This is a genomic window from Paenibacillus solanacearum (genome assembly GCF_910593845.1).
In the GTDB taxonomy this organism is placed as follows: domain Bacteria; phylum Bacillota; class Bacilli; order Paenibacillales; family NBRC-103111; genus Paenibacillus_G; species Paenibacillus_G solanacearum.
In genome coordinates this window covers 1-45,858 of sequence record NZ_CAJVAS010000047.1, presented here as the reverse complement: position 1 = coordinate 45,858, position 45,858 = coordinate 1, and the positions used below count along the sequence as shown (strand labels likewise).

Here is a 45,858-nt window from a genome sequence, read left to right as displayed (position 1 = left end):
GCGAATATTGAAGCTGATAGATTAAAAGACACTGCGAGTAGACCGATTTAGAGACTCCAAAAAAAGACATCCGCCCCTAAAAAATGGAGGTAGATGTCTTTTTGCAACTTATGAGGGACGCCAGTAGAAAAAACGGAAGTTCTTCAGTGGCCTCGGTGAAGCAGCCTGCTCCTTTTCACGCTGCGGTTGAAAATTTCAACAAGTGAAACTTTTCGCTGCCGACAGCGTATTAGAAAGGAGTGCATGCACTAAATTTTGGTAGAATTGGAGTGTGATGGCGATGCGAAGACATCGGGAAATGCGGCGAAGCAAACGCAAGCTGTTCCTGTTCTCGATCTTATGTCTCAGTCTTATGCCGATGACGGCTTACGCCGATACGGTGACCACAACGATGACCGTCAGCGGCACGAGCGTTAGCGGCTCGGCGGCGGCGAAGCCGGTGTCTGCCGGCCCGGAGGGCATGGCGAAGGAAACCGCGAAGCCGGAAGCGAAAATAACGAAGGAAGAAGCGGTGGCCATCGTCCGGGCGTTGTTCCCGCAGCTGAATAAAGCCGAGCCGAGGCAGGTGGAGCTCGGCAACAATCATTCGTATCCGGCGCCTTATCAGAACGTGTGGAATATTAATTGGGAAATCAGAAACGGCAACAGCAGCTACGGCTTCAACAGCCTGGTCGATTCCATCAGCGGGGAGCTGCTGCAAACGCATGTAGGCGGCCCCTACGAGGACGGAGAGGAGGCATATTACCCGCCGAAAGTGTCTGAGGAAGAGGCGTTCCGGCTGGCGAAGGCGTTTCTGTTCAAGGCTTCACCGAGCTTGACGGAGGCCGATATTCGCACGGCAGACCAGCCGAAATATATGGAGGGCGCGCTGTTCGGGCCGGTGCAATATTATTTTAGCTTCACGACGATGATCAACGGCCTGCCGAGCCCGAACGAGAACATTTCGGTTACCGTCGACGGCAACGGGGAAGTGACAGCCTATAACCGGAACAAAACCGTATATGAATATCCTTCCTCGACGCCGACCGTATCGCTGGAGGATGCCACACGCCGATATATGTCCGCATTCGATTTGCGATTGCAGTACATACCGGTCTACAAGCCGTACGGGCAAGAAAAAACATGGTTTCTCGGCTGGACGCCAGCGGCTGTCGGAGAACTGATCATTGACGCGCATTCGGGCGACTACCTGAATTTTTCGGGCGAGGTCGTGCAGCCGGAAGAGCTGCAGTTCAAGAAGGTGCCTCAGGGAGATCGGCGCTTCGAGCCGGTCAAGGGGCAGGACGCGAACGGTTTGCTGACGTCAGATCAGGCATTCGAGCTGGTCGAGGCGTTATCGCCGGCGATGCAGTCGCGTACGCGCAGTCCCACTTACCTGAATAACCATTGGTCGGATCGAAACAAGCAGGTATGGAATTTGAACTGGTCGGAAAAGACGCCGTCGGGACCGTACGGCTCGCCGCAATCGAGTGCGATCGTCGATGCGGCGACTGGGCAAATTCTCGAATTCCGGGAAACGACCTTTTACCCGCCTTACATGCAGCAGCAGATGGCACAGGAGACCGCCGGCGAGGAGGCATCCGTTACGAAGCAGGAGGCCGAAGCCCAGGCGCTCGAGCTGGTGAACCGGCTGTACCCGAACGCTTCGGAGGAACTGCGGCAAATGGGCAGCGATCCGTTCGCGTCGAAGCAGGACGGCAACCGCAATTTCAGCTTCCGGTTCCAGCGGTTTATCGGGGATATTCCGGTCAGCGGCGATTATACGACTGTCGCGTTGAGTCCAAGCGGCAAACTGCTCACCTACAGCAGCTCGCGCTCCGCGCAGATTGACAAGGAGGCGGCGTCCCTGCAGGCGAAGGCGACGAAGGCGGAGGCTGAAGCGGCTTACCGCGAGGCGTCCGAGCTTAAGCTGCAGTACAAAAACTTCGGCGGCTACTACACGGAGAACAATGGCTATATTGAGCCGAACGTGAAGCTGACGTACGCCTACGCATTCAAGGACGAGAGCAAAACGGGGTCCATGTTCGACGCTTCGACAGGCCAATGGCGGTCGATGATGAACGAGATGAACCCTGCTGCCAACAAAGCCGCGCCGATGCCTACCGACGTGAAGGGCCACCCGGCGCAGCAAGATCTCGAAACGATGGTGCGCTACGGCATTCTGAAGCCGGACGATCGCGGAGAGCTGCGCCCCGAGGAGGCGATTACCGTAGGTGACTGGCTGAACATGGCGGCGGCGGCCGTGAGCCCGTATTACGTTAGCAGCAGAAGCTACAGCGGAAGCGAAGCGAAGCCGACCTTCGAAGATATTGCAGCGGACAGCCCTTATTACGCCGCCGCCGAGCTGTTCGCACAGAGCAAATGGCTGGACCCGAAGATCACGCCGAAGCTGGACGCCGGCGAGACGCTGACCAGAGAACGGCTGGCTGCGCTGCTTGTCGGCATGATGAAGTACGGCAAGCTTGCGGCTCAGTTTAACGAGCGGACCGAGCTGACCTTTGCGGACCGGGAACAAATCAAGCAGCAAGGCGTCGTATGGCTGGCCGTGCGGCTCGGATTGTTCGACGGAACGCAGCAGCGGTTCGAGCCGGCGCGCGCCGTAACGAAGGCAGAGGCCGCCACGGCGCTGATGCAGCTCGTGCGTCTGCAGGGCAAACTGGATCAAAGCATCGCCAGATAAAGCAATCATTTATCAATCAGTCAGTCTATTGCAACCCCTGCGGCCGGACCTTCGCCGCAGGGGTTGATTGCGTAGAGGAGCAATATTGTCAAGGTGTTCGACAACTTCGTCCATTGCGCAGGCGTAGAAGCCGTTCTATGCTTAGGATAAATTATGTTGTGCGGGAGGGAAGCAGCGCATGCAGCAGTCGTTTCAGCTTGCATCGATGTTCACGGATCATATGGTGTTGCAGCAAGGGGAGCCGGTGCCGGTGTGGGGCAGCGGGCCCGAAGGAGTGACGGTCACGGTTGAATGGGGAGGAGAGACAGCGCAGTCGACCGTGCAAGGCGGGCGCTGGAAGGTAAGGCTGCAGCCGAAGCCGGCGGGAGGCCCGTTCGAACTGGTCGCCCGCTGCGGCGATGAAGTCATCGTACGGAAAGACGTGCTGGTCGGAGAGGTGTGGCTGGCGGCGGGGCAGTCGAATATGGAGCAGCCGCTGTTATTTACGGAAGACGGGCTGGCGGAGGCGGCAAGCGCAAAGGCACCGCAGCTCAGATTGTTTACAACGCCGCGCCGCCCGTTCCATGATGCCCGGGTGCCGGGCTGGCATTTCGTCGGGACGATGTCCGGCGACGCCCGCTGGCAAACGTGCACGCCGGAGAGCGCGCTACAATTTTCGGCGATCGGCTATTACTTCGGCGCCTTGCTGCAGCGATCACGTTCCGTGCCGGTCGGCATCATCAGCTGCAACTGGGGCGGAACGCCGATTCAAGCCTGGATGAGCGAGCGTTATTTGGAACAAGACCCGGATATGGGCGCAACACTAGCCCATTACCGGAATCACGTGGCAGCGCATGATGCAGAGCAATATGAACGTGAATACGCCGAATACATCCGGCAGCTGCAGCGCATGATCGACGAGCGGGGCGATGTCCGGCAGCAGATTCGCGCGCTTGGATTGGACGGGTACCGCCGGTGGGCATCGGCGAATCCGCTCATATGGCCGCCGCAGCCTATCGGCCCGAAGGCGTACTTTCGCCCTGGCGGGCTGTACCATACGATGCTCAGAACGGTTGCCCCTTACCCGGTCCGCGGCGTCTTGTGGTATCAAGGCGAAAGCAACGCCGTCCCGAAGGAGGCGCTGCATTACCGCAAATGGCTGGCCGCGCTCATCGAAAACTGGCGGGAGGACTGGGAGAAGCCGGACCTGCCGTTCCTCATCGTGCAGCTTTCCGCCTACGCGCCGCTGCGAGGACCGAACGGCACGGTGTGGGCGACACTGCGGGAATCGCAGGAAGCTGCGGCGCGCACAGTTCCCCGCACGTCCATGGTCGTTACGATCGATTGCGGGGAGCATGACATCCACCCGGTAAGGAAGCGACCGGTGGCGGAACGGCTGCTGCTTGCCGCACGCTCCGACGTATACGGCGAACAGGTAGCATCGCAAGGGCCACGTTACCGCGTGATGCAAGTGGAAGGGAATAAGGCGATGATAGGGTTCGATGAGGCCTCCTACGGTTTGTGCGGGACGCAGGAACGGCTCGCGGGGTTTACGATCTGCGGGCCCGACCGGCGTTTTGTACCCGCGGAAGCCCGGATCGCCGGGAACCGGGTGGAAGTATACCATCCGGACATACCGACGCCGGTCGCGGTGCGATACGCATGGCAGAACATGCCCGAATTCAGCTTGTTCGGCGGAAACGGGCTGCCGGCTGCGCCGTTTCGCACCGACGACTTCGATCTCGAGTAAGAAGGGAACAATGAGATGCACCGCCACACTGGGGAGATAGGGCTCGTCCCGCTATTACACGACGGGGCGGGCCGCCATATTTAAAGTGTCACTCCTCGTCGTTGGGCTGAACCGGGTGTTTGCCTGCTTGCTTCCGGTAACGGAGCGGGGTGACGCCCGTTATTTTTTTGAACGTCGTGTTGAAATGCGCCACATGACCGAATCCGGTTTTCTCCGCGATCGTCAGCACCTTCTCTTTCGTATCGAGCAGCAGGCGCTGCGCTTCCTTGACCCGCACGACCTGAATGTATTCGCGGAAATGAAAGCCCGTAATTTTCTTGAAGATGCGGCTCAAATACGAAGGGCTGATATAGAACTGCTCGGCGATATGCTCGAGGCGAATATCCTCCATGAAATGATCGTTCAAGTAGGTTGCGATTTCCGTCATTTTCTCGTGCATCGGGTGAGCGTATTGAGGGGGCTCCTGCCTCCGGCTCTGGTTGTGCCGGTATATGCGGATCAGCAGCTTGGCCAGCGTAGCTTGGACATAGGCGCTGTAGCCGGTTTCTTCGTGCTTGCACTCGGCAAGCATGTCCTTGATCAGCTTCTCGATGTCCGGCTGCTCCTTCATCGGGAACCGCACCAATCTCGAGCCATGAGCGAACGGCAGCAGCGAAATATCCGTTCCCGGCAGCTCGGTCTTGACGAAATCATGGCTGAAATTGATCAGGATTCGTTCGAATTCGGGCACGTTCGAGCTGGTCGTCCGGTGAACGTCATGCGGATTAATAATGATCATGTCGCCCCGCTGAACGGTATAAACTTGACCGTTTATAAAATAAACGCGCTCTCCCTGAAGCAAATAATAAATTTCGTAAAAAGGATGAAAATGCGGGTCCTTCATCGTCGAGAACCCTTTTCGCCGCATGTATTGAATGGAAAAGTCCAGTTCCCCGATCGTGTATTTCGGACCGAACACATCGCGCACGCCGGTTCCTCCTCGCTAACGTGACATTTTGCTGCCATGATACCTTTCCTTGCAACCGCATACATCTATATTATCGCATTCACGCATGTTTTGGACAAAAAAAACAAACTTTCTCGCATTCCAGACACGTCCGTATGAAGATTAGCGCGATTTCATGCGATACAATGGAAACAATCGCAGCTCTTATACGATTGGAGGGAATCGCGCTATGAAGCCGTTGGCGGATGTCGATAAGGGCATTACCGTATTTATTGCCGGTGATTCGACCGCCGCAAATTATGCCGAGAACCGCTCGCCCATGGCGGGATGGGGGCAAATGCTCGGCTCCTTGTTCGAGCCGTCGGTGTTGGTGCGCAACGAAGCGCGCAGCGGGAGAAGCTCGAAGAGCTTCATCGAAGAAGGCCATATCCGCCGCATTGAAGAGGCGATCGGCGCAGGGGATTACCTGCTGATCCAGTTCGGCCACAACGACCAGAAGTCTGATGCGGAGCGGCATACGGAGCCGGACTCCACGTATCCGGACTTTCTTCGCCGTTATGTCGACCTCGCGCGAAGCAAAGGGGCGCATCCGGTGCTGCTGACTTCGGTCGACCGCCGCAAATTTAGCGCCGCCGGAGAGCTGGTCGGCACCCATGGACAGTACCCGGACGCCGTCAGAGCGTTGGCGGCGGAGCAGCGCGTTCCGCTGCTCGATGTGCAAGCCGTTACGCAGGAGGCGTACCGCCGGATGGGGCCGGAAGCAAGCAAAGCGTGGTTCGTCTGGCTCGCCCCAGGCGAGCATCCGAATTATCCGGATGGCGTGCAGGACGACACTCATTTTAACGAGACCGGCGCGCTTGAAGTCGCCAGGCTCATCGCTGCGCTGATGAAGGAGGCCGGCATTCTGCTTGCGCACAAGTTTGCCTCCGGCTCCGGCTCGGGCTCGGCGGCAGCGGCTGCACCATAACAACCAAACAAGGAGGCAGGAGCGATGGCATCTCGCGGCGATTCCTTGCTGCAAGCGGTACGGGAATATGCGGACAATGCGCTGCGGCACGGAAGGGACCGGTACGGCGACGCGACGCCGCTGCTTGCCGACGGCCTGAACGTGCGTACAGGCGAGCACGTCCGATGGAAGTCGGATGGACAAGAGTGGATCCTGTCCAATCTGGCCAATCAACAGCATCTGTTCCGAACGTTGTCGGGCCTCAGCCGCTTGACCGGGGAAGCCCGCTACAGGGAAGCGGCGGATCAAGCGATGGCGTTCGCCTTCCGGGAGCTGCGGTACGGCGACCTGCTGTGCTGGGGCGGACATATGGCCTACGATCTGGCTGGGAAAAAGCAAGTGCATGCGTCGGACAAAGGGCCGCAGCACGAGCTGAAATGCCATTTTCCGTTCTATGAATGGATGTTCGAGGTCGATCCCGCGCAGACGCGGAGCTATGTCGAAGCGGTATGGAACAGCCATGTAACCGATTGGTCCAATCTCGAGTTCAGCCGCCACGGGAAGCCGAGAACGCCGCCGGAAGGCGGCGTATGGAGCCGGCCTTACGGGGGCGGGGATGTGTTCTTCGAAGGGCAGGGCCTGACGTTTATTAACGCCGGCAGCGATCTGATCTACGCCGCCTCGCAGCTGTTCCGTTTCGGCGGAGACGAGCTCCCGCTGCAATGGGCCAAACGGCTGGCGCGCCGGTATGTGGAGACGCGGCACCCGGACACCGGGCTCGGCGGGTACCAGTTCAGCATTTCGATTCTTCCCGGACCGCGGGGGCGGGGCGACCGGGCGGTCGAGCAGTTCGGCGAGCAGCTTCTTCCGGAGCGGCCGATCGAAGCGAAGCTCACCTCCGTAGGCCAGCTTCGCACGATCCTCGGCCCGGCCGCCATCTGCAAGCTCGCGCTCGCCGAGACGCTGGGCGAGGCGGGACAGGAGTTCGGGCAATGGGCTGCGAAAGACTTAATCGCTTATGCCACGCATGCGTATGACTTAAGCGATAATACGTTCCATCCGGTACTGACCAGCGGCGTTCGGTTGACCGGCATACGGATGGAAAAGGACGGCTATTACGGCCGGCGGGGCGATGTGTTCCAGCCGGTTCATGGCGACGCGCTGCTGTTCTGGTCTTACGTGCGGGGCTACCGCTTCGCGGCCGATCCGCGGCTGTGGAGCGTCGCTCGCCGCATCGGCCTGCACCTCGGCCTCGGCGACATCGGCCTCGAAGCCGGTGCAGCGCCTGCGCTGCTCGAAACGGCGGGCGGCTTGCGAAGCCCGCATGCGATGATGGGACTGCTGGAGCTGTACCGGTGGAGCGGCGCTGAGCCATATCTGGACGCGGCGGAGCGCGTCGGTCTGAATCTGCTGCATGGCAGCTTCCGGGACGGCTATTTCCTTCGCTCCCCCGGCAGCGAGAACATGAAGCTGGATTGCCCCGAGGCGCTCATGCTGCTGGAGCTGGCTGCAGCACTCCGCGGGCGGGCGGAGGAAGTTCCGGCCTGCGTCGCCGGACAAAGCTTCTTCGGCGCGGCTTACGACGGGCTCGGTCATCAAATCGACAACAGCTTGCTGTACCGGTAGTTGCTTGCTTAATGTTGTGATGATTACGACGAACAGGAGTTAGCAGATATGATCAAACGATATGCGGTATGCGGGGTCAGCAACCGGGCGATCGGCATGTTTATTCAGCCGATCGCGACGACATTTTCGGGCAGCGCGGAAGTGGTTGCGCTGCTCGACATCGATCCGAGGCGCCATGAAGTATGCAAGAGCAAGTGCCCGCAGGTCGCGCAGGTGAACGAGTACGGAGCGGATGAATTCGCTCGTATGGTGTCGGAGACGAAGCCGGACGTCATTATCGTCACCGGCCGGGACGATACCCACGCGCGTTATATAATTCAGGCTTTGGAACAGGACCTGGACGTCATTACGGAGAAGCCGATGGCCACGACCGGCGCCGACTGCCGGCGCATTATGGATGCGGAAGCGCGAAGCAAAGGCAAAGTGACCGTCTCGTTCAACTACCGGTACGCGCCGATTCATACCCGCATCAAGGAATTGGTGCTTGAGGGCAAAATCGGGCGCATCACATCCGTCGATCTGAACTGGTATATCGACACGTATCACGGCTCGAGCTATTTTCAGCGCTGGAACCGCGTACGCGCCAATTCCGGCGGGTTATCGATTCACAAAAGCTCGCACCACTTCGATCTGGTCAACTGGTGGATCGGGCAAACGCCCGTCGAGGCGTTCGCTTACGGCGCGCTGAACTACTACGGTCCGGACGGTGAGCTGAATCCGGAGAAGCGGGATGGAAGATACTGCGCGAGCTGTGACGTGCGCCAGCGCTGCGCTTATTACACGAGGTGGAACAGCCGGAGCGCGAGCCTTACGGTGAAGGACGACCATCTGGGCACGGTGCGGACGGACCGTCCGGCGTACAGCGGATATCGTCCGGATGCCTGTATTTACGATTCGGAGATCGACATCGAGGACACGTATGCGGCAACGGTGCGATACGATGGCGGCGCGCTGCTCAGCTATTCCGTCAATTTTTCGCTGCCGTACGAAGGCTACCGTCTTGCGATTAGCGGAACGAAAGGGCGCCTGGAGACGATGGAATATCATGCGCCGAGCCGTGCGCCATTCCCGACGCCGGTACAGACGATAGATTATTTTCCGCTGTTCGGATCGAAGGAGACGATTCATGTCGTGATGCGGCAGGGCGGACACGGCGGAGGCGACCCGGTGCTGCTTGAGGATTTGTTCCTCGGTCCGGACCCGAACCGTTCGTACCGTATTTTGTCCGGAGCCCGGGACGGGGCGTATTCGATCGGGACAGGAGAAGCGGTCTGGAGGTCGGTTAAGGAGAACCGGCCGGTCCGCATCGCGGAAGTGCTGCAGTACGATTAACGATACAACGGCCGGGAGAGGACGGGCTTGCAGAGACGCTGCAAAGCCCGTTCTTTCGTTGCTGGGGAAACGCGAAAAATCACTAGAGAGCAGGGGATGCGTATGGTAGTATTATACATACAATTTCATAGAAGCTGGTGATGAAATATGTTTAATTACACAATTGAAGGCTTGCTGTTAAACGTATTTTTCGTCGCGTTCCCTCTGATTTTCTATCAATTTCTTCTCAACAAGAAGCTGGAAGAAAAGCCTGCTCTTCGCAATGCGCTTCATTATTCATTGTTCGGCGTCTCGATCCTGCTGTGCATGTTTTTTCCGATTACGATACAACCCGGATTGCAATTCGATTTCCGCATTCTTCCTTTCATTATGGCTTCTTTTTACAGCAACAGAACCGTCTCTGTCGCGCTTGTCGCTACACTGGTCGGCGTACGGTTCGCGCTGGGCGGGGAAGGCGCCTATCTGAACCTGATCTCCAGCTCGCTTGCCTTGCTGTGCATTACGATTGCCGAAAAGAAATACCATACCTTGACGCTCGCGAATAAAATGGCCGTCTCCGCAGCGATATCGTTTTTTTGCAAGCTCGTAGGCATCGGCTGCAATTATTTGTTTGATCCGAGCTATGTATCCGCCCACGCCGTCACGTTCTATGCCGTTCAGTCGGTCTTTATGGCGCTGATGATTTATATTATCGAATCGATCCGCAAAAGCTTCCAGCTGAGCGAGGAGCTGATTGAATCGGAGAAAATGAAAGTGGTCAGCGTCATCTCGGCCTCCGTGGCGCACGAAATCCGCAACCCGCTGACGACCGTGCGGGGATTTATACAGCTGCTGACGCAAAGCCAGGTCGATCAGGAGAAGAAGCTGCAGTACGGCAAGCTGTGTCTGGACGAGCTGGACCGCGCGCAGCAGATCATTAATGACTATTTGTCGCTGGCGAAGCCGCATCCGGAGCAAAGCGAGACGCTGAACGTCGGCGATGAAATTTATTACGTCAGCAAGGTGCTGACCTCTTACGCCAATTTGAGTGGGGTTGAAATCGTCGCGGAGTTTGACGTGGATCTATACGTCACGGGAGACCGGTCCAAGTTCAGGCAAAGCATCATCAACATCGCCAAAAACGGAATCGAAGCGATGGAAGCCAAAGGCGGCGTGCTGACCATTACCGCGAAGCGGCATAAGCGTTATGTCGTACTGCGCATTTGCGATAACGGCAACGGGATGACGCACGCGCAGATCAGCCGGCTCGGGTCGCCGTACTTTTCCAACAAAGAGAAAGGGACCGGGCTGGGCACGATGGTTTCGTTCAATATCATCAAAGGGATGATGGGCCATATCAATGTCCAGAGCGAACTCGGTCAAGGGACCGAATTTCAGATTATGTTCCCTTCCGTTTCATAGCGGGCCGGACAGGGTCCGAGGTTGGAAGGGGTCTAGATCTGTCTAAAAGAGCGGCGCGCTGCCTATACTGGGTAATAAGTCAGTGCAATATACAGGCAGGGCAGGGGATTAGCGTATGCTTTCGGTTCATTGGAGGCTTGCGGAGCTGTGGACGCTTCAGCAGCGAAGAGCTTTGACGGACATCGAGCAGTCGGAAATGTCGGCATGCTTGCATTACAATGCGGAATACGCTAGGAAGCTGGCTTCGCTGTACAATTGGTCGATGATGGCTTCCATGACGGGAGACATCGAATGGCAGCACGACATTTGCGGGCAGATCGACAAGCTGGAGGAACAAGGAAAATACATAGCGGAGTAATCGATGCGGACGGCTGTGCGGACAGCCGTTTTTTTGCGCGGTTTGCACGGTTGCAGCGTCTCGGCGCTGCGCGGAAAAATATTATGTTTATTTATTGTAAACATATTGAAGAAACCGGCGAACTGTCGTATTATAATAATTAATCAAATTGATTTATTAACTTGGTAGATGAGAGCTCAAGCATCGTACACGGATTGCCGGCACGAATGACTGCTCTTGAAAGGAAGAATCGCATTTAGCTATGGAACTGCTATGGACCGTACTTCTCCTCTTGGCCGCCGCAGCGGCGTGCGTGCCGCTCGCTTATTTTGTCTGGATGCATACCGCAAGGCTTCAGCGCCGCGATGCGGACGCTTTGATCGTACTGGGTTACCGGTGCGACGACGACCAGATTCATCCGATCTTGAAGGAACGGCTTGACGCAGCTTTGCAGCTGTTCCGGGAGCGCCGCTTCCGGTACGTTATATTGTCGGGGGGCGCTGTACGCTCGAAATTTACGGAAGCCGAGATTATGAGGGATTACATGGTCGCTCAAGGAATGCCCGAGGAGCGCATCATTATGGAGACGCGCTCGCGCAACACGGTGCATAATGTCGTGAATTGCAAGCTCTTGATGGAGCAATTCGGGCTTGCCTCCTGTCTTCTTGTCTCAAATTCCTTCCATATTCGGCGAATGCATTATATTATGAAGAGGTTGGGAATTCCTGCTTCCTTTTATGCCGCCCGCCACTTGCGGAGCATCGTGGGGCAGCAGCGAAAACTGACCTTCCAGGAAATCAAGGCTTACCGGTTGACGCTGCCCTGGATAGAAAAAGCGCTCAACATGTCTTCCCGTCAAATGATGGGGAAATGAGAAAGGTGCTGTATGCCGTTGAAGTCCGAAAGAACAACCAGCAACAAACTGCTTAAATCGATTAATCAGCAAAGGGTGCTGCGCCTGATCTACACGGACGGCCCGATCTCGCGGGTGGAGCTGGCCGAGAAGACGGGACTGACCCAGCAGACGATTACGAACATCGTCAACCGGTTTCTCGAGGACGACTACGTTCTGGAGACCGAGCCCGTGTCGGGCAGCAGCGGACGCAAGCCGATCCCGCTCATTGTAAGGTCGAACGAAATGTTCGCGATCGGAATCGAAATCGCCGTCAAATATATCCGCGGCGCGCTCATCGATTTTCAGCATCGGGTGATCAAGGAATTTAAAATCGACGTGCCCGTGTATGAAAGCAAGGATCATCCGCTTGATTTTGTTCGCCAAACCATCGACGAGCTGCTGCAGCATGTGCCTAAGACAGGCCAGTTGAAGGGGATAGGCTGCAGTATTCAAGGTCTGGTGGACGCGAAGCAAGGCGCAGTCATCTACTCTCCCGGTCTTCGCTGGCGCGAGTATCCGCTGCGGGAGAAGCTGGAGAGCTTGTACGATTTGCCAGTGTATTTGGAGAACGACGCCAACCTGCTTGCGCTCGTGGAAAATTTGAACGGCCGGCTCGCCGGCTCCGTCAACAACATTACGATCAAGTTCGACTACGGCATCGGCGGCGCAATCGTTCTGAACAACCAGCTGTGCACAGGGGCGACGCATGTCGCGGGTGAATTCGGCCATTACAAAGCGTTTGCCGGGAAGTATTTGCACAAATGCCACTGCGGCGCTTCCGGGTGTATGACCACGCTCGCTTCCGTCAGCGGCTTAAAGCGCAACGGCGGTTACGCGATCGAAACCTTCGGCAGCCTTCTGGATGCAGGAGACCCGCAAGCGGTCGCTTTGTTCGCGGCGATCGAGGAAGCGGCGGGACTGGCGATCAGCAATTTGATCACGATCTTCAATCCGGATCACGTCTTATTCACCGGGAAGCTGGTCGATGTGCTCGGACAGAGGCTGCTGCCGCTGCTCCGCAACCGTATTTTCGCAACGATCCCGGATTCGTGCAAAGGCGTCATCCTCGAGCATTTGCCGATTACGCCCGACGAGTCGACGCTTGCCGGCGGTCTTGTCATCAACCGGTTTTTCGATGTACCGCTCGAGAGCTTCTCGATGTAGTTTGAGCGGCTTGCTGCAAGAAAGGGCCGCAACATGGAATGAAGACCGGGACTGCAGGCCCGGAATCCGAAGATGAGACCCTTATGGGGATGGAGGAGAATATTTCAGATGAAACCGCAATATCGCTTATTGGCGCTTGACCTCGACGGGACGACGCTAACGGAAGAGAAAGTGATTACGGAGGAAACGGCCGATTGGATCAAACGGGCCGAGCAAGCGGGCGTGACGGTCGTGTTTGCGACGGGGCGCGGAACGCAGACGACGCAGGCGTATTGGGAGCAGCTTGAGCTTCAATCGCCGATGGTGCTTGTGAACGGGGCGGAGATCTGGGAGCGTCCAACCGTGCTGAAGGAGCGCCAAACGATCAGCCGTGAGCATATCCGCAGGCTGAAATCGCTGGCCGACGAGTGGGAAGCGCACTTCTGGGGCTACAGCGTCGAAAGCTTGACGAGCAAACGCCGCTGGACAGAGGAGATGTTCGAGCGCGATTGGATGAAATTCGGTATTCGTCATACGGATCTGCCTACGATGGAGCGCATTCGCGAGATCGTGGCCGGCTGGGGCGAGCTGGAGATTACGAGATCGAATATTTCCAATATGGAAATTTCTCCGTTAGGCGTGACGAAGGAGAGCGGCATCCGAAAAGTATGCGAGCATCTCGGCATCGGGATGGACCAAGTGATGGCCGTCGGCGACAATATGAACGATCTGCATCTCATTCGCGCGGCAGGCCTGGGGGTAGCGATGGGCAATGCGGACGATGAATTGAAGCGGGAAGCGAATGTGCTGACGGATACGAACGAGCGCGCTGGCGTAGCCAAAGCGATTCAGCGCTACGTGTTCGGACTCGACGTGGACATTCCGGCGGAAGCGGTATAAGCGGCTAACTGCCCGGCTCCTGCGCAGCTTCGATGCTGCGCGGGAGCGATCACACGGGGCGGCAAAGATCCGGCCCGGACGAGGAGGGATTGTATGGTGCATCCATCGGCTGCATCCGAATGCGAAAGCGGTTGCAATTGGATTGTAGCCCATACGTATGCGACGGACGTGGCTCCAGGCGTTCATTACGTCAACCGAACGCTGGAACGGGGCAGCTTGTCGGAATCGGTCCATCTGATCGAGATCGATCCGAAGAACCGATATGTAGCGCTGGAGCCTGTATCGTCGCTAGGCAAAGTCGTGCGGCTGGAGACCGTCGGCCGCCTGTTGGAAGAGACCGAGCGCCGCGGCAGGCGCGTCGTAGCCGGCGTCAACGGCGACTTCTTCAGCTATATCGGCGTCCCGTCCGGGCTGCAGATCGCAGACGGCGAAATCATTACTTCGCCGGCGGTGACCAAAGTGCTGCTGGCCGTCATGGCGGACGGGACGGTCCGGCTGGAAGAGCAGGTGGCGATGCAGGCCGCATTGCATGATGACGAAGGACCGGTCTTCCATGTCGATATGGTGAACCGGACGCGAACACGGAATCATACGGCTCATGCGTTCGCCTATACATGGAGGTTCGGCGATTCGACCCGGACGCCGGACGGAGGCGTGGAGGCGGTAATCGCCGCCGCGCGGCCGGGTGAGGCGGTCAAGCTCGTCCCGGGGCATCCTTGGGAAGGCATCGTCGCCTCGGTCGCGGAAGCTTCGAATACGCCGATCGACGGCACGTCCCTCGTGCTGTCGGCGACCGGCGCCAAGGCAGAGGAGCTGAAGCGGCGGCTCGCACCGGGGAGAGCCGTGCGGTTGACCATCGGGTACGGCAAGGGCATCCAAGCGGCGAAGCAAGTCTTGTCCGGCAGCTCGACGCTGGGGCTCGCGCTGCTCCGGGCCGGGCAGGTGCCGGAAGCGCTGTTCGACCCGGCGGTGCGGCTGAACGGCGATCGTCATCCCCGGACGATGGCGGCGACGAAGAACGGCAAGCTGTACCTCCTGCTCGTCGACGGGCGCCAGCCCGGATTCTCCAGCGGTATTACGCTGGCGGAAGGCGCGCAGATGCTGCAGCAGCTTGGCATGGAGCATGCGATCAATCTGGACGGGGGCGGCTCGACGACATGCTACGTTCGCCTGCCGGGGGATGCGCAGGCATCCTTGACGAACCGGCCCTCGGACGGATACGAGCGCGAAGTCGGCAATGCGCTGGCGATCGTCTCCACGGCGCCTTCATCGGAGCTGGAAGCGCTCGTCATTCAGCCGGAGAAGCCGCAGCGGGTGCTGGCAGGCAGCAGCATTACGTTCACCGCCAAAGGACATGATCGGTATTACAACGCGGTGCCGGTATCCCTGGAAGCGCTCGAATGGTCGCTTACGGGCTCGATCGGAACGATTACGCCGTCGGGTAGGTTTACCGCCGGGATGGACTCGGCTGAAGGCGCCGTTCTGGCGTGTAACGGCGGCATCGCATGTTCCAAAATGATACAAGTAACATACCTGTTACACAAACTTGTGATCGAGCCGGGGACGTCTGTTGTGGAGCCCGGAGGCACGCTTCAGTTTCAGGCGAAAGGGTATGACGAAGACGGCGAGGAAATCGCGCTGTCGCTTGACCGGCTTGTGTGGACGGCGACGGCAGGCGCTTGCTCCGCGGATGGCGTGCTTCTGGCGCCCTTCGAAGCGGCGCAAGGCATGGTGACCGCGGCATGGGGCGGGGTCCAGGCGGAAGCCGTCGTTCACATAGGCAAACCGCATCTGATCATTGCCGATTTTGAATCGCTGGGTAAGCTCGCCGCTTCTTCTGTGAACGCCGTTCCGGATTCCGTAACGCTGGCTCGCGCGGCAAGACCGTCGCCGGTACGCTTCGGCACGTTTTCCGGGAAGCTGACCTACGATTTCACGCATACGTCAGGCGGTTCCAGAGCCGTCGTCGAGCTTCTGAATGACGCAGGCGGACCAGGGCGTGAAATCGAAGGAGAGCCGTACCGCTTCGGCTTGTGGGTTTACGGCGACGGAGGAGGCCACTGGCTGCGCGTTCGAATATCGGATGCGACCGGGCATGAGCGGTATTTGAATTTTACCGAAGCGGGCGGACTCGATTGGACCGGGTGGAAATACGTGCATGCGGATATTCCGAAGCAGACGCTGTTCCCGCTTCGCGTTCACCATATTTCGCTGTCCGAGCCGGATGATGCGAACAAAACGGCCGGCGTTCTGTACCTGGACGATTTCCGCGCGGAATACGTTCAACTGAACGAAGATGTCGAGGGTCCCGTGTTTACCGGGATGACGCCCGAGCCGGGGGGCGTCGTATGCGGGCTATGTCCGCTCATTTCCGTAACCGCTTTCGATGCGGGCAGCGGCGTCGAACCGTCCTCGGTCCGGTTATGGGTCGACGGGGAAGCCAGACCGCATCAATTTGATTCCGTCACGGGGGTGATCGCTTACCGATTGGAGCATGAGCTGGACGAAGGGGAGCACCGGGTTGTCATCGAGGCGGCGGACCGGGAAGGAAACCCGGCCGTACCGGCGGCCGCATGGAGCTTTACGGTAACATCTCAGACTACAGCTTGAAGCTCCGGCGCTGCTGCGGATTCATGGGAAGTACGATGTATCATTCATCATTAAACGTAAAGGGTGAGGAATGGATATGAAAAGCAAGAAACGTTTGAGCGCGATGTTAATCTCCTTGCTGGCCGCAGCGACAGCGGTATCCGGATGCGGGAAGACAGAGACGCCGAAGGCTGCCGATGCCGGAGCTAGCAAGCCGGAAGAGCTCGTCATTACCGAGCCGGTCACAGTCAAGCTGTATTCCCACTATGCGGCGATCAATACGCCGGCTGACGTCGAGGCGCTATTCGGCACCGTGAAGAAAAAGCATCCGAACATTACGATCGAGCTCATCAAGGGAACGACGCTCAACCAGATGATCGCCGCCGGCGAAGTGCCGGATTTGATCGCGACAACGCATTTTTATATGGGCGGCTTGCTTCCGCTGGAAGTCGGCAGCGACATGAATGATTTTGTCAAGAAATACGGGGTTGATCTGAACCGGTTCGAACCGCAGGCGATCAACGCCGTGAAGACGTACGGCAAGAAAGGTGAGCTGTACGGTATTCCGTATACGCTCAACTACGGCGTGCTGGTATACAACAGAGACATCTTTGACCGTTTTGGCGTTCCTTATCCGAAGGACGGCATGACGTGGGAGCAGACGATTGATCTTGCGCAAAAAGTAACGCGTCTGGATAACGGCAACCAATACATTGGGCTTGATCCGGGCTCGGAGCGTACGTTTGCCCGCGGATATTCGCTGGGTACGATCGACAAAAACGGAAAGCCGGCCTTCGATTCGGAAGGATACCGCAAAGTGTTCGGGCTGCTTCAGAAGATGTACGCCATCCCGGGATATATTAGCGCAGCCAACAAATGGCAGTATGGGATCGATTACTTCCTCAAGGATCAGAAGCTTGCGATGATGCAAACATGGCTCGCAGCGCTAACAAGCCGTCTGCCGCAGTTGAGCCAAGAAGGCAAGGGATTTAATTGGGATGTCGTCGGCCATCCGGTATTTGACGACAAACCGGGCCTCGGGCGGGAAATCGAGTTCCAGTCGTTCATGGTGCCGCCTACCGCCAAAAACAAAGAAGCCGCCTATCGCGTTATCTTGACGATGATCAGCGACGAATCGCAAGCCGAGATGAACAGAGGCAACAACTTGACCGTGTTGAATAACGAGGAAATGAAGAAGCAGTTTGCCTCCAAGACGGATATTTATAAAGGGAAAAACCTCGATGGCGTATTTAAAGTCAAACCGGCTCAGGCGCCGATTCCATCGCCGGAATACGATACCGAGAACTACAAATATTTGCGGGAATCGCTGCTTGACATGATACTGAATAAGAAAGACGTGAATACCGTTCTTCGCACGGGGCAGGAAAAGGCGGAGAAATATATTCAATCCGAGCAGGCGAGGAATAAATAAGCTGCTCGACCATCCCGAAGCACCCTTCCTTGAATGCAAGGCAGGGTGCTCTTTTTCGTGAAACCGCCGTTTCAAGCATGTGTGCGAATGGGCGTAAGCAAGTATTGCGAAGCGGAGCAATCGGCCGGCTGCAGCAAGAGCGGGCTCCATTTCCCTGCGAAACGGATAGCCACATGCTCGCTGCCGACGGTGCGCACGATGTCAGACATGTATTTCCCGTTAAAACATACCGCCACCGCCTCGCCGGACAAATGCTGCACGGGAAGCAGTTCGCAGACATCGCCGACGCCTGACGTCCGGGAGGCCAGCCGTACCGTCTTCGCATCGGCGCTGTCGATCCGGACTAGATGCCCCTCGCCGCTCATCAGCATCATCCGCTCGATCGCCGACTGCAGCCCTGCTGTGCTGACCACCATCTCCGTAACGAATGCGGACGGAATCAAACGATCGACGGCAGGATATGTACCGTGAAGCTGCGTCAGGCTTACTTCTAACGGTCCTGTTTGCACGGTGACATGCTCCGGAGCAACGAAGATGCGGGTCATTTCCGTTGTGCTTGGAATGAGCTTGGAGATGTCGTACAGCGCTTTACCGGAGACGAGAAATGGCTGCGGCAGGGCATTATCCGCCGATTCGTTCGATCGTTCCTTTCGAATTTCGGCTTGCCCGGTTGCAAGCCGGATGCTGTCCGACGCCGTAAGCCGCAGCATTGTGCCCGACGGCTTACAAAAAACGCCTGTCAACACAGGCCTTGTTTCCGAAGCCGATACGGCGAACGCCACCTGTTGAATGGCTCGCTTGAGCGCTTCATTCGAGATGAGGAATGATGCGGCTGCCGATGATGGCCTCGTAATCGGTGTGTACGGTGCACCGTTCATGCCGCTGATACGGCACACAGCCGCGTCCGAACGAATGGTCACGACGAGGTCTTGGTTCGTATCGACCGTTACGATCCCGGGGGGAAGCTTGCGGACCCATTCAAGCACATAGTTGGCGGGTATGATGACGTTTCCGGATCGAACGACCTCGCAACGGCAGCTCCCGGGTTCAATAGAAACCCGATATTGGATGGTCATGCGATCGCTGCCCGCTATGAACAAGAGCTGCCGTGAGTCGGCTTTAACGTAAATGCCGGAAAGGCTCGGAATCGGACTGTTTGCATCAGCCGCCCGGGACACATGCTGCAGCGCTCTCAACAGTTCGTCTTGGGCGATATGAAAGAGCATGCTACTCACCCGCTTTCCCGTTCGTATCCGCCAATAGCGCGGGCTCGAGCAGCGACCGGAGCAGCTCCGACCGGCTCGACCCGGCAGCGTCACAGCGTCTCTCCAACTCCTCCCACGCTTCCATGGACATTGTGAGCGATAGTTTACGCGTATCCCCGGTGCTTTTGCGGCCTGCGCCCCGGCGCGGACCGCCTCGGGCAAACATCAGCTCAAGCTGTCCTTCGTCTGCGGGAATGCCCAGCTTCATGTTGCTATGCTGCTCTTTTTTCACCGAAGAAATCACTCCGATCACTTTATTAATTGATTAAGGTAACTAAAATCAAAATAATTATTATCTTTACTATAGCATACCGCTCATATGTTCGGCAATAGTGGGCTTCCGGACAAATCCAAGGCCCAGCCGGTTCGAACCGCAAGTTCGAAGGAAACCGCTCTTAAGGCGTGTAATGGCAAACAAAAAGCGCCATACTGTTATCGACAGCAGGCGCCGGGATGAATATCATGTTTATGCGGATTGAATATCTTCTTCGGAGCGCGGTTCTTTTGGCTCGATAATAAGCTCTACTTTTTTAATCCGATGTTTGGCGGCTTCGCGGATAATGAACGTCACATGGTTGCGGATGAGCGATTTGCCCGCTTTCGCCTCGTCGATTTGGCTGTAGAGCCAGCCGCCGACCGTATCCGCTTCCTCCTCGGCCAGATCAAGACCGGTCAATGCGCTGACATCGTCAAGCGATACTTTTCCGTCCAGCAAATAGCAGTTGTCGTCCAGCTTTTCGACGTCTTTGCGCTCGTCGGCATCGAATTCGTCGCGGATTTCGCCGACAATTTCTTCGAGGATATCCTCGATCGTGATCAGACCCGTCGTACCGCCATATTCATCGACAAGGATGGCAATATGCACCCGCTGCTGCTGCATCCGCTTGAGAAGCGACTTTACCGGAAGCGCATCCGGCACCGTCAGAACCGGGTGGATCAGCTTGTTGAAATCCAGCTCGCTGTTGTCCTGGTATTCCAGAAACAGCTGCTTCGTATTGATCATGCCGACGACATGGTCTTTGTTATCGTTTACGACAGGGAAACGCGTATATTGTTCCTTGCGGATAATGTCCATATTTTCAGCCAGCGATTTGTTGGTGTACAAGCATACCATATCGGTACGCGGCACCATAATCTCTTTGGCTACCATTTCGTCAAAAGCGAAGATCCGGCTAACATATCCGTATTCGGTATTGTTAATTTTCCCGCTTTGCAGGCTTTCACTCAAAATAATTTGAATTTCTTCCTCGGAGTGGGCTTCTTCATGATCTTTGGCCGGCTTCAGGCCGAACAGGTTGACCAACTTGTTGGCGGAACCGTTCAATAACCAAATAAAAGGATACATTACTTTATAAAATATAATAATCGGTCTGGCGACGAGAAACGATATAAATTCGGCTTTTTGGATCGCCCATGTTTTCGGCGCAAGCTCACCGATGACGACGTGGATATACGTTACAGATAGAAAGGCAATGAAGAAAGACAGCACATGGCTCAGTTCGCCGTTAAAATGCCAGCGTTCGAACAGGGGGAGCAGCATTTTCTCGACCGTAGGCTCGCCCAACCAGCCGAGTCCAAGCGCCGTAATGGTGATACCAAGCTGACACGCCGACAAGTATCCATCCAAATTATTCGTAACTTTCCGTACCGAGAGCGCATTTTTTTTGCCTTCCAGTACGAGCTGATCGATGCGGCTGGAACGAATACGGATGATGGCAAACTCCGTTGCGACAAAGAATGCCGTTAATACGATAAGTACGACGATCAACAAAAGATTTAGGCCTATGCCCATGTTGGTTACCACAATCCTTTACATGAATTTAAGTTCTTATGAACTAATAATACGAACTCTACAGGAAAGGTGCAATGCCGCATTATGGCTCCGTTGGGCGTTCAGCGTTGATCTGAATGGAATATATGGGGCTCACCCCGCATTATTAGCCATTATTTCGTGTTTACAACGATTCTTATTAGTCGTATGATAAGTTCAATTGAACTTGAAAGAAGGGGAAGACGATGGAAGCTTTTACGCTGACCCGAAAAGAAATGGCCTCGCTGCTGCTCGCGCTCGACGGACGTCACAGCCTGACTCCGCTGCAGGTGCTTCAGGAAGCGTGGAAAAAGGCGCATCGCGACGCCCTGGAGGCGGGCAGATCGCTGCCGGCGTTTTTAACGACGGAGCTGCCTCCGATTATTGAACGGATGATTAAGGGCGGGGGCGTCAAAGGGTTTTCGCTGCAGGAAATCGCTACGCTTGGCAAGCTGATCGAATATTCCCATCTCTCCATCACCTCGATGCAAAATTGGGTGAAGCGGGATTTCAAGCCGTACTTCGAATGTCCCAAGATGGGGAGAAAATATTCATTGAATCAGGCGGCGCTGCTGTTCATTATAGATGATCTGAAATCGAATCTGGATTTCGCTTCGATTCTCCAACTATTTGAGTTGATCTTCAATAAGCCGCAAACCGACGAAGATGACCTCATCGGTCCTCTCGATCTATATGCATCGTATTCCGGCATGTTCGAGGAGCTGGACGCCAATAACGACCAGCTGATGGATACCGACGGGCATGTCAAAGAGAGCCGCAACCAGGATACCTTGACGGAGATCGCGGTTCGTACAGCCGCGGACCGCTATGCGAAACGGCTTCCGCACTTGAGCAAGCAGCAGTCGGAAGCGCTGCGGAACGTATTGTTTATCGCGGCGATTTCGATTCAGACGTCGTACTTTCACTCGCTTGCCCGGCGATATTTGAACGCGACGCTGTTCCTAACGGACAGCATGACCGATCGATAGGAGGGACGCCTAGATGCTATCGTACATTACGGAAGTGCCGAGCGATCGTCCGGTCAGCGGCGTTCACTGCATCCCGATGCTGGATAACGGCAATATCGTGATGGTCTGGGACCGGAATGAACAGGTGCTGACCACCATCGGCGGACGGGTAGAGCAGGGCGAATCGCTTGCTTCGGCATTGCAGCGCGAGGCGCTGGAGGAGGCGGGCATTGTTTTGGAAGAGAAGCTCGTTCCTTTTGCCTGCTGGTACTGGGAAGAGTACGGTTCGTACCGGGTTTATTATTTGGCCAAGGTGCAGCGGTTTGTCGAATGGCCGCCGCATTTCGAGACGACCGGGTACGTGATAACCAATGTGGAGACGGCACTGGCGATGATACGGAAGCTCGAAGGAAGAGAGGAGCGTATCGCTGTCGTTCGAAGAGCCGGTCTCTTGTCTGGAGCGCTCAAGGAAGACGCGCGCTAGCCATACCGATGCAGCAGAGCAGGAACCACGGCCGCGATCGCGTCATATCCTGATCATAGCAACCGGGAAACACCTTCAACCAATAAGCATCTGCGATGGTCCGGGATTCGCGGCTGGAAGGGATAGATAGGGATGCGTTCCAACAAGAGCAAATCGCGATGTCGCCATCAACGTCGCAAACGGCACGGGCATAAAAAAAAATGCCGCACTTGCAAGATCCGGTGCAAGATCAAGGTACGTACCCGTTCGGGCATCCGGTTTAAAAGCAAGCATTATAAAAAAATTGTTCTATCCGGCTCGGACACCGTACTGCCTTCGCAGGATACATCAAGGCTTACGGTGTACAGCTATGCCGTTGTCAACCATGGCGACTCCCCGGTACGCGCTCGAGTGGAAATCGGCCCGACGCCTAACAACTTCGCGCAAGATCAAGAAATCATCATCCCTCCGCATACAACAAAAGCCATTGTACCCATCCGATTTCTCCGCCTTACTCGTCTCGTCCTGAACAGCGAGGATCCCGAACAACCGACCGCCGTAGACGTTTATTTCCAATCGCAAACGAACAGATAGATTCAATCGATGCGGCAGTCTCGTGCCTGTCTTTTCGTACAATTATGGAACATTAGGTCATCATCCAATCCTATGAATTGCTTGCACATAGTATAAAGCATTAAGGAGATTAGAGGATGGTGATATCATGCCTAACTTTCATACATTTAGTGTGAATCCCGACGATTTGCGCACGCTTATATTCGGTAAAGACAGCACCGGAACAAGTTTGCCGATTGCTACGGATTCCAGCGGCAACGTGATGACCGTGAATACGGGTGGAACGATTGACGCCGTACTTGGCGCGACGATCACAGGAGGCACGATCGACGCCGTGAACGGAGCGACGATTACGGGCGGAACGATTGACGCCGTGAACGGTGCAACGATCACCGGAGGCACGCTGAGCGCCGTGCTGGGCACGACGATCACGGCCGGTACCGTGAGCGCGACGGTCACGGGTGGAACGATCGACGCGGTGAGCGGAGCGACGATTACCGGCGGAACGATCGACGCCGTGAACGGAGCGACAATTACCGGAGGTACGCTGAGCGCCGTGCTGGGCACGACGATCACGGCCGGTACCGTGAGCGCGACGGTCACGGGTGGAACGATCGACGCGGTGAGCGGAGCGACGATTACCGGCGGAACGATTGACGCCGTGAATGGAGCGACAATTACCGGAGGTACGCTGAGCGCCGTGCTGGGCACGACGATCACGGCCGGTACAGTGAGCGCGACGGTCACGGGAGGCACGATCGACGCGGTGAGTGGAGCGACGATCACCGGCGGAACGATTGACGCGGTGAATGGAGCGACAATAACTGGCGGGACACTGAGCGCCGTGCTGGGCACGACGATCACGGCCGGTACCGTGAGCGCGACGGTCACGGGAGGCACGATCGACGCGGTGAGTGGAGCGACGATTACGGGCGGAACGATTGACGCCGTGAACGGAGCGACAATCACGGGTGGCACGCTGAGCGCCGTGCTGGGCACGACGATCACGGCCGGTACAGTGAGCGCGACGGTCACGGGTGGCACGATCGACGCGGTGAGCGGAGCGACGATTACGGGCGGAACGATAGACGCGGTGAACGGAGCGACAATCACGGGAGGTACGATCGATGCCGTGCTGGGCACGACGATCACGGCCGGTACCGTGAGCGCGACGGTCACGGGAGGCACGATCGACGCGGTGAGTGGAGCGACGATTACGGGTGGAACGATTGACGCCGTGAATGGAGCGACAATTACCGGCGGTACGATCGATGCCGTGCTTGGCGTCACGATCACAGCCGGTACGGTAAGCGTCAGCACCATTACGCAAATTTCGCAAGCGAACTTCATCGAAGCGTCTACGCTTGACGTTGGCGTCACTTCGGCGGCGACCGCTTCACTGGCAGCCGTCACGACGGGGATCATGGGCGGACCTTATTCGTTCTTCATTGTGAACACCGGGGCAGGTGAGGCCAGTTTAAGCGCGGAAGTGAGCGCAGACAGCACGAACTGGGTGACCGATGTGTCGATCGCAACGCTGACGGCCGGAGCCGCGACGGTGATCGTTCCGAAGCTGTTTTTGAAATACACGCGGTTGTCCTATGCACGGCAGGGAGCAACGAACACGACAATCGACACGTATTTTAACGCTCAAGGCACATAACGGAGTATACTCCGATTTTAAATATACACTGATAGAGACATGGGAATCCCATGTATCTTTTTTTTGGAGGCATGAGGATGCATCAATCTCCTTTGTTGGGCGTTCACCTCATCGTGCGCGACGAAGAAGAACGGCTGCCGCGCTGTCTGGACAGCGTGCGGACGCTTGCCGACGAACTGATCGTCGTCGATACCGGATCTGCCGACCAGACGATCGAAATTGCCCGTTCCTACGGCGCGAAAATCATTACCGTACCTTGGGAGGATGATTTTGCACGTGCACGGAATGTCGCCTTAGCTTATGGCGAAGCGGAATGGGTATTGTATCTTGACGCAGACGAAGTGCTGGAGAACGCGGGTTCAATCAAGGAAATGCTGCGTCAGACCGAGGCGGAAGCGTTCTGGGTGCAGATTGACAACATGACCGGAGAGCAGATGGAGCACCGGCTTGTACACCGCAGCGCAAGGCTGTTCCGGAACCGGAGTCACGTCCGGTTTGACGGACGCATCCATGAGCAGGCGATTCCTTCGATCTTGAGCGGCAAGCCCGGCGCCATCATCGAAACGTCCGGCCTTCGGATCGTGCATGACGGGTATTTGCCCGCGCGCATGGAACAAAAACAAAAGCTGCAGCGGAACATGAAAATATTGCGGCGCGTCGTGGAAGAACATCCGGACGATCCGTTTCATTTGTATAACATCGGTGTCGCCTATTACCAGCTTGGCGAGCTCGAACAAGCTGCCGATGCGCTCGAACGGTCCCGCCGCCTCGTCCATGCGCAAGCTTCGTTCAGGCCGACCCTGATTCGGGTCAGCGCGCAAGTGGATCTTGATTTGAATCGTTGCGATGACGCCAGGAAGCTGCTTATGACGGAAACGGTTCTCCGCTACGGAGATTACCCCGATTTGCATCATCTGCTCGGAGCGGCTTGCGAGCGGATGGGCTTGCTGCAGGAAGCGTTCCATTCCTATCATAAGGCGCTGACATGCGGTACGGCGCAGAGCGGCTACGTAACCGCCGCCGGCATGGGGACGTATGTCACGCTGCACGCTCTGGCGCGACTGGCCGGCGAAATGAAGCTGGCGGAGGAAGCCGCGCAAATCATGGCGTCGCTGCTGGCGGACTATCCCCGCTATGCGCCGGCACTTGGCGACTGGGCGGCTGATTTGCGGCAGTCGGGCCATTCCGACGACGCGATTACCGAACGGCTGCAGCAGACGGTAGAACCGGAGCAGCCCGGCGACAAGCTTTTACTGGCTCAAGTGTTGGCGGGGATCGGCGCTTATACGGAAACGATCCATATGCTGCAACGTGCGGAAGAGGACGAGTGGGCGATAGGGGAACGACGGCTGCTAGCCGAATGCCTGATGCGAACCGGTCAACTGCAGGAGGCGTACGACTTGCTGGAATCCATGGTGCCGTACTTCATGGAGCGCTCCCTCGCAGAAGGCGCTGACGCCGAAGCGTTCCGGCTCATGCTTCAGGACATGATGCTGTGCTGCTGGGGGATGCCCCGGCAGGCGCCGGCAAGCTTGCTGGATCGGCTGCCGCCGCAGACGGCTGCGGTTTGCCGGTGGCTGGAAACGATACTGTTGGACAACGGCCCACGGTCGGAGCCTCCCGCTGATCTGCGGCCGGAGGAGGCTGTCGCCGGATGGCTGCAGCGTATGGTTGACGTCGGTATGCTGCTTACGGCCGAGCGTCTCTCCCGGACGACGGACGGTTCTGCGCCAACGTTCGCGAAGGCGCTGTACCGGGAAGGGTATGTGCTGATTGCGGCCGACCGACTGCTGGGCCTGATGGCGGAACAGCAAATGGATACGGAAAGCTTCTCTATGTTGGCCGAGATTGTATATGATAAAGGGCATTTTACGCGCGCGGCGCACATGTTCGAGCAGACACTGACGCATGACCCGCAGCATCATCAGGCAAGAATCGGCGCGGCGCTCTGCTACTTGCAGCTGGCGCGTGAAACGCTGACGGACAGCCTGCGCCGATTGCCGGGTCATGCGGCATGGGCAGGCGATTTGCAGAGGATCGAGAGCAGCATTGCGCTTCTGAACCGTGCGGGCTGGAGAACTGTATGGACGGCGGCGCAAAGGAGGCATGCCGATGAAACATCCATCGATCTCGCTCTGTATGATCGTTAAGGATGAGGAACGGCATTTGGCGCGCTGTCTGCAGAGCGTCAAAGGCATTGTTGACGAGATGGTTGTCGTCGATACGGGCTCCGTCGATGCAACGCCGCAGATCGCCGAGCAATTCGGGGCCAAGGTGATCCGCGTTCCTTGGAAGGGGGACTTCGCGTATGCCCGCAATGCGGGAATCGATGCGGCGCAGGGCGAGTGGATTCTCATTCTCGACGCGGATGAAGAGGTTGACCTGGCCGACGGGCCAAAGTTGAAGGCGTGCGCCGAACATATGGACATCGACGGCTTTTTATTTCAGATCCACAACCATGTCGGGGACAAAGCGCAGCAAGGGATCACGATCAATACGGTAATCCGGATGTTTCGCAACCTGCCGCCGTACCGGTACGAGGGCAGAATTCATGAACAAATCGCGACAAGCATGTATCGGCACAAGCCGAATTGCCGGCTGCACATTATGGATGTCGCCATTCATCACTACGGCTATCAGCCGAGTATCGTGACGGAGAAGAACAAAATCCGCCGTAATGTCGAGCTGCTGCTGGAAACGCTTGCCGAGCATCCGAATAATCCGTTTCATCTCTATAATCTGGGCGTCGAATATTTGCGCATGGGCCAGCAGCCGAAGGCGCTGGATGCGTTTCGCAAGGCGCGTTCGTTTGTCGTCTCGCCGCAAGAAGGCTACGTGCATCTGTTGTATAAATATGAAGTGTCGGCTTTGCGTTCGCTCGGCCAGCTGCAGGAAGCGCTCCGGTTGTGCGAGCAAGCTATTCGAACGTTTCCGGACTATACAGATTTGCACCATTTGAAGGGCGTATGCCATCTGGCTGCGGGAGAGAGGACGGAGGCCAAGGCAGCCTTTGCCATGGCGATGCAGCTTGGAAAGCCTCCCGCAAGCTACCATACGGAAGATGGAATGGGCACGTACCAAACGAGCTTTATGCTTGGAACGGTGCATGAGGCGACCGGCGATTATGACGAAGCGATTCACTGTTATGTGCGAACGCTTCAACATGGTTCCGGCCTGAACCCTCCGTTATACCGGCTGTTCCGTCTGTTTCGGGTGATCGGCACGCCGGAGCGGACGATCGAGCTGCTGCGGGAACGAATTCACATGAATTCGCCGGAGGCCGAGATCAAGGTAGCCCGTATGTTGCTGGAGCTTGGTTGCGTTCGGGCAGCCGAAGCGGTCATTGGCGGCATGGATCGTTCGTCTTATGAATCCGTAATCATGCTGATGGAAGCAGAAAGCCGTTTAATGGGCGGGGATCCGATCGCCGCACGCGAGCTGCTGACTCGGCTTGGTTCCGAAAGCGAGCTTGCACCGGAAGCTTCGTTCCATCGGGAGGACCTGTGCTTCTATGCGGGCTTGCTGGCAGGAGAAGCTTCTTCGGGCGAGGACGGACGGAGCCGAAGCGGGAACGACGGGAGGGTGACGGCACATAGGCTCGTGCGCAGATGGGATCGGTTCAAGGAAGAGGGGCATAACAGCGGGACTATCCATCGCATCGTGAAGAAGGATATGTACTATGTATTATCCGGCCTTGTTTCGTGCGATAAAACGGAGGATGCATCCCAGTTCGTTGATGCGTGCCTGCAAGTGACCGGTCCCAGTCCCGAGCGCGCGAACGGGCTTATGCTGGGGGACGGATTGGCGTATGCGCTGGTCGCCTGGGCTGACAGCCATCTGGAGAAGGTGGATCTCAAGTCCGGAACCAAGGAGCTTGTCTCCACAAGCAGATTAGCCCTGCCAAGCCTTGAGGGATTCCCGGGAGAGCGCGGATGGGGCCGTTAAATGTAAGCCTGTGCATGATCGTTCGGGACGAAGAAGCGTTTTTAGAGAGATGTCTCGCTTCTGCGGCGGGCATCGTCTCCGAGATCATCATCGTTGACACCGGATCCGTCGACGGCAGCCGGGAGATTGCGAAGCGATTCGGCGCCGAGGTATTGGAGTTTCCGTGGAGCGGCGACTTTGCCGCGGCACGCAACGCCGGACTGCAGCGAGCGTCAGGGCAATGGATTCTTGTCATGGATGCGGACGAACGGCTGCTCGCAGTGAATGAGGCGGCGTGGGCGTCGCTGCTGCGGCAGGATACTGCAGGCTATTACGTGAAGCTGATCAGCTACGTAGGCGACCGGACCGGCGGCGATTACGTAACCGACTATGCTTGCCGGCTGTTTCGCAACGATGCCCGGATTCGCTTTGAAGGGATGATCCACGAGGAGGTCGTTACCTCCATAAGGCGGCTGCCGGAGCCCGAAGGAATCATACGGCCCAGCCCGATAACGATCGCGCATGACGGATACTTGGAGCCGGTATTGGCGAGGAAAAATAAAAAGCGGCGGAACATGGACATTATCCGCGAGGCGCTGCGGCGGACTCCGGACGATCCGGTGCTGCACTATGCGCTGGGATCGGAGTTTTTTCAGAACGGGCACTATGCGGCGGCCGCCGCAGCGTTCCAAGCCACTCTGCCGCATATCTCGCCGCGGGAAGGTTATGCTTCCGATCTGATGTTAAAAACCGCGTACGCGCTGCGCGAAACCGGGGAGCGGGCACAGGCGCGCCGGTTGGTGGAAAAGGCGGTCGCCCATTACCCCGACTTTACGGACTTGCTCGAGCTGCAAGCCATACTGCTTATGGATGACGAACAATATGCGTCTTCGCTGCTTCCGCTTGCGTCTGCACTGCGCATCGGCGCGGACGTGCAGAGGCAATACCTGTATAACTCGGCTTCCGGATCAGGGACGTACCAAACCCGTTATTTGACGGGTCTCGCTTATGAACGGATGTATCGCTGGGAGGACGCTCACGAGCAGTATGAGGCGGCCATCGCAGATCGTGCGGACTATATGCCGGTATGGCACCGGTGGCCGGTCATTGCGCTGCTGCTCGGAAGAACGGCCGACATGCAGCGCTTGATGTATGCGCAAGCTGCCCGCCTGCCGCGTTCTGCATGGAGCTTGACGGCAAACGTATGGATGAACGGTCAGCAAACGGACGCCCTGCGTGAGATGGCCGAGCGCTGCGAGGCGCTGCGTGCTGAAGCCACTGTGCTGCGCGCCGTGGCGCTGGCGCAGGACGGCGCGGACGGTCAGGCGATCGACTTGCTTCTGCCCGCTGCATCGCGCGGGAACAGCGGGGATGCTTTGCTGTATGTATGGGCGCTTTACATGAAGACGGGAGCGTCCCGTGAAGCGGCGGCTTGCCTGAAGCGGGAGGCTGGCGGGAACCCGGCGCTCCGCGCAATGGCCGGTCTGATATCCGGGGAGGGCGCGGAAGTTCGGGAAGAGGCCTATCGGCTGTGCCAGCAGACGCTGATGCAACTCGCGGCATGGGACTGCCTCGACGCACTGCATGCGCAGCTGCCGGCACAGCTGCCGTATCCATGGCTTCCGCTGCATGCCATGTACGGTTACTTGCACGCCCCTTTTGCGAGCAAACGGGAACTGCTTGCGCAGTGCACGCGGCGATTCGCCGCTCTCGGCTATGCCGAGCAGCTGGCCGCAGGGCTGCTGGCACTTGAATGCGGCGGCTTTGCCGAAGCGGCCGCATGGTTTGCCGCAGCCGGCCGACAGGCGCCGGATCGGACCGCGCCGCGCATAGGAACAGTGCACGCGCATGCGGCCATGGCACAGGAAGCTGCGAGGGGGTACGGGCTTCCTGCACTGTCAAGCGATTACCGGTTTCTGTCGATTTGCGACCGCTAGCTGGATCGGGCCGGCTTGTGCAAACGCCCTTCCGGTTGCTTACCGGTTGCAAGCAGCCGAACTGTCTGCACAGGCCGTTTTTCGGTGCACAAACCTTTCATTCATTTCTTTTGCCGAACCGAACGTGCCCCAGCATTGCCCAAAAAAGCCATTACAGCCTGCCGGATTCGGCAGGCCGTAATGGCTTTACGATTGCGATCAGCTTGCGCCAAGCGCATGCTTTCCTTGGGAGTGGCGGTACAACTGCTCGTAGTAGCCTGCTTTGTCCAGCAGCTGCGCGTGCGTGCCTTCCTCGACAATGCGTCCCTGACGCATGACGATGATGCGGTCCGCCTGCATAATGGTCGACAAGCGGTGCGCGATGACGAGCGTGGTCCGTCCTTTGGAGACGACTTGCAGCGCCGACTGGACGAGCTGTTCCGTATGGGAGTCCAGATTGGCGGTAGCTTCGTCGAGAATGAGAATTTTCGGCTCGAACACGACGATTCGCGCGAACGAAATCATTTGCCGTTCGCCGGCGGACAATCCGCTGCCGCGTTCCGACAGGCGCGTATCGTAGCCGTCCTTCAGCCGCGTGATGAGCGCATCGGCGCCGACGAAGCGGCAAGCCTCGATGACCGCTTCCCGCGAAATGCTCTCGTCGAACAGCCTGACGTTATCGACGATGCTGCCGGAGTATAAGTACGGCTCCTGCTGCACGAGGCCGATCATTCGGTGCAGCGTATGCTGCGGAATGTTCCGGATGTCCGTGCCGTCGATCTGGATGCTGCCTTGCTGCACCTCGTAGAACCGGCACAGCAAGCTCATCAGCGAGCTTTTCCCCGCGCCTGTCGTTCCGACGATGCCGATCATCTCGCCGGGGCGAATGTGCAGATCGAGATCATGGATGACCGGCGCGTCTTCCGAATAACCGAACTTGATATGGTTATAATCGATGCGTCCTTTGACGGTGTCCAGGTTGACGGCTTTTGGCTGCTCGGCGTCCTTGATTTGCGGGTCCATCGAGAAAATGCGCCACAGCCGGTCCATCGACACCATGGTCGATTGAAGCGTATTCCACTGCTGCGTAATGTTGTTGATCGGCTGGAAAAACTGGCGAATGTAGGTGATGAATGCATACAACACCCCGAACTCAATGCTTTTGTTGAACACGGCCATACCGCCGATCCATACAAGGAACGCGACGGACAAGTTGCCCAGCAGATCGAACGAGCGGTTGAACAGCACGTTCGTCGTCACTTCCCGGATGTTGGCGCGGTAATATTTCTGATTCCGGTCGGTAAACTGGTTCGTTTGCTCGCGCTCCTGGTGGAACGCCTGGATCAGATTCATCCCCGCGAGGTTTTCGGCGACGAAGGCGACGAGTCTGGACAGCTGCGTCCGCGCGAGCTGGTACGTCTTGCGGATGTACGAGCGGAAGCCGATCGCGATGGCGGCGATAATCGGAATGAGCAGCATGCTGTAGGCGGCCAGCGTCGGATCGAGATGGAACATCAGGATGATGATGAACACAAGCGTCATGCCGTCGCGGATCAAGCTCAGAAACACTTGCGTGAAAAATTGGCTGATCGTCTCGGTATCGCTTGAGACGTGCGTCACGAGACTGCCGCTTTGAAACCGGTCGAAGAAGGACATCGACAGCTTCGAAATATGCTCGAACAAATCTTTGCGAATGCGGCCGACGATGCTTTGTCCGGTAAATTGCAGCAAATTGTTTTGCAAGTAAGTGAACGTCAGGCCGATTACGGACAGCGCCAAGTAGACGCCGCTGATGATCAGGAGCATTCCAAAATCGTTTTTGCCGATCAACAAATTGTTGTCGATGGCGATTTTGACCAAATACGGCTGCAGCAAATCGGCTGCAATGGCAAGGAACGTACAGAAGAAGATGATCACGAACTTTTTCCGGTGCGGTCCCGCATAGCTCATCATCGCTTTGAATGCGACGCGGCGGTTTTCCGGGCTGACCTGGTAAGAGGCGCTAATTTCTTCTTCGTGCTGGATCGGATTATTTCCCTTCGGCATAGCGTGTCCCCTCCTCCTGGATCGAATAAAGGGAAGCGTACAGGCCGTCCTCCGCAAGCAGCTGCGCATGGGTGCCGCGCTGCACGATGGTTCCCTCATCCAGCACGATAATCTCGTCCGCATGTTTCAGCGCACTGATCCGGTGCGCGATAATGATCGTCGTTTTGCCTTTTCGGCCCAAACGGATGTTTTCGATAATTTTCGTTTCCGTTACGGCGTCGACGGCGCTTACGCTGTCGTCGAGAATCAGCACGGGCGCGTTCTTGATGAAGCCGCGCGCCAGCGACGTCCGCTGCCGCTGCCCGCCGGACAGCGTTATGCCTCTTTCGCCCAGCCGGGTCTCGAATTTGTCGGGAAACTCGATGATATTATCGTGAATTTGCGCCTGTTTGGACGCTTTCTCGACATGCGCAAACTCCGTCTGTCTGTCATAGAACGCGATGTTGTCGCGTATAGTCGTGCTGAACAGGAAGCCGTCCTGCGGCACATACCCGATTTGATTACGCAAGCTGGCAAGCGTGGCGTCGCGAATGTCGGTATCGCCAATTTTGATCGTTCCCGCCGGCGGATCGTAAATGCGGAGGAGCAGCTTGACGAGCGTCGTTTTGCCGCTGCCCGTTTTCCCGATAATGCCCAGCGTCTTGCCGGGGGGAATGTACAAATCGATATCGCGCAGCGCTTCCTCCCTTGCATCCGGATACGTAAATGTCAAACCGGAGATGCGAATGCCGGCGCCTTTAGCCTCAAGCGGCAGCGCATGTGCGGCTTCCTGAATTTCCGGTGCGATCGCCAGCAATTTATTGATGCGTTCCAGCGAAGCGCGCGACCGCTGCATCGTATTGATCACGTTGCCAATCTGCTGCAACGGGTTGACGATCATGCGAAGATACAGCGTGAGCGATACGAAGTTGCCGAGCGTGATTTGCTTTTGAATTGTTAAATAGCCGCCGAGCGCAATCGAGATAATGAGCGAAAGCGCACCCAAAAACGGAAGCAGCGCCTGGAATAAGGAAGACATCCGGACAAGCTTGACCTGATTTTCCACGATGCCGTCGACCGTCTCTCCGAATCGGCCGCGCATGATGCTCTCCACGGCGAATTTTTTCGTCACGCGGATACCGCCGAACTGTTCTTCGGCCGATTCTGTCATCGTGGCCAGCGATTCCTGCACTTTTTTGGACCGTTCGCGGATCTTCGGTCCGAAGTAAATGACCGTCCAAGGGATTGCCAGCATTGGAAGCACGCAAACGACGATCAAATACAAAGGAATGGAGCTGAGCAGCATCATGACGATCACCGAGACGATCATGATGACCGAGTTGGTCGTGTGGTTGATGCCCTGGGAAATGGCATCCCGCACGTTTTTGACGTCGTTCATGACATAGCTTAACAGCTTGCCGACGCCGTTTTTGGAATAGTAGTTTTCTCCCAGCGTCGTGAAATGCTCGAACAATTTTTTTCTCGTAAAAAACTCGAACAACCGCCCCATTCGCATAATCATATATTGCCCGAATCCGCCAAGCACGCCGTAACCGATTCCAATCGCAAGCAAGATCAAGGTGTAATGCTTAATGACGGACGGCGAAATGCCCGCCTTCTGAAGATCGTCGGTAAAATTACCGAGAACCCTCGGATAATACGATTGCGTAATGTTGGCCAGCGCGATACAGGCTACGGCCAGCAAGTAAAAATACCAATGCGCTTTCACATAATCCGTCAACAATCGAGGGTCTTTCAATCGCATCCCCATCCCGTTTTTATATATGTTGAATCATGGTCTCAAACACATATTATACTTCGGTAACCTAAATATTTCATCCGTTCACGTCAACGGTAACGCTGATATTCCCGTATAAAACGCGGTATGGATTCAGTATGTAAGCGAAATCCAAGCTTTTCTTACGATGTCTCCAAATTCCAACATTTATGTAGCCATAGCGCGATTAGGCGAATATCCACAGTGGAAAAGTTTACCTCGGACTGCGCTTATCGCTTATGCTGCTGGCGGTAGCGGAACGGCGACATGCCGGCGTGCTTGCGGAACAGCCGAAAAAAATAGTTGTAGTCCTGAATGCCGACCTTCTCGCTGATCTCCTGAAGGGTGAAGCTCGATCGTTCCAGCAGCTGCTTCGCCTGTTCCATGCGCAGCCGGTTCAAATATTGCAGCGGCGTCAGTCCGGTATGCTTCTTCAGGCATTTGCTCAAGTAATCGATGTGAAAGTTCAGCCGGTTCGCCAGCGCTTCGAGCCGGAACGGCTCCTCAATGCGGGCCCGCAAGTCTTCGACGACAAGGCGGCTGATTTCATGCGACCGCGTGCCGGATTGAGAGCGGACAGCTTGCTGCAGCAGCATGAAGAACTGCGCGGACAACGCCTGCAGCGGCAGCTGGTTCTCCAGCGTAAATCTTCGCCTGCGTCGTACGATTTCTTCGAGCAGCGGAACGAGGTTGTCGGGTTCGATGACGGCCGTTTTCGGGATATACATGGATTGCCGGGCCGGCTCGCGGTCCCAGTGATTTGGGGAAGGGAGCATCGAATTCCACTGAATATCCCCGCCTGTGATTGTTCGAACGGGAGCGGGATGCTTGAAATGCAAATAATACAGCTTCGTTCCAGGCGGACAGGCCAGGTGGCCCCAATGCCGCTTGAACGGCTCCAGCACGAGAAGCTGATTGGCCTCGAGATTGTACTCATTCCCCTCCTCCGTCATATGAAAGGAGCCGTGTGTGACATATAAAATATCGTATAGCGGGAAGCTGCGTTCAAAATGCGTAAATCCCCGCTCGTACTGCAGCCGGTTTGCTGTAATAAACTGGGGCAAGGGCGGAATGGAAAGCTCCAGATTGTCCATAAAATTCACCTCATCTTATTTTTCGCAAACGTTTGCAAGAAATGCAATCCCCTGTCAAAAATTATCCTGATTTTGTACTATAACTGTTCGGTTTCTTACCTAGGTTGCGCTTGCGGAATATGGTTTAATGAAAGCATCGAACCAATTGTAAGCGCTTTATACCAAAGCGGAGGGTGGTCATATGAAAAAACATTGGAAACTTGCGTTATCCGGCTGCATGGCGATGTCGCTGATCTCGGGCTGCAGCGGGGCTGCCCCCGGGAATGCCAAGCCGGACGCTTCGAAACCATCGGACGGGCCGGTCAAGACGGAGCCGGCGACGATTCGGCTTGCCGCCAGCAACAATATGTTTACGGAGGAAGACTTTGCGAAGTATGTGGCTGAGCCGGTCAAGAAGAAGTATCCGCATATCACGGTAGAACGCATCAATACGTCCGACAAGGGCAACAGCTTGACGGATTTGGTGGCGGCGGGCACCGTACCCGACATCGTCGGCCTATACCCGGGCAACCTGTCGCAAATTAACGATTTGAACATGACGTTCAACATCGAGGATTTGATCAAGAAGCATAAATTCGATACGGGCCGGATCGTGCCCGAAGTGCTGGAAACGGTGAAAATCGCCAGCAACCAGAAGTATCTTGTCGGCTTCGCCGCCTATCATAATCCGTTCGGTTTATTTTACAACAAAGATTTGTTCGATCGGATGGGGGTACCTTATCCGAAGGACGGCATGACGTGGGAAGACGTGAGAGACTTGGGCGGGAAACTGACGCGTCTGGACAACGGGATTCAGTACCGCGGCATTTATGCCGACTTCCTGTACCGTGGAGGCCGACAGCTTAGTCTGCCGTACGCCGACTTCAAAACGAACAAATCGCTCTTGAATACGGATCCGTGGAAGGAACTGTTCCAGCTGTGGAACAGCCTGTATGATATTCGCGGATTGAGCGAAGGAGACTACAAGACGCTCAACTACGCGAAAAACGAGCAGGCATTTATTAAAGGCGAGCTGGGCATGCTCGCAGGCTACAGCAACACGCTCAGCGCTTTGAAGAAAGCGCCCGATCTGAAGTGGGATGTCGTCACGTATCCTTCCAATAAAAAAGCGCCGGGCGTCGGCCATCGCGTCGACAGTCCGATCTTGTCCATTACGACGCAAAGCAAAGCGAAAGACGCGGCCTTCCAGGTGCTGGAGACGATTCTGTCGGATGAAGTGCAGACGGAGATGGTGCGTAACGGCCGGATGACGATTTTGAACTCGCAGAAGGTAAAGGACGAGTTCGGCAAGGGGATCGCCGAATTTAAAGGGAAAAATCTGATCGCCATGACCAAACCGAAAATGGCCGTCATTGCACCGATCCAGTTCCTGAACGAAGGCGAGATCGACAAAATTACGAGCAAGGCGTTCCAGTCGGTCGTGAACAAGGAGAAGGACATCAATACCGCGCTGCGGGATGCGGATGAGGAGCTTAACAAGCATATCGAGAGCCAGTTGAAAAAGTAAGACCCCCTTAGTCGAAACGATCGTGCGAAAGCCTTGTGCCGGCGATCAAGGAGTGAGTGGAGGCATGCGCGCGCCCGGTTGACGGCGCGCGTTTTGGCGTTTCAAGGCGAATGGTTGGCCTGCGCGGCCCCGGAATCAAGCATTGGCAAGATGCGGCAATGGATTTACAATGATATGGAAGATTAGGCCGTCACCGGCAAACGACAATAAGGAGGATATGCGCTATGACCGGCTTTTCTGGAGGAGTAGATCCGACGAAGCTGGATGCGAACATGCGTCTTGCTGCAGAGACCGATACCGCACTTGTGTGGAAGTCGCCGATGGAGGAACCGTTCCGCTTGACCGGATTCCCGTGGCTGGGGACGGACGGCGTGTACCGGCGGCTGCCTGTTTCCCCGTCCCACAGCTTAAGGCCAGCCGTCGATACACTGGCGAATTGTACGGCGGGAGGGCAGATTCAGTTCCGGACCGATTCCGCAACCGTTGTACTGCAAGCGGAACTGGCTGGACCGGCCAACATGTACCATATGCCGTCCACGGGACAATGCGGCTTCGATTGCTACATCGGCTCATTCGGGGAACAAGCTTTCGTCGGCACGACAAGAATGAAGCCGACGGAAACGAAGGTGGAGTACCCGCTTTTCGAGCTGAAAGGCATCCCTCGAAAGATGCGCACGGTAACGATTCATTTCCCGCTGTATCAAGGCGTCAAGCGTGTCCAGATCGGTCTTGACGCGGAAGCGGCACTGGAGGCTCCGGCACCGTATACCGACGATCGCCGTGTTATCTTTTATGGAACGTCGATTACGCAGGGAGGCTGCGCATCGCGTCCGGGCATGGCGTTTACGAACATATTAAGCCGCCGATTTCACCGCGAGTTCATCAATCTTGGCTTTTCCGGCAATGGCAGAGGCGAGCCTGAACTGGCGCATCTGATCGCGCAAATCGAACGTCCGGCGCTGCTGGCGCTCGATTATGCCGCCAATGTATCGACCGAGCAATATATAGCTACGCTGCCCGAATTTATTCGTATCTACCGGTCGGTTCATCCGGATACGCCAATTCTGGTCGTTTCGAAAATCCCATATGCACAGGAACCGCTCAACGCGGCCATGCGGGAAAGACGCATCATCGGCCGCGATTTCGCGCGTCAGCTTGTTGATACGCTGCAAGCGGATGGAGACCGGAACATCGCATTTCAGAACGGGGATGAACTGCTGGGCGAAGATCCCGAAGAATGCACGGTGGACGGTTCGCATCCGAACGATCTGGGCTTCAGGCGTATGGCGGATGGATTTACGCCGATACTGCGCAAGTTGCTGTGTCCATAAGAAATCGTCAGCGAGACATTCTTCTATAAATAGAATTGAGCGAGTGCAGCCGCTTGTCTCCGTTTCAGGAGACAGGCGGTTTTATTTTGCGAACTAAATTCCAAGATGAATTAAACTCATAATTCCTATCTGAATGTATACCATTAGTGTTCTTGATTTATAAGCTATAATGAAATGATTGATCATTCATAAGGGAAAATGATAGGTGAAATTCCGAAAAGTTTATTCCAATTCGGTGAAAAGTGGAGTATACTGAAAGTAGTACAAGGGGGAAGGGCGGGATGCTTTATGAAGTCCACACAGTTACAACAGCTATGGAGCATCTTTACGGTGTTTCTGCGGATATCACCGGCTACTTTCGGCGGCGGCTATGCGATGATACCGATCATTGAGAGAGAAGTAGTACACAAGAAGCAGTGGCTTGCCGCTGATGAAATGTGCGATATCTTATCCATTTCCGGTTCTGCGCCGGGCGGCATTGGTGTAAACGCCGCGGCATTTGTCGGCTACCGGCTTGCAGGCGTCGGCGGGGCGGCCGTTGCCGTCATAGGGATTACATTTCCGACCTTCGTGATCGCTTTTCTGCTGAGCCTCGTCTTCTCGATGTTCCAGCATCACCCGAAGGTCGCTGCGGCGCTGGACGGCATTCACGCAGCGGTAGTGGCGCTGATTCTTGTGGCGGCATACCGGATGGCCAAAACGGCCGTGTTCGATAAAACGACGTTTGCCACGATGATTTGTACGCTTGCGCTGCTGCTCAGCGTTCCGATTCATCCGCTTTCGGTCATTTTATTCGGCCTGGTGGTCGGTATCGTTTTCATCTACATGAAAGAAAGACTCGGCGTACCCGTCAGGCTCGATAAAAACGACGGTGAAGTAGCCACGGTATCCGGTTATGTATATCCCGATTATTTCATTGCCGACGGTATATAGATGGGGGGTGCAATGAGTGCTGTGGGATTTGTTTTTTTCATTCTTTAAAATTGGCTTTATGTCATTCGGCGGCGGCTATGCGATGGTGCCGGTCATCGAGCGCGAGGTCGAAACGCATGCATGGCTGACTCCGAATATGTTCGCCGATGCGGTGTCACTGGCGGGCATGGCGCCGGGGCCGCTGGCTACGAATATGGCGACGCTGGTCGGATTCAAGACCGCCGGAGCAGCCGGAGCGGTTGTTGCCACGATTGGTATGGTGCTTCCCTCGCTGCTTGTTATGATTGCCCTCGCGGCGTTTTTTTATAAGATTCACCACAACAAATGGGTGCGCGCTTCATTTTACGGCTTGCGGCCGATTGTCACGGGACTGATCTTGTTCGCGGCGGTCCGTTTCGCGCAGTTGGGTATGGACGAAGGACTCATAACATGGCATACTTTGGTTAGCCTTCTCATTACAGGCGGCGTTCTCGTAGCGGTGCTCAAATATAAAGTGCCGCCGATTGCGGCTATTTTATTATCGGGTCTTCTAGGTATTGCTTTCTTTTAACAAAATATATGTAGATAAAGCGAGGCGTATCCAATGTCCCAATCCCATGACAAACCGTCTTGCTGCTCCAACACCAGCCGGGGCAGTGTTTCGTCTATATCCTTTGATCGGCTCTCTGCCTCAAGCGGGACGGAACAGGAGCCGAACAAGCCTTCCAAAGCCGACATGATTCTTTTGCCGGGCGGCTCGTTTCTGATGGGCACCAATGATGGGGAAGGGTTCCCTGCCGATGGAGAAGGGCCCGTTCGCACTGTGACGCTGCGGCCTTTCTATATCGATCCGTGCACTGTGACCAATGAAGCGTTTGCTCAGTTCATTGAAGATACGGGTTATGTTACGGAAGCGGAGCGGTTCGGCTGGTCATTCGTATTTCATCTGTTCGTATCAGAGGAGACGAAGAGCAAGACGTCGAATGCCGCCATGCAAACGCCATGGTGGTATGTTGTGAACGGCGCGGATTGGCGTCATCCCGAGGGGCCGGATTCCGGGATCGAAGACCGCCTCGACCATCCAGTCATTCACGTCTCCTGGAACGACGCGATTGCTTACTGCGCATGGGCCGGCAAACGGCTGTTAACGGAAGCGGAGTGGGAATTCGCCGCGCGGGGCGGTCTCGTGCAGAAGCGGTACCCATGGGGGGACGAGCTGAAGCAGGGCGGGGAGCATCACTGTAACATATGGCAGGGCAAGTTCCCTGACAAGAATAACCAGAGCGACGGCTATGCCGGTACGGCGCCTGTACGCACCTACAGCCCGAACGGGTACGGTTTGTACCAGATGGCGGGAAATGTATGGGAATGGTGCTCCGACTGGTTCCATCCTACGTATCATATGCAAGCGACGAAGGACAACCCGACCGGTCCGCCGTCGGGCGATTCGCGCATACTCCGCGGCGGTTCGTACTTATGTCACAAGTCGTACTGTAACCGTTACCGGGTCGCCGCGCGCAGCAAAAATACGCCGGACAGCTCCACGGGCAATATTGGTTTTCGTTGTGCCGCGGATGCGTAAGCAAGAAGCATCTTGCCCGCTAACAAGCAAAGCTTGGCCTGCTATGTCAGGCCGGGCTTTTTTTGCGGTTCGGCAGCGATGGAACAAGAAACGAAAAAAGAGAGAGTCCGCATGAGTCGGACTCTCTCTTTCTGTACATGCTTGCATTAGTCTACCGTAACATAAATATAAGTCCGCTTGTCCCCGTAGTTGACGGTGACCGTCGCTTTCCCTTTACTGATCGCTTTGATGACGCCATCCTTCACATCGGCCACCCGGATGCTCGAGGAGGACCACATGGCCGGAATCGTCACGTCTTCTTCGCTTAGATCGGAATACGTAGCCGTCGCCTTGGCTTCAACGGAAGCACCTTGCTTGATGCTGATCAAAATAATGTCAGTCTTCAAATATTTGAGTGTATCGACTTCGACCGGAACCGTGATGCTTTTGCCGCCGAAAGTACCGGTAATGGTCGCTTTGCCTGATCCGACGGCAGTAACGACGCCCCCGGATACGTCAGCGACCTTGTAATTGCTTGATTTCCATTGCGCGTCTGCCGAAACGACCTTCTTGCTTCCGTCCGACTGGGTCGCTGTCAGCGCAATGGACGTGCTTTGTCCCCGCTTCACCGATAAAAACTTCTTATCCGTATCCAGCGACTGCGCCACACCGATTTCAACGGAAACGGAGACCGACTTGCCGCCGTATTTGGCCGTTACTGTCGCTTTCCCGCGGGACACGGGGGTGACGACACCGGCGGACACTTGCACGATTTGGACGTTGCTTGAAGCCCATTCCGCATCATTCGTCACGTTCTTTTCTTCGCCGCTTTTATTTTTCGCGGTCAAAGTGATCGCTCTGCTCTCCCCAAGATCAAACGACAGGAATGCAGGCGAAGCGGTTAAGCTATCGGCCATATCAACCGAAATGTTCAACGTAATCGTCTTGGTTTCAAACGAAGCGGTAATGACCGCGTCCCCGGAAGCGATGGCTTTCACGACGCCGGCATCTACCGAAACGGCGCTCGCGTTGGAGCTTGTCCATGTCGCCTCGCTTGCGACCTGGTTCACCGTGCCGTCGGTATAGGTAGCCGTCAAGTCGATCGTTTTCGAAGAACCTTTGGCCATGGAGAACTGGGTGTCGCTGGTGGTCGTCAAGCTTTTCAGCACGCCGACGGACACTTGCACGACCGTTGTGCGGGTGCCGAATTTCGCCGTCACCGTCGCGACGCCCGTGCCGACGCCGGTAATCAACCCGTTACGTACTTCGGCAACGGCCGGCGCGCTGCTCGTCCATTCAGCCTTGCTGGTCACGTCGACTTCGCGGCCGTCCGTATACAGTGCCTTTAATACCATTTGCTCGTAACTGCCCATTTGAAAGCTGACCGTTTTTTTGTTCGGTACAAGAATGTTCGGAATGTCGACGGATACTTTGATCGTCACGCTTTTATCGCCGTACACGGCTTTGATCGTCGCTTCGCCCGCCTTGCGCGGCACGACGTTGCCCTTGGATACGGTAGCGACGTCCTCGTTATCGGACGACCATTTGGCGTCGGTGGTTACGTCGCTCGTGGAATTGTCCGCGTATACCGCCGTCAGTGTCAGCTGCTGATCTTGTCCAGATTGCACGTATAAGCTGTCTTGACTGGCGAGCAGTCTTCTCGGGACGTCGACATCGATGACCGCGGTCACGCTTTTGCCGCCGTAGCTCGCCGTCACCGTCGCTTCTCCGGCCGCGCTCGCGAACAGCTTCCCTTTGACGACGCTCAGCACATCTTCATTGCTGGAAGTCCATTCGGCACGGGCAGTAATGTTATCCGTGCTGCCGTCCGGGTACGTTGCGGTGAGCGTCAACTGCTCGCTCGCATTTTTCTTCATCATCACCGTCTGCTTGTCGAGTCCGAGCTTGACGGCATTGTCGACGTCAACCTTGATCGCCGTCGATTTGGTGCCGTAGGTGGCGATGATCTTCGTCTGCCCCGGGCCGTATCCCGTAATTTTCCCTTTGATGACGTCGGCGACGTCCGGGTTCTCCGAATCCCAATCCGCCAGCTCGGTCACGTCTTTCGTGCTGCCGTCCGGATACGTCGCCGTCAGCTTAATCGTGACATCGTCCTTCAGCAGCAGAGAAACTTCGGACAGATTCGGATCGACCCGTTTGACGATCTCGATATTGACCGGGATGGACACCGTTTGATTGTTGTATTTGGCGGTGACCGTTGCCGTGCCGGAGCTTTGGCCGGTTACAAGGCCGTTCACGACGGTTGCGACCGAGCCGTTGTCGATGTTCCATTCGGCTTTGGTCGTCACGCCTTCGTTCGTGCCGTCATCGTAATAAGCGGTAAGGCCGATTTGCTGCGACGCGCCTTTACGCAGATCGATCGTTTGCACGTCTTTGATAAGCGAACGCACGCGTTTGGATACTTTCACATTGACAACAACCATCTTCTCCATATAAGTCGCCGTAATGACGGCGGTGCCTTCCTGTTTCGCGGTGATGCTGCCCGCATATACCGAAGCGGTATTGGGAGCGCCTGAGTTCCAGTCCGTCTTCACCGTTACGTTCTCCGTCGATCCGTTGGTATAGATGGCTGTCGCCGTCAACAGAAACGTTTCGCCGACTTCAAGCGAAACTTCGTTTTTGTTCAATACCAGGCTGGATATTTCGGTAGCTGCGAAAGCGGTCGTCCCGCTAAAGCTGCAAAGGCAAATGGCAAAAACCATCAAAAATGCGATTAGCCTTTTGCTTTTTTGAAACCGCATGTTTCCATCTCCTTCTCTCTGAACTTCTAGGTTCGTCTGCATCTAACTATATATCGGCAGAGAGAGGCGCAAATGTTAGGTTGTTCACAATAATGTTGTATTTTATTGTCGATATGGCGCGGTTATTTAGTGACGGTGAACCAGTCCAGGCTTTGCTCGGCGAGCAGCTTGCGCTGTCCTTGGAATTCGTCGTAAATGCTCAGGCGGTATTGCTCTAAAAACTGTGCTTTGAAAATGAGCTCCTCTTCATCGACGGTGATCGTAAACGACCGTTTTGTTCCAAGCTTCAGCGTGTTGTCGCCTGCTTCGGGCTGCTGATTGCCGGTCCGGGGTTCCATTTCGGAAAGAGGATATTTCTTTTCAAAAGACAGATTCCCTGTGGAATCCTCGAATGCAAGAACCAGCTTATGTCCTTCCGTATTCGATGCGGCTTGGCTGATTTTGGCAAGCTCATAATCGAATTTCAAATACAATTTGCCCGAATTGATCGACGTGCCGATGTTGCCGAGCGATAGAACATAGGGGAATAGCCCGATCTGCTTCAGGGAAGGGTTCACTTCGTGATTCTCGGCCGGCAGCGCAAATGAAACGGCGTTCATATAGGCGTATGGCGGATTTTCCGTCTGCGGTTCATCGCCAATTGACGCTACGACTTCGCCGACAATTAATTGCATTCGATCTACCGGGAATCCTTTGGGCAGCATGCTCCATACGTGGTAGCGCGCTTTGCCGTTCGGTGCGAGGCTGCCCGGAATGCGGGACACTTGCGCCGGGAAAACCGAGCCGTCGCCCGCAAGGAAACGCGCGGCGAAAGGGGGAAGTTCTACCGCTCTTTTCTCCAAGTTGTCGACCTCGAATTCCGCCGAAAAGAGATCGCCCGAAGCTCCCTTGTACGTGTTGACCGAGTGAACGGCATAGCGGGACCGGTGTCCGATCGTATCGCGCATGTAAGTCGAGCCGGCGCCTACGGAAGGAATAGCGGACGGATCGGATGGCGCCCAGAGCTCCAGTACGTCGTTCGTTAGCGAATCGCTTTCTTTCTCCTGCAATACCAGCTTTATTTGTCCGTAATGGAAGGCGTACGGAATTTTGCCGATGATCTGAACGCTCACCTCACCACCGGCATCAAGGCTGATGACTTGATCCCGTTGCATCAGCCGGGCATCTATTTTAATCGATTGGTCGAGCACAAAGTAAGCGTCCAGTTCAGGAAGAGGCAGTAATTCGTTCCCTTGATTCGATAATTTGACGGTAGCGCTCAGGACGTCCTGATCCTCCCACGGAAGACGGTTGATTCCCACCAGTTGGGCTGTATAAACGCCGGATTTGCCGACAAACGAATATTCCTGCCCCAACTTCCCGTTGTCGTTCGATACTACCGAAGGAAGCCGAAGATCGCCGACGAGCATGCTGAAATCCTGCTCAGGCACGGGCTGTGCCATGAGCAGTTCCCATCCATCCGGCGGGACCGACGAAGGGACAGATCCGGTCAACTGCAGCGTTCCCGATTCGTTCGGATTGATTCCGCCGCTCTTTCCGTTCTTCGTCTCTAGCGGGTACATCCGGCCTTCCGGCGTACGAATGAAGTATTCGCATTGCGGCATCGGCAGTAACGTGTTCCCGTGATTCTTGATCTCTAACGTAATAAAGGGAGAGTAGGCCTTTTCGCTTTTGCTTCTGGCAAACCGGTTTATTTTCGCTTGAAAGCGGGTCCCGCCGATGCGAACCTCGGCAGCCTCACCCGCGGGAGTGACGGCCGCATAGTCCGGCGGCACCGAGATTTGTCCTATGCGGCGTTCATAGCCCGGCTGGCTGAAGTCAAGCGCGTAGAACTCCAGTGCCAGGTCTTTCACGTTGACTTCGCCATCCACTTTGGCGTAATACGTGTAGCGTTTTGAAGCATGGGGGGCCGCTTGATTACCCCCTTGACCGGAAGGCAGAAGCGCAACGTTATACGCGATGCCGGATGCGGTTCTTAGTCTCATCCAGTAATCCAAGGAAAGATCGGAACTGCCGTTATTCGTTACCGTCAAAGTAAACGTGACGACATGGCCTGCTTGCGAAGGCAGGAGCATTACATCTCCCAGCTCGAACAAGCTGCCGTCGCCATCTGCGAGCGAACCGGCGCTGAAAACTCCGGCAGCGGTTGCGGCGTTCGGCGGCAGCACCGGTCCGATGCTTAAAGCGACGAGCAGCGCGGCGCGGGCGCACCGCATAACCCATTGATTCATCATGATTATTTCCATTCCTTTCGCTTCGCTCAAGGCACAAAACGGAATGAAATCCGTTCGCCTTGAGCGGTTCTCTTGTATTCTAGAGATACAGAGATATCAGCACACTACAAATCACGC

Annotated in this window: 33 protein-coding genes; 24 read left to right on the top strand and 9 right to left on the bottom strand. The window is 56.1% G+C overall.

Annotated elements, in window-relative coordinates; translation table 11 throughout:
* Nucleotides 1-280: 280 nt before the first annotated feature.
* The gene (locus KXG62_RS29105; protein ID WP_218095518.1) at nt 281-2,680 is read left to right on the top strand and encodes a YcdB/YcdC domain-containing protein; all 2,400 of its coding nucleotides are present in this window, start codon (nt 281-283) and stop codon (nt 2,678-2,680) included.
* 178 nt (nt 2,681-2,858) lie between these two features.
* Nucleotides 2,859-4,409, top strand: coding sequence for a sialate O-acetylesterase (locus tag KXG62_RS29100; protein WP_218095517.1), 1,551 nt, complete (start codon nt 2,859-2,861; stop codon nt 4,407-4,409).
* An 88-nt stretch (nt 4,410-4,497) separates the two neighbouring features.
* Here KXG62_RS29100 and KXG62_RS29095 read toward each other — a convergent pair whose 3' ends face one another.
* Nucleotides 4,498-5,376 (bottom strand): AraC family transcriptional regulator, encoded by an 879-nt coding sequence (locus KXG62_RS29095; RefSeq protein WP_246627691.1) that lies wholly within the window; start codon nt 5,374-5,376, stop codon nt 4,498-4,500.
* A 208-nt stretch (nt 5,377-5,584) separates the two neighbouring features.
* On the opposite strand from KXG62_RS29095, the gene KXG62_RS29090 reads away from it, so the two are divergent.
* The 10 genes from KXG62_RS29090 (at nt 5,585) to KXG62_RS29045 (ending at nt 17,956) form a co-directional block, all read left to right on the top strand.
* On the top strand, nt 5,585-6,322 hold the full coding sequence (locus tag KXG62_RS29090; RefSeq protein ID WP_218095516.1) for a rhamnogalacturonan acetylesterase: 738 nt from the start codon (nt 5,585-5,587) through the stop codon (nt 6,320-6,322).
* 24 nt (nt 6,323-6,346) lie between these two features.
* On the top strand, nt 6,347-7,927 hold the full coding sequence (locus KXG62_RS29085) for a hypothetical protein (RefSeq protein ID WP_218095515.1): 1,581 nt from the start codon (nt 6,347-6,349) through the stop codon (nt 7,925-7,927).
* Between the two features lie 48 nt (nt 7,928-7,975).
* A complete protein-coding gene (locus KXG62_RS29080) occupies nt 7,976-9,259 on the top strand; it encodes a Gfo/Idh/MocA family protein (RefSeq protein ID WP_218095514.1) in 1,284 nt (427 codons plus the stop codon).
* Between the two features lie 147 nt (nt 9,260-9,406).
* Nucleotides 9,407-10,660, top strand: coding sequence for an ATP-binding protein (locus KXG62_RS29075; RefSeq protein WP_218095513.1), 1,254 nt, complete (start codon nt 9,407-9,409; stop codon nt 10,658-10,660).
* 115 nt (nt 10,661-10,775) lie between these two features.
* Nucleotides 10,776-11,018: a DUF7667 family protein gene (locus tag KXG62_RS29070; protein WP_218095512.1), complete on the top strand. Its 243-nt coding sequence runs from the start codon at nt 10,776-10,778 to the stop codon at nt 11,016-11,018.
* Nucleotides 11,019-11,259: 241 nt separating this feature from the next.
* Nucleotides 11,260-11,871 (top strand): YdcF family protein, encoded by a 612-nt coding sequence (locus KXG62_RS29065; protein WP_218095511.1) that lies wholly within the window; start codon nt 11,260-11,262, stop codon nt 11,869-11,871.
* Nucleotides 11,872-11,889: 18 nt separating this feature from the next.
* Nucleotides 11,890-13,056, top strand: coding sequence for an ROK family transcriptional regulator (locus tag KXG62_RS29060; protein WP_218095510.1), 1,167 nt, complete (start codon nt 11,890-11,892; stop codon nt 13,054-13,056).
* A 108-nt stretch (nt 13,057-13,164) separates the two neighbouring features.
* Nucleotides 13,165-13,935: a Cof-type HAD-IIB family hydrolase gene (locus tag KXG62_RS29055; RefSeq protein WP_218095509.1), complete on the top strand. Its 771-nt coding sequence runs from the start codon at nt 13,165-13,167 to the stop codon at nt 13,933-13,935.
* A 93-nt stretch (nt 13,936-14,028) separates the two neighbouring features.
* Entirely contained in the window at nt 14,029-16,545 is a 2,517-nt protein-coding gene (locus KXG62_RS29050; RefSeq protein ID WP_218095508.1) for a phosphodiester glycosidase family protein, read from the top strand.
* A 76-nt stretch (nt 16,546-16,621) separates the two neighbouring features.
* On the top strand, nt 16,622-17,956 hold the full coding sequence (locus tag KXG62_RS29045; RefSeq protein WP_218095507.1) for an ABC transporter substrate-binding protein: 1,335 nt from the start codon (nt 16,622-16,624) through the stop codon (nt 17,954-17,956).
* 71 nt (nt 17,957-18,027) lie between these two features.
* On the opposite strand, the gene dnaN is transcribed toward KXG62_RS29045, so the two are convergent.
* From dnaN to KXG62_RS29030, 3 genes are all read right to left on the bottom strand, one after another.
* On the bottom strand, nt 18,028-19,182 hold the full coding sequence (gene dnaN, locus KXG62_RS29040; RefSeq protein ID WP_218095506.1) for a DNA polymerase III subunit beta: 1,155 nt from the start codon (nt 19,180-19,182) through the stop codon (nt 18,028-18,030).
* A gap of 1 nt (nt 19,183) precedes the next feature.
* Nucleotides 19,184-19,453 carry a hypothetical protein gene (locus KXG62_RS29035; protein WP_246627690.1) on the bottom strand — a complete coding sequence of 90 codons (270 nt, stop codon included), beginning with the start codon at nt 19,451-19,453 and terminating at the stop codon, nt 19,184-19,186.
* Nucleotides 19,454-19,687: 234 nt separating this feature from the next.
* Nucleotides 19,688-21,013, bottom strand: coding sequence for a hemolysin family protein (locus tag KXG62_RS29030; RefSeq protein ID WP_218095505.1), 1,326 nt, complete (start codon nt 21,011-21,013; stop codon nt 19,688-19,690).
* Between the two features lie 224 nt (nt 21,014-21,237).
* Here KXG62_RS29030 and KXG62_RS29025 point away from each other — a divergent pair, with 224 nt between their 5' ends.
* The 7 genes from KXG62_RS29025 (at nt 21,238) to KXG62_RS29000 (ending at nt 30,559) form a co-directional block, all read left to right on the top strand.
* On the top strand, nt 21,238-22,020 hold the full coding sequence (locus KXG62_RS29025) for a DUF1836 domain-containing protein (RefSeq protein ID WP_218095504.1): 783 nt from the start codon (nt 21,238-21,240) through the stop codon (nt 22,018-22,020).
* A 13-nt stretch (nt 22,021-22,033) separates the two neighbouring features.
* Nucleotides 22,034-22,483: an NUDIX domain-containing protein gene (locus KXG62_RS29020; RefSeq protein ID WP_218095503.1), complete on the top strand. Its 450-nt coding sequence runs from the start codon at nt 22,034-22,036 to the stop codon at nt 22,481-22,483.
* Nucleotides 22,484-22,615: 132 nt separating this feature from the next.
* Entirely contained in the window at nt 22,616-23,056 is a 441-nt protein-coding gene (locus KXG62_RS34730; protein WP_425517388.1) for a DUF6385 domain-containing protein, read from the top strand.
* 127 nt (nt 23,057-23,183) lie between these two features.
* A complete protein-coding gene (locus tag KXG62_RS34245) occupies nt 23,184-24,698 on the top strand; it encodes a DUF6385 domain-containing protein (RefSeq protein WP_246627689.1) in 1,515 nt (504 codons plus the stop codon).
* 77 nt (nt 24,699-24,775) lie between these two features.
* Nucleotides 24,776-26,848: a TPR domain-containing glycosyltransferase gene (locus tag KXG62_RS29010; RefSeq protein WP_218095502.1), complete on the top strand. Its 2,073-nt coding sequence runs from the start codon at nt 24,776-24,778 to the stop codon at nt 26,846-26,848.
* Nucleotides 26,811-28,643 (top strand): glycosyltransferase, encoded by a 1,833-nt coding sequence (locus KXG62_RS29005; protein WP_218095501.1) that lies wholly within the window; start codon nt 26,811-26,813, stop codon nt 28,641-28,643. The genes KXG62_RS29010 and KXG62_RS29005 overlap by 38 nt, the downstream gene beginning before the upstream one ends.
* Nucleotides 28,631-30,559: a TPR domain-containing glycosyltransferase gene (locus KXG62_RS29000; protein WP_218095500.1), complete on the top strand. Its 1,929-nt coding sequence runs from the start codon at nt 28,631-28,633 to the stop codon at nt 30,557-30,559. Before KXG62_RS29005 ends, KXG62_RS29000 begins: the two co-directional genes overlap by 13 nt.
* 198 nt (nt 30,560-30,757) lie before the next feature.
* Here KXG62_RS29000 and KXG62_RS28995 read toward each other — a convergent pair whose 3' ends face one another.
* From KXG62_RS28995 to KXG62_RS28985, 3 genes are all read right to left on the bottom strand, one after another.
* Entirely contained in the window at nt 30,758-32,584 is a 1,827-nt protein-coding gene (locus KXG62_RS28995; RefSeq protein ID WP_218095499.1) for an ABC transporter ATP-binding protein, read from the bottom strand.
* Nucleotides 32,568-34,322: an ABC transporter ATP-binding protein gene (locus tag KXG62_RS28990; protein WP_218095498.1), complete on the bottom strand. Its 1,755-nt coding sequence runs from the start codon at nt 34,320-34,322 to the stop codon at nt 32,568-32,570. The genes KXG62_RS28995 and KXG62_RS28990 overlap by 17 nt, the downstream gene beginning before the upstream one ends.
* Nucleotides 34,323-34,570: 248 nt before the next feature.
* A complete protein-coding gene (locus tag KXG62_RS28985; protein WP_218095497.1) occupies nt 34,571-35,434 on the bottom strand; it encodes a helix-turn-helix transcriptional regulator in 864 nt (287 codons plus the stop codon).
* Between the two features lie 181 nt (nt 35,435-35,615).
* Here KXG62_RS28985 and KXG62_RS28980 point away from each other — a divergent pair, with 181 nt between their 5' ends.
* The 5 genes from KXG62_RS28980 (at nt 35,616) to KXG62_RS28960 (ending at nt 40,766) form a co-directional block, all read left to right on the top strand.
* Nucleotides 35,616-36,941, top strand: a complete 1,326-nt coding sequence (locus KXG62_RS28980) for an ABC transporter substrate-binding protein (RefSeq protein WP_218095496.1) — start codon at nt 35,616-35,618, stop codon at nt 36,939-36,941.
* Nucleotides 36,942-37,165: 224 nt separating this feature from the next.
* Nucleotides 37,166-38,272: an SGNH/GDSL hydrolase family protein gene (locus KXG62_RS28975; protein WP_218095495.1), complete on the top strand. Its 1,107-nt coding sequence runs from the start codon at nt 37,166-37,168 to the stop codon at nt 38,270-38,272.
* Between the two features lie 288 nt (nt 38,273-38,560).
* Nucleotides 38,561-39,205, top strand: coding sequence for a chromate transporter (locus KXG62_RS28970; protein ID WP_218095494.1), 645 nt, complete (start codon nt 38,561-38,563; stop codon nt 39,203-39,205).
* Between the two features lie 16 nt (nt 39,206-39,221).
* Nucleotides 39,222-39,755 carry a chromate transporter gene (locus tag KXG62_RS28965; RefSeq protein WP_218095493.1) on the top strand — a complete coding sequence of 178 codons (534 nt, stop codon included), beginning with the start codon at nt 39,222-39,224 and terminating at the stop codon, nt 39,753-39,755.
* A 33-nt stretch (nt 39,756-39,788) separates the two neighbouring features.
* Nucleotides 39,789-40,766, top strand: coding sequence for a formylglycine-generating enzyme family protein (locus tag KXG62_RS28960; protein WP_218095492.1), 978 nt, complete (start codon nt 39,789-39,791; stop codon nt 40,764-40,766).
* Between the two features lie 146 nt (nt 40,767-40,912).
* Here the strand turns inward: KXG62_RS28960 and KXG62_RS28955 are convergent, their stop codons facing one another.
* Together KXG62_RS28955 and KXG62_RS28950 are read right to left on the bottom strand one after the other, a co-directional pair.
* Complete coding sequence (locus tag KXG62_RS28955; protein ID WP_246627688.1) at nt 40,913-43,507, bottom strand: Ig-like domain-containing protein; 2,595 nt, start codon at nt 43,505-43,507, stop codon at nt 40,913-40,915.
* 122 nt (nt 43,508-43,629) lie between these two features.
* Nucleotides 43,630-45,741: a DUF11 domain-containing protein gene (locus KXG62_RS28950; protein ID WP_218095491.1), complete on the bottom strand. Its 2,112-nt coding sequence runs from the start codon at nt 45,739-45,741 to the stop codon at nt 43,630-43,632.
* Nucleotides 45,742-45,858 lie beyond the last annotated feature (117 nt).

Coding starts and splice junctions, on each gene's coding strand:
- KXG62_RS29105 (WP_218095518.1), top strand. CDS start 281: ATGCGAAGACATCGGGAAATGCGGCGAAGCAAACGCAAGCTGTTCCTG.
- KXG62_RS29100 (WP_218095517.1), top strand. CDS start 2,859: ATGCAGCAGTCGTTTCAGCTTGCATCGATGTTCACGGATCATATGGTG.
- KXG62_RS29090 (WP_218095516.1), top strand. CDS start 5,585: ATGAAGCCGTTGGCGGATGTCGATAAGGGCATTACCGTATTTATTGCC.
- KXG62_RS29085 (WP_218095515.1), top strand. CDS start 6,347: ATGGCATCTCGCGGCGATTCCTTGCTGCAAGCGGTACGGGAATATGCG.
- KXG62_RS29080 (WP_218095514.1), top strand. CDS start 7,976: ATGATCAAACGATATGCGGTATGCGGGGTCAGCAACCGGGCGATCGGC.
- KXG62_RS29075 (WP_218095513.1), top strand. CDS start 9,407: ATGTTTAATTACACAATTGAAGGCTTGCTGTTAAACGTATTTTTCGTC.
- KXG62_RS29070 (WP_218095512.1), top strand. CDS start 10,776: ATGCTTTCGGTTCATTGGAGGCTTGCGGAGCTGTGGACGCTTCAGCAG.
- KXG62_RS29065 (WP_218095511.1), top strand. CDS start 11,260: ATGGAACTGCTATGGACCGTACTTCTCCTCTTGGCCGCCGCAGCGGCG.
- KXG62_RS29055 (WP_218095509.1), top strand. CDS start 13,165: ATGAAACCGCAATATCGCTTATTGGCGCTTGACCTCGACGGGACGACG.
- KXG62_RS29050 (WP_218095508.1), top strand. CDS start 14,029: ATGGTGCATCCATCGGCTGCATCCGAATGCGAAAGCGGTTGCAATTGG.
- KXG62_RS29045 (WP_218095507.1), top strand. CDS start 16,622: ATGAAAAGCAAGAAACGTTTGAGCGCGATGTTAATCTCCTTGCTGGCC.
- dnaN (WP_218095506.1), bottom strand. CDS start 19,182: ATGCTCTTTCATATCGCCCAAGACGAACTGTTGAGAGCGCTGCAGCAT.
- KXG62_RS29030 (WP_218095505.1), bottom strand. CDS start 21,013: ATGGGCATAGGCCTAAATCTTTTGTTGATCGTCGTACTTATCGTATTA.
- KXG62_RS29025 (WP_218095504.1), top strand. CDS start 21,238: ATGGAAGCTTTTACGCTGACCCGAAAAGAAATGGCCTCGCTGCTGCTC.
- KXG62_RS29020 (WP_218095503.1), top strand. CDS start 22,034: ATGCTATCGTACATTACGGAAGTGCCGAGCGATCGTCCGGTCAGCGGC.
- KXG62_RS34730 (WP_425517388.1), top strand. CDS start 22,616: ATGCGTTCCAACAAGAGCAAATCGCGATGTCGCCATCAACGTCGCAAA.
- KXG62_RS34245 (WP_246627689.1), top strand. CDS start 23,184: ATGCCTAACTTTCATACATTTAGTGTGAATCCCGACGATTTGCGCACG.
- KXG62_RS29010 (WP_218095502.1), top strand. CDS start 24,776: ATGCATCAATCTCCTTTGTTGGGCGTTCACCTCATCGTGCGCGACGAA.
- KXG62_RS29005 (WP_218095501.1), top strand. CDS start 26,811: ATGAAACATCCATCGATCTCGCTCTGTATGATCGTTAAGGATGAGGAA.
- KXG62_RS29000 (WP_218095500.1), top strand. CDS start 28,631: ATGGGGCCGTTAAATGTAAGCCTGTGCATGATCGTTCGGGACGAAGAA.
- KXG62_RS28995 (WP_218095499.1), bottom strand. CDS start 32,584: ATGCCGAAGGGAAATAATCCGATCCAGCACGAAGAAGAAATTAGCGCC.
- KXG62_RS28985 (WP_218095497.1), bottom strand. CDS start 35,434: ATGGACAATCTGGAGCTTTCCATTCCGCCCTTGCCCCAGTTTATTACA.
- KXG62_RS28980 (WP_218095496.1), top strand. CDS start 35,616: ATGAAAAAACATTGGAAACTTGCGTTATCCGGCTGCATGGCGATGTCG.
- KXG62_RS28975 (WP_218095495.1), top strand. CDS start 37,166: ATGACCGGCTTTTCTGGAGGAGTAGATCCGACGAAGCTGGATGCGAAC.
- KXG62_RS28970 (WP_218095494.1), top strand. CDS start 38,561: ATGAAGTCCACACAGTTACAACAGCTATGGAGCATCTTTACGGTGTTT.
- KXG62_RS28960 (WP_218095492.1), top strand. CDS start 39,789: ATGTCCCAATCCCATGACAAACCGTCTTGCTGCTCCAACACCAGCCGG.
- KXG62_RS28955 (WP_246627688.1), bottom strand. CDS start 43,507: ATGCGGTTTCAAAAAAGCAAAAGGCTAATCGCATTTTTGATGGTTTTT.
- KXG62_RS28950 (WP_218095491.1), bottom strand. CDS start 45,741: ATGATGAATCAATGGGTTATGCGGTGCGCCCGCGCCGCGCTGCTCGTC.